58 protein-coding genes and 3 tRNA genes (1 of these 61 cut by a window edge) are annotated in these 57671 nt (G+C 32.9%); 28 read left to right on the forward strand and 33 right to left on the reverse strand.

The window, feature by feature from the left end; all coding sequences use genetic code 11:
- From ACNFIH_RS11835 to sufD, 4 genes are all read left to right on the forward strand, one after another.
- On the forward strand, positions 1–290 hold the 3' portion of the coding sequence (locus ACNFIH_RS11835; protein ID WP_426483307.1) for a flavodoxin family protein. The gene continues 199 nt to the left of window position 1, outside the view; 290 of the gene's 489 nt are visible here — the last part of the coding sequence; the start codon falls outside the window, past its left edge; its stop codon occupies positions 288–290.
- 11 nt (positions 291–301) lie between these two features.
- Complete coding sequence (gene sufC, locus ACNFIH_RS11840; RefSeq protein WP_057121683.1) at positions 302–1048, forward strand: Fe-S cluster assembly ATPase SufC; 747 nt, start codon at positions 302–304, stop codon at positions 1046–1048.
- 85 nt (positions 1049–1133) lie between these two features.
- Entirely contained in the window at positions 1134–1523 is a 390-nt protein-coding gene (locus ACNFIH_RS11845; RefSeq protein WP_035646323.1) for a four helix bundle protein, read from the forward strand.
- A 47-nt stretch (positions 1524–1570) separates the two neighbouring features.
- Complete coding sequence (gene sufD / locus ACNFIH_RS11850) at positions 1571–2887, forward strand: Fe-S cluster assembly protein SufD (RefSeq protein ID WP_035646324.1); 1317 nt, start codon at positions 1571–1573, stop codon at positions 2885–2887.
- Positions 2888–2959: 72 nt separating this feature from the next.
- Here the strand turns inward: sufD and ACNFIH_RS11855 are convergent, their stop codons facing one another.
- Positions 2960–3700 carry a hypothetical protein gene (locus ACNFIH_RS11855; protein ID WP_426483308.1) on the reverse strand — a complete coding sequence of 247 codons (741 nt, stop codon included), beginning with the start codon at positions 3698–3700 and terminating at the stop codon, positions 2960–2962.
- Between the two features lie 9 nt (positions 3701–3709).
- Positions 3710–5059, reverse strand: a complete 1350-nt coding sequence (locus tag ACNFIH_RS11860) for a serine hydrolase domain-containing protein (RefSeq protein ID WP_426483309.1) — start codon at positions 5057–5059, stop codon at positions 3710–3712.
- Positions 5060–5279: 220 nt separating this feature from the next.
- Between ACNFIH_RS11860 and ACNFIH_RS11865 the strand changes: the two genes are divergently transcribed.
- From ACNFIH_RS11865 to ACNFIH_RS11890, 6 genes are all read left to right on the forward strand, one after another.
- Positions 5280–6494 (forward strand): aminotransferase class V-fold PLP-dependent enzyme, encoded by a 1215-nt coding sequence (locus ACNFIH_RS11865; protein WP_426483310.1) that lies wholly within the window; start codon positions 5280–5282, stop codon positions 6492–6494.
- A gap of 10 nt (positions 6495–6504) precedes the next feature.
- A complete protein-coding gene (locus tag ACNFIH_RS11870) occupies positions 6505–6930 on the forward strand; it encodes a hypothetical protein (RefSeq protein WP_426483311.1) in 426 nt (141 codons plus the stop codon).
- 2 nt (positions 6931–6932) lie between these two features.
- Positions 6933–7358: a SufE family protein gene (locus ACNFIH_RS11875; protein ID WP_426483312.1), complete on the forward strand. Its 426-nt coding sequence runs from the start codon at positions 6933–6935 to the stop codon at positions 7356–7358.
- 140 nt (positions 7359–7498) lie between these two features.
- Positions 7499–7822, forward strand: coding sequence for an SUF system Fe-S cluster assembly protein (locus ACNFIH_RS11880; RefSeq protein WP_017494560.1), 324 nt, complete (start codon positions 7499–7501; stop codon positions 7820–7822).
- A gap of 81 nt (positions 7823–7903) precedes the next feature.
- Positions 7904–8413, forward strand: a complete 510-nt coding sequence (locus tag ACNFIH_RS11885; protein WP_426483313.1) for a DUF2480 family protein — start codon at positions 7904–7906, stop codon at positions 8411–8413.
- Positions 8414–8492: 79 nt separating this feature from the next.
- A complete protein-coding gene (locus ACNFIH_RS11890) occupies positions 8493–9443 on the forward strand; it encodes a DUF3078 domain-containing protein (RefSeq protein WP_426483314.1) in 951 nt (316 codons plus the stop codon).
- Between the two features lie 179 nt (positions 9444–9622).
- Here the strand turns inward: ACNFIH_RS11890 and hflX are convergent, their stop codons facing one another.
- The 7 genes from hflX to ACNFIH_RS11925 all read right to left on the reverse strand — a co-directional run bounded on the left by hflX (position 9623) and on the right by ACNFIH_RS11925 (position 18624).
- A complete protein-coding gene (gene hflX, locus ACNFIH_RS11895; protein WP_035646341.1) occupies positions 9623–10852 on the reverse strand; it encodes a GTPase HflX in 1230 nt (409 codons plus the stop codon).
- Positions 10853–11002: 150 nt separating this feature from the next.
- Positions 11003–11869 carry a hypothetical protein gene (locus ACNFIH_RS11900; protein WP_426483315.1) on the reverse strand — a complete coding sequence of 289 codons (867 nt, stop codon included), beginning with the start codon at positions 11867–11869 and terminating at the stop codon, positions 11003–11005.
- 733 nt (positions 11870–12602) lie between these two features.
- Positions 12603–13190 (reverse strand): transposase, encoded by a 588-nt coding sequence (locus ACNFIH_RS11905; RefSeq protein ID WP_426483316.1) that lies wholly within the window; start codon positions 13188–13190, stop codon positions 12603–12605.
- 113 nt (positions 13191–13303) lie between these two features.
- Positions 13304–14464: an IS3 family transposase gene (locus ACNFIH_RS11910; RefSeq protein WP_426483317.1), complete on the reverse strand. Its 1161-nt coding sequence runs from the start codon at positions 14462–14464 to the stop codon at positions 13304–13306.
- A gap of 364 nt (positions 14465–14828) precedes the next feature.
- The gene (locus ACNFIH_RS11915; RefSeq protein ID WP_426483318.1) at positions 14829–16046 is read right to left on the reverse strand and encodes an MFS transporter; all 1218 of its coding nucleotides are present in this window, start codon (positions 16044–16046) and stop codon (positions 14829–14831) included.
- A 291-nt stretch (positions 16047–16337) separates the two neighbouring features.
- Positions 16338–17378, reverse strand: a complete 1041-nt coding sequence (locus ACNFIH_RS11920; RefSeq protein WP_426483319.1) for a Gfo/Idh/MocA family oxidoreductase — start codon at positions 17376–17378, stop codon at positions 16338–16340.
- Positions 17379–17553: 175 nt separating this feature from the next.
- Positions 17554–18624, reverse strand: a complete 1071-nt coding sequence (locus ACNFIH_RS11925; protein ID WP_426483320.1) for an NADH:flavin oxidoreductase/NADH oxidase — start codon at positions 18622–18624, stop codon at positions 17554–17556.
- 200 nt (positions 18625–18824) lie between these two features.
- Here ACNFIH_RS11925 and rseP point away from each other — a divergent pair, with 200 nt between their 5' ends.
- The 4 genes from rseP (at position 18825) to ACNFIH_RS11945 (ending at position 20947) form a co-directional block, all read left to right on the forward strand.
- A complete protein-coding gene (gene rseP / locus ACNFIH_RS11930; protein ID WP_426483321.1) occupies positions 18825–20165 on the forward strand; it encodes an RIP metalloprotease RseP in 1341 nt (446 codons plus the stop codon).
- Positions 20166–20251: 86 nt separating this feature from the next.
- Positions 20252–20325: transfer RNA gene (locus tag ACNFIH_RS11935), tRNA-Asn, on the forward strand.
- A gap of 38 nt (positions 20326–20363) precedes the next feature.
- Positions 20364–20437 (forward strand) — tRNA-Asn (locus ACNFIH_RS11940).
- Positions 20438–20665: 228 nt separating this feature from the next.
- On the forward strand, positions 20666–20947 hold the full coding sequence (locus ACNFIH_RS11945) for a GIY-YIG nuclease family protein (RefSeq protein WP_426483322.1): 282 nt from the start codon (positions 20666–20668) through the stop codon (positions 20945–20947).
- 153 nt (positions 20948–21100) lie between these two features.
- On the opposite strand, the gene ACNFIH_RS11950 is transcribed toward ACNFIH_RS11945, so the two are convergent.
- On the reverse strand, positions 21101–21793 hold the full coding sequence (locus tag ACNFIH_RS11950) for a hypothetical protein (protein ID WP_426483323.1): 693 nt from the start codon (positions 21791–21793) through the stop codon (positions 21101–21103).
- Between the two features lie 180 nt (positions 21794–21973).
- On the opposite strand from ACNFIH_RS11950, the gene ACNFIH_RS11955 reads away from it, so the two are divergent.
- The gene (locus ACNFIH_RS11955; RefSeq protein ID WP_426483324.1) at positions 21974–22285 is read left to right on the forward strand and encodes a helix-turn-helix domain-containing protein; all 312 of its coding nucleotides are present in this window, start codon (positions 21974–21976) and stop codon (positions 22283–22285) included.
- 330 nt (positions 22286–22615) lie between these two features.
- On the opposite strand, the gene ACNFIH_RS11960 is transcribed toward ACNFIH_RS11955, so the two are convergent.
- The 3 genes from ACNFIH_RS11960 to ACNFIH_RS11970 all read right to left on the reverse strand — a co-directional run bounded on the left by ACNFIH_RS11960 (position 22616) and on the right by ACNFIH_RS11970 (position 25604).
- Positions 22616–23653, reverse strand: a complete 1038-nt coding sequence (locus tag ACNFIH_RS11960; protein WP_426483325.1) for a hypothetical protein — start codon at positions 23651–23653, stop codon at positions 22616–22618.
- A gap of 166 nt (positions 23654–23819) precedes the next feature.
- Positions 23820–24290: a hypothetical protein gene (locus ACNFIH_RS11965; RefSeq protein WP_426483326.1), complete on the reverse strand. Its 471-nt coding sequence runs from the start codon at positions 24288–24290 to the stop codon at positions 23820–23822.
- Positions 24291–24407: 117 nt separating this feature from the next.
- Positions 24408–25604, reverse strand: coding sequence for an aminopeptidase C (locus ACNFIH_RS11970; RefSeq protein ID WP_035646372.1), 1197 nt, complete (start codon positions 25602–25604; stop codon positions 24408–24410).
- Between the two features lie 234 nt (positions 25605–25838).
- On the opposite strand from ACNFIH_RS11970, the gene ACNFIH_RS11975 reads away from it, so the two are divergent.
- Together ACNFIH_RS11975 and ACNFIH_RS11980 are read left to right on the forward strand one after the other, a co-directional pair.
- Entirely contained in the window at positions 25839–26687 is an 849-nt protein-coding gene (locus tag ACNFIH_RS11975; RefSeq protein WP_426483327.1) for a helix-turn-helix transcriptional regulator, read from the forward strand.
- A 77-nt stretch (positions 26688–26764) separates the two neighbouring features.
- Positions 26765–27625: a CPBP family intramembrane glutamic endopeptidase gene (locus tag ACNFIH_RS11980; protein ID WP_426483328.1), complete on the forward strand. Its 861-nt coding sequence runs from the start codon at positions 26765–26767 to the stop codon at positions 27623–27625.
- Between the two features lie 120 nt (positions 27626–27745).
- Here the strand turns inward: ACNFIH_RS11980 and ACNFIH_RS11985 are convergent, their stop codons facing one another.
- The 13 genes from ACNFIH_RS11985 to ACNFIH_RS12045 form a co-directional block, all read right to left on the reverse strand.
- Entirely contained in the window at positions 27746–28936 is a 1191-nt protein-coding gene (locus ACNFIH_RS11985) for a BamA/TamA family outer membrane protein (protein ID WP_426483329.1), read from the reverse strand.
- 37 nt (positions 28937–28973) lie between these two features.
- Positions 28974–29951 carry a SphA family protein gene (locus ACNFIH_RS11990; RefSeq protein WP_426483330.1) on the reverse strand — a complete coding sequence of 326 codons (978 nt, stop codon included), beginning with the start codon at positions 29949–29951 and terminating at the stop codon, positions 28974–28976.
- Positions 29952–30025: 74 nt separating this feature from the next.
- The gene (locus tag ACNFIH_RS11995) at positions 30026–31012 is read right to left on the reverse strand and encodes a helix-turn-helix domain-containing protein (protein WP_426483331.1); all 987 of its coding nucleotides are present in this window, start codon (positions 31010–31012) and stop codon (positions 30026–30028) included.
- 337 nt (positions 31013–31349) lie between these two features.
- Positions 31350–31931: a DUF4136 domain-containing protein gene (locus ACNFIH_RS12000; RefSeq protein WP_035646391.1), complete on the reverse strand. Its 582-nt coding sequence runs from the start codon at positions 31929–31931 to the stop codon at positions 31350–31352.
- A 280-nt stretch (positions 31932–32211) separates the two neighbouring features.
- The gene (locus tag ACNFIH_RS12005) at positions 32212–33612 is read right to left on the reverse strand and encodes a DUF2252 domain-containing protein (RefSeq protein WP_426483332.1); all 1401 of its coding nucleotides are present in this window, start codon (positions 33610–33612) and stop codon (positions 32212–32214) included.
- A gap of 77 nt (positions 33613–33689) precedes the next feature.
- Positions 33690–34511, reverse strand: coding sequence for a hypothetical protein (locus ACNFIH_RS12010; protein WP_426483333.1), 822 nt, complete (start codon positions 34509–34511; stop codon positions 33690–33692).
- Between the two features lie 53 nt (positions 34512–34564).
- Complete coding sequence (locus ACNFIH_RS12015; protein WP_426483334.1) at positions 34565–35581, reverse strand: HAD family hydrolase; 1017 nt, start codon at positions 35579–35581, stop codon at positions 34565–34567.
- A gap of 64 nt (positions 35582–35645) precedes the next feature.
- Positions 35646–37325, reverse strand: a complete 1680-nt coding sequence (locus ACNFIH_RS12020; protein ID WP_426483335.1) for an arylsulfatase — start codon at positions 37323–37325, stop codon at positions 35646–35648.
- Positions 37326–37777: 452 nt separating this feature from the next.
- Positions 37778–39211 carry a pyruvate kinase gene (pyk, locus tag ACNFIH_RS12025; RefSeq protein WP_426483336.1) on the reverse strand — a complete coding sequence of 478 codons (1434 nt, stop codon included), beginning with the start codon at positions 39209–39211 and terminating at the stop codon, positions 37778–37780.
- A gap of 5 nt (positions 39212–39216) precedes the next feature.
- Positions 39217–39705, reverse strand: coding sequence for an IPExxxVDY family protein (locus ACNFIH_RS12030; RefSeq protein ID WP_142449981.1), 489 nt, complete (start codon positions 39703–39705; stop codon positions 39217–39219).
- 125 nt (positions 39706–39830) lie between these two features.
- A complete protein-coding gene (gene rnc / locus ACNFIH_RS12035; RefSeq protein WP_035646411.1) occupies positions 39831–40571 on the reverse strand; it encodes a ribonuclease III in 741 nt (246 codons plus the stop codon).
- Positions 40572–40580: 9 nt separating this feature from the next.
- Entirely contained in the window at positions 40581–41834 is a 1254-nt protein-coding gene (gene fabF / locus ACNFIH_RS12040) for a beta-ketoacyl-ACP synthase II (protein WP_426483337.1), read from the reverse strand.
- Between the two features lie 185 nt (positions 41835–42019).
- Entirely contained in the window at positions 42020–42256 is a 237-nt protein-coding gene (locus ACNFIH_RS12045; protein ID WP_007137004.1) for an acyl carrier protein, read from the reverse strand.
- A gap of 175 nt (positions 42257–42431) precedes the next feature.
- On the opposite strand from ACNFIH_RS12045, the gene purN reads away from it, so the two are divergent.
- Positions 42432–42995, forward strand: a complete 564-nt coding sequence (gene purN / locus ACNFIH_RS12050) for a phosphoribosylglycinamide formyltransferase (RefSeq protein ID WP_035646415.1) — start codon at positions 42432–42434, stop codon at positions 42993–42995.
- 152 nt (positions 42996–43147) lie between these two features.
- Positions 43148–43624 (forward strand): ribonuclease HI, encoded by a 477-nt coding sequence (gene rnhA / locus ACNFIH_RS12055; protein ID WP_426483338.1) that lies wholly within the window; start codon positions 43148–43150, stop codon positions 43622–43624.
- 60 nt (positions 43625–43684) lie between these two features.
- On the opposite strand, the gene ACNFIH_RS12060 is transcribed toward rnhA, so the two are convergent.
- Positions 43685–44032 carry a DUF6249 domain-containing protein gene (locus tag ACNFIH_RS12060; RefSeq protein ID WP_426483339.1) on the reverse strand — a complete coding sequence of 116 codons (348 nt, stop codon included), beginning with the start codon at positions 44030–44032 and terminating at the stop codon, positions 43685–43687.
- 321 nt (positions 44033–44353) lie between these two features.
- On the opposite strand from ACNFIH_RS12060, the gene ACNFIH_RS12065 reads away from it, so the two are divergent.
- The 5 genes from ACNFIH_RS12065 (at position 44354) to ACNFIH_RS12085 (ending at position 49462) form a co-directional block, all read left to right on the forward strand.
- Positions 44354–44941, forward strand: coding sequence for an RNA polymerase sigma factor (locus ACNFIH_RS12065; RefSeq protein WP_426483340.1), 588 nt, complete (start codon positions 44354–44356; stop codon positions 44939–44941).
- Positions 44925–45320: a hypothetical protein gene (locus ACNFIH_RS12070; RefSeq protein WP_426483341.1), complete on the forward strand. Its 396-nt coding sequence runs from the start codon at positions 44925–44927 to the stop codon at positions 45318–45320. The genes ACNFIH_RS12065 and ACNFIH_RS12070 overlap by 17 nt, the downstream gene beginning before the upstream one ends.
- Before the next feature lie 15 nt (positions 45321–45335).
- A complete protein-coding gene (locus ACNFIH_RS12075) occupies positions 45336–46277 on the forward strand; it encodes an alpha/beta hydrolase family protein (protein ID WP_426483342.1) in 942 nt (313 codons plus the stop codon).
- 282 nt (positions 46278–46559) lie between these two features.
- A complete protein-coding gene (locus ACNFIH_RS12080) occupies positions 46560–47483 on the forward strand; it encodes a PfkB family carbohydrate kinase (RefSeq protein WP_426483343.1) in 924 nt (307 codons plus the stop codon).
- 80 nt (positions 47484–47563) lie between these two features.
- A complete protein-coding gene (locus ACNFIH_RS12085) occupies positions 47564–49462 on the forward strand; it encodes an amidophosphoribosyltransferase (RefSeq protein ID WP_426483344.1) in 1899 nt (632 codons plus the stop codon).
- A 780-nt stretch (positions 49463–50242) separates the two neighbouring features.
- On the opposite strand, the gene ACNFIH_RS12090 is transcribed toward ACNFIH_RS12085, so the two are convergent.
- The 4 genes from ACNFIH_RS12090 to ACNFIH_RS12105 form a co-directional block, all read right to left on the reverse strand.
- The gene (locus ACNFIH_RS12090) at positions 50243–50854 is read right to left on the reverse strand and encodes a superoxide dismutase (protein ID WP_035646435.1); all 612 of its coding nucleotides are present in this window, start codon (positions 50852–50854) and stop codon (positions 50243–50245) included.
- Between the two features lie 140 nt (positions 50855–50994).
- Positions 50995–51624, reverse strand: coding sequence for an aminoacyl-tRNA hydrolase (gene pth, locus ACNFIH_RS12095; RefSeq protein WP_426483345.1), 630 nt, complete (start codon positions 51622–51624; stop codon positions 50995–50997).
- A gap of 489 nt (positions 51625–52113) precedes the next feature.
- Positions 52114–52725, reverse strand: a complete 612-nt coding sequence (locus ACNFIH_RS12100) for a 50S ribosomal protein L25/general stress protein Ctc (protein ID WP_142449973.1) — start codon at positions 52723–52725, stop codon at positions 52114–52116.
- 51 nt (positions 52726–52776) lie between these two features.
- Positions 52777–53718 (reverse strand): ribose-phosphate pyrophosphokinase, encoded by a 942-nt coding sequence (locus ACNFIH_RS12105; RefSeq protein ID WP_142449972.1) that lies wholly within the window; start codon positions 53716–53718, stop codon positions 52777–52779.
- A gap of 290 nt (positions 53719–54008) precedes the next feature.
- Between ACNFIH_RS12105 and ACNFIH_RS12110 the strand changes: the two genes are divergently transcribed.
- The 4 genes from ACNFIH_RS12110 to ACNFIH_RS12125 all read left to right on the forward strand — a co-directional run bounded on the left by ACNFIH_RS12110 (position 54009) and on the right by ACNFIH_RS12125 (position 55649).
- Positions 54009–54088 (forward strand) — tRNA-Leu (locus ACNFIH_RS12110).
- A 152-nt stretch (positions 54089–54240) separates the two neighbouring features.
- Complete coding sequence (locus ACNFIH_RS12115; RefSeq protein WP_426483346.1) at positions 54241–54567, forward strand: ArsR/SmtB family transcription factor; 327 nt, start codon at positions 54241–54243, stop codon at positions 54565–54567.
- Between the two features lie 57 nt (positions 54568–54624).
- Positions 54625–55098: a DUF6428 family protein gene (locus tag ACNFIH_RS12120; protein ID WP_426483347.1), complete on the forward strand. Its 474-nt coding sequence runs from the start codon at positions 54625–54627 to the stop codon at positions 55096–55098.
- A 131-nt stretch (positions 55099–55229) separates the two neighbouring features.
- Entirely contained in the window at positions 55230–55649 is a 420-nt protein-coding gene (locus ACNFIH_RS12125) for an arsenate reductase ArsC (RefSeq protein ID WP_426483348.1), read from the forward strand.
- A 44-nt stretch (positions 55650–55693) separates the two neighbouring features.
- Here ACNFIH_RS12125 and ACNFIH_RS12130 read toward each other — a convergent pair whose 3' ends face one another.
- Together ACNFIH_RS12130 and ACNFIH_RS12135 are read right to left on the reverse strand one after the other, a co-directional pair.
- Positions 55694–56158 carry an OsmC family protein gene (locus ACNFIH_RS12130; protein ID WP_426483349.1) on the reverse strand — a complete coding sequence of 155 codons (465 nt, stop codon included), beginning with the start codon at positions 56156–56158 and terminating at the stop codon, positions 55694–55696.
- 209 nt (positions 56159–56367) lie between these two features.
- On the reverse strand, positions 56368–57552 hold the full coding sequence (locus ACNFIH_RS12135) for an aldose epimerase family protein (RefSeq protein ID WP_426483350.1): 1185 nt from the start codon (positions 57550–57552) through the stop codon (positions 56368–56370).
- Positions 57553–57671: the final 119 nt, after the last annotated feature.

The following is a 57671-nucleotide window of genomic DNA, read 5'->3' on the forward strand; positions in this document are numbered from 1 at the left end:
ACACCTTAATTTTTGCAACGCCGGTTTATTGGTACAATATGAGCGGAATTATGAAGGTCTTTTTCGACAGGATTTCAGATTTAATCCGAATTGAAAAAGAAACCGGAAGAAAGCTAAGAGGAAAGAAAATTGGAGTGATTACAAACTCACACGATAATGAAATCGAAGATAGTTTTTACATCCCGTTTCAAAAATCAGCCGATTATTTAGGCATGGAATATTTAGGACACGCGCATTTTAATGCCAACATCCTAAACCAACAAACAAAAATAGAATTGACATTTATATAAAATAAAAAACAATGTTATCAATAAAAAACCTTCACGCCGCGATTGGTGATAAAGAAATCCTGAAAGGAATTAATATAGAAGTTAAAGCTGGAGAAGTTCATGCTATCATGGGACCAAACGGTTCTGGAAAAAGTACACTTTCTGCTGTTATTGCAGGAAACGAAAACTACGAAGTTACAGATGGAGAGGTAATTCTAGACGGAGAAGATCTTGCTGATTTAGCTCCTGAAGAAAGAGCACATAAAGGTGTTTTCCTTTCGTTTCAATATCCGGTAGAAATTCCTGGAGTTAGCGTAACTAACTTCATGAAAACTGCCATCAACGAAACTCGTAAAGCAAACGGACAAGAAGAAATGCCGGCAAACGAAATGTTGAAAGTAATTCGCGAGAAATCGGAATTATTGGAAATTGACCGTAAATTTTTATCTCGTTCTTTAAATGAAGGTTTTTCTGGAGGAGAGAAAAAAAGAAACGAAATTTTCCAAATGGCAATGTTAGAGCCAAAATTGGCTATCCTTGACGAAACCGATTCTGGTCTTGATATCGATGCTTTAAGAATTGTGGCTAACGGAGTTAACAAATTAAAAAGCGAGAAAAACGCTATTATCGTTATCACGCACTACCAACGTCTATTAGATTATATCGTTCCTGATTTCGTTCACGTTCTTTACAACGGAAGAATCGTAAAATCTGGTGGAAAAGAATTGGCTTACGAATTAGAAGAAAAAGGATACGACTGGATTAAAGCAGAGAACTAAAATTTGTTTCAGGTTTCATGTTTTTTTAGTTTCAAGTTGAATTACATTTTGTAAGTTTAAACTTAAAATTATTAAAATAGAAATTATGGCGACAATAACTCGATTTGAGGATTTAGAAATTTGGAAAGAGGCTCGACGATTAGCAAAAGAAATTCATCTTATTGCAGTTCAAACAGAGTTAAGATCAGATCTCAGATTTAAAAATCAAATAAAAGATTCTTCTGGTTCAGTGATGGATAACATTGCTGAAGGATTTGAAAGAGATGGAAATTTAGAATTTCGACAATTTTTATCAATCGCAAAAGGTTCAGCCGGAGAAACAAGATCTCAATTATATCGCGTTTTTGATTTTGAATATATTTCGGAACAAAAATTCGAAGCTTTAAAAAAGGATTATGAAAATTTAAGCGGTAAAATAAAAAACTTTATCACTTACCTAAATAAAAAAGATTTCAAGGGGAATAAGTTTCAATAGGTAACCTGAAACTTGAAACCTGAAACACCGAAGGAAACAAAAGAACAATGGATTTAAAAGAAAAATTAGTATCGTCTTTTATGGCTTTTGAAGAGCGTGTCGATGTACATTCAGATTTACATGACATACGCACAAATGCTTTAAAAAACTTCGAAAATAAAGGTTTCCCAACCAAAAAAGAAGAAGCTTGGAAATATACATCGCTAAATGCCATCTTAAAAAATGACTTTACGGTTTTTCCAAAGCAGGAAAATGCAATCGAATTTAATCAGGTAAAAAAATACTTTTTACACGAAATCGACACTTACAAATTAGTATTTATCGATGGCGTTTTCAGTTCGCATTTGTCTTCTACAACGCATGACGGAATCGATGTTTGTTTGATGTCATCGGCATTGACCAAACCAAAATATAAAATGGTTATTGATACATATTTCAATCAAATTGCGAGTAAAGATGATAGCTTGACTTCATTGAATACAGCTTTTGCTATTGAAGGTGCATTTATCAATATTCCGAAGAAAAAAGTGGCCGATAAACCAATTGAGATTATGTATTTCTCAACTGGAAACGAATCAGCTTTAATGGTACAGCCAAGAAATTTAGTTATTGTGGGCGAAAATTCACATGTTCAAATTATCGAGCGTCACCAAAGTTTGAATGAAAATCCTGTTTTAACCAATTCGGTTACAGAGATTTTTGCTCAAAAACGTGCGATTGTGGATTATTACAAAATTCAAAACGACAATAGTGAAGCCAATTTAATTGACAACACTTTCGTTTCGCAACAACAGGAAAGTCATGCTTATGTGCACACTTTCTCTTTTGGTGGAAACTTGACTCGTAACAACCTGAATTTTTATCACTTTGGTGAAAGATTGACAAGTACGTTAAACGGAATTTCGATCTTAAACGACAAACAACACGTTGATCATTATACTTTGGTAAACCACGCAACGCCAAACTGCGAAAGTTTCCAGGATTATAAAGGAATTTTCTCTGATCGTTCGACAGGAGTTTTCAACGGAAAAGTTTTGGTTGAAAAAGAAGCTCAAAAAACAAATGCTTTCCAAAAAAGCAACAACATTTTATTGAGCGACAAAGCAACAATCAACGCAAAACCACAATTAGAGATTTTTGCAGATGACGTAAAATGTTCTCACGGTTGTACAGTTGGACAGCTTGATGAAACAGCTATGTTCTACATGCAGTCTCGTGGTATTCCTCAAAAAGAAGCTAAAGCTTTATTGATGTACGCATTCTCAAATGCCGTTATCGAAAGCATTAAAATACCAGAATTAAAACAAAGAATTACTAAAATCATTGCCATGAAATTGGGTGTGAATTTAGGATTTGATTTGTAGTTTAAAATTAGATCTAACAAGAAAAGCTTTCCATATATTTATTGGAAAGCTTTTCTTGTTATTACCTTATATTTATTTAAAATTTCTATTAAAAACTTCCGTATAAAGTTTCTTCGCTTTGTCAGTATTACTAAAATATGCTGAACCTGTACTACCCCTAAAATAACCATTAACAATAAAAAACTCTTTTTTCTCTTCACTAATGTCTTCTGGAAACTTAGAAACTCCTTTATCAAAAATCTTATAACATTTTATAAAATCATCAATCAATTTCTTCTCAACTAAAACCTTATAGTCATTTGAGAAAGTCTTTTCATCATTAAAATTAATTGTTTCACTATCTGTTTTTGAATTACTTAATTCATTCAAGCTGTTTTGCAATAATTGAATTTCATCATTTTTTCTTTCCAAAAGTTTTTCAAAATTTTCTTCTAATTCTCGTAATTCTGAACGAAGTTTAATTGATTGTTCTAAAGTTAAGAGTCTTTTCCCTTCAATTTCATTTTTCTGATTAACTCTCCATGTCGTAAATTTCAAATCTAGCCAATATGCTCCATTTGTTAAAAAGGGAATAATTGTTATTAACGTAAATGTTGAAATTAAAGGAAAATAAACCAAATGCCATACATCATTATAATTATCAATTATAAAATCTATTTTAATCTTATCTAATTTATCTTGATCAACAAAAAAAGTCAAGTAGACTATTTTCCAATTCCAAATCAACCAAGAAACAATTAAAGTTCCATAAAAAGGACTAGAAACCCTTTCTGTAAAAATTGAATTTATTGATTTTTTTATTTCGTCTATCATAACAATCTTTTACTTTTTCACAGATGAAACTATCCCCTTCAAAAACCCATTAAAATCAAATCCAGGTTCTTCTTCCTTCACTCCCATTCTCACAATTACCATCTCCAAAGACGGAATAATCGCCACCATTTGACCTTGATAACCACTGCAATAAAACATATCGCGAGGAACATCTGGGAATTTTCCTCCGGCATTTAACCAAAATTGCGCTCCATATTTTCCTTCAGAAGTATTGGTTGGCGTTGCTGTATATTTTACCCAGCTTTCATCCAAAATTTGTTCACCGTTCCAGTTTCCTTTGTGAAGATATAATAATCCAAATTTTGACCAGTCTCTTGGCGTTGCCCAGCCGTAAGATGAACCAACAAAAGTTCCCGACATATCTTGCTCGACGATCATCGAATTCATTCCGATTTTATCGATTACGGCGCTGTACCAGAAATCAAGATATTCTTGTTGGGTTTTAAATTGGCTTCTTAAAATTCGGGATAATAAATTGGTTGTTCCAGATGAATAATACCAATGCGTGTTTGGCTTGTATTTTGCTGGTTTGTCCATTTGTACTTTTCCCATATCTTCAGATTGGAAAAGCATTTGTGTGGCATCGCAAATTGTACTATAGTTTTCTTCCCATTCTAAACCGGAATTCATATGAAGCAAATCGTTTACGGTAATATTTTTGCGTTCATCATTTTGCCATTCTTTGATTGGCGCTGGTTTATAAATATCAATTTTTCCTTGTTTGGCCAAAACTCCAAAAGCAGAACTTGTGATACTTTTTGTCATCGACCAACCCAGAATTTTACTGTCTTTATTAAAACCTGTATCGTATTTTTCGGCAATTAATTGGTCTTTATATAAAACTACAACGGCGCGTGTGCGTTTTGCTTTCCCGCCATTTTTATCGAATGAATCGTCAATTGCTTTTTTCAATTTTGTGTAATCGACATTTGCGAAAGCAGTATCTTTTGGTTCGTTATTCCCGTAAGGAAAAGGAAGATTATTAACCAATTTTGTTCTTTTTGGAAGCAAATAGGGTTTTGAAATATCATAATCATCATTAATCAATAAAGCACCTAAACCATCTCTGTAAATTGCTTTTCTTTCTTTCAAACCATAAACTGCCGATGTTGCAAATTTTCCCGCATCATCAATTGTATTCGTTGCAAGATCCAACAAATGAATATCATTATCGGTTTTTTGAATTAAATCCAATGAGCGATGATCCATAAAATGTCCGGATGCAACACTTTTTGCTGAAAAACCAGAAATCAAATCAAGTTTCGGATAAGTTGTAAATCCGAAATACAAAAAGGCAAGAATAAGGACAAGCGCCAGTACTTTTAGAAATTTTTTCATGATGCGTTAGATGTTTTTAATGCAATATAAATAATTTATGTTCACGATTTTAGAACTCAAATTATAAATATGATTCGGATAATGCAGAAAAGGGAATCGATTTTTACGGAATCAGCATTTACGCCTTATAGCAATGGCGCCATAAAAGGAAATTATAGAATTCCTGTATAAACAAATTTAGTTTTAGTACTTTTGTAAATAGATTTTTTCTAAATAAGACATGCTAGATATTCAAAAAATAAGAGCTGATTTTCCGATACTTTCACAAATTGTAAACGGGAAACCTTTAGTATATTTCGACAACGGAGCCACTTCGCAAAAACCACAAATCGTGATTGATGCCGAAGTAAAATATTATCAGGAAATCAACGCCAATATTCACCGTGGCGTTCACACTTTAAGCCAGTTAGCAACTGATGCTTACGAGATTGCTCGCGGAAAAGTAAAAAACCATATCAACGCAAAACATGCTCACGAAGTGCTTTTTACTTCAGGAACAACGCACGGAATTAACTTAGTTGCAAACGGATTTGCTTCTATTTTAAAACCTGGTGATGAAGTGGTTGTTTCTTCTTTGGAACATCATAGTAACATTGTGCCTTGGCAGATGTTATGCGAAAAAACGGGGGCTGTTTTAAAAGTTATTCCAATCAATGACAATGGAGAATTAATCATTGAGGAATTTGACAAACTGCTTTCAGATAAAACGAAAATTGTAACTGTAAATCATATTTCAAATGCATTGGGTGTAATCAATCCAATTAAATATATTATTGATAAAGCACACGCTGTAGGTGCTGCAGTTTTGATTGACGGCGCACAGGCTGTTCCGCATTTAAAACCAAATGTTCAGGAATTAGATTGTGATTTTTATGCTTTTTCTGGACATAAAATGTGTGGTCCAACTGGAACTGGAATTTTATACGGAAAAGAAGAATGGTTAAACAAACTTCCTCCTTATCAAGGCGGAGGCGAAATGATCAAAGAAGTGACTTTCGAAAAAACAACTTATGCTGATCTTCCTCATAAATTTGAAGCCGGAACTCCAAATATCGCAGGCGGAATTGTTTTAGGAACTGCAATTGATTATTTAAACGAGATCGGTTTTGATAAAATTCATGAATATGAAAATGAATTGTTAGAATACGCCACAAAACGTCTTAACGAAATTGAAGGTATCCGAATTTACGGAAACACTAAAAATAAAGCATCAGTAGTTTCATTTAATATTGATGGAATTCACCCTTATGACATTGGTTCAATTATTGACAAATTAGGAATTGCAGTTAGAACTGGACATCATTGTGCACAACCTATTATGAATTTCTTCTGTATTCCGGGAACTATTAGAGCTTCGTTCTCTTTTTACAATACAAAAGAAGAAATTGATCAAATGGTTGATGCAGTTAAAAAAGCGCAAACAATGCTAAGCTAAAATCTATTTTATGAGAATAATATCTTTATTGCTTTTAACGATTTTTATCGGTACTAGCTGCTCCAGTCAAAAAAAAGCAGATATGACAGCAACACAAATTGAATACTCTGCGGTTTCGAGAGGACTTTTCAAAAAGATTATTGTTCAAAATAAAACAGCAACAGTCACAAACGGAAGAAATGCTGAACCTGTTGAAAAGAAAATTGATGATGCAAAATGGAAACAAATTGTAACTGAATTTTCGAAAGTGAATTTAGATAATATTCCAAATTTAAAAGCTCCAACCGAAAAACGTTTTTATGACGGCGCCGCAATTGGAAATTTAAAAATAACTCAAAATCAAAAAACCTACGAAACAAAAGGTTTCGATAATGGTTTTCCTCCAAAGGAAATTGAAAAACTGGTAAATTTGCTGATTGATTTTGCTAAAGAATAATTATGACAATAAAAGAAATACAAGACGAAATAATAGACGAATTTTCAATGTTCGACGACTGGATGCAGCGTTATGAGTACATCATCGAACTAGGAAAAACGCTTCCGCTGATAAAAGAAGAATACAAAACCGACGAAAATTTAATCAAAGGTTGCCAGTCGAAAGTTTGGTTGCAAGGCGAACAAAACGATGATAAAATTGTTTTCACTGCTGATAGCGATGCAATTTTGACCAAAGGAATTATCGCGATTTTAATTCGCGCTTTTTCGAATCAAAAAGCATCTGATATCATAAATGCAGATACTGATTTTATTGACGAAATCGGTTTAAAAGAACATTTATCAGCAACACGCGCCAATGGTTTGGTTTCGATGATAAAAAACATCAAAATGTACGCTTTGGCTTTTGATGCAAAAAACAAAAATTAAAAAATTTTAAACCATTAAGGCATTAAGGCATTAAGGTTCATAAAGTACTAAACTTAATTTTCTTGGTAGTTAGAAGAGAATTAAGCGCACTGCAAAACTTAATTTTCTTACTATCTTAATGGTAAAAACAAAAAACAAAAATGGAACAAGAAATCGATACAAACGAATTAGGAGAATCAATCGTAAAAGTTTTAAAAGGAATTTACGATCCTGAGATTCCTGTTGATATTTACGAATTAGGATTAATTTACGACGTAATGGTAAATACAGATTACGAAGTAAAAATCTTAATGACATTAACATCTCCAAACTGCCCAGTAGCTGAGAGTCTACCAAGAGAGGTAGAAGAAAAAGTAAAAACTATCGAAAACATCAAAGATGTTGACGTAGAAATTACTTTCGATCCGCCTTGGAGCAAAGATTTAATGAGCGAAGAAGCAAAATTAGAATTAGGAATGCTTTAATATTTGTTTCAGGTTTAAAGTTTCAGGTTTCAGGTTACGCAACTTGAAACATGAAACCTCAAACTTGAAACCATTTTTCACATGGAAGAAATCATCAATAAAGTTGCCAATAGTGCTTTAGAAGTTTTTGATCTTGAGGATTATTATCCAAAAGGAATGCGTGTGCAAATTGACATTTCGCAATGGCTTTTGGAAGGATTTCTATTGAAAGAAAAAGACTTTAGAGAACACCTAAAAAATCACGATTGGTCACAATACCAAGATCAATATGTCGCTTTACATTGTAGTACAGACGCTATTGTTCCAGCTTGGGCTTTAATTTTAGTGAGTGTTCATTTAGCACCTTTTGCTAAAAAAGTGGTTAACGGAACCATAGAAGATTTAGACGCTAGTTTATACGAAGAAATCTTAAAAAACATAGATTATTCTGCTTACAAAAATAAACCCGTAATTGTAAAAGGCTGTTCCAAAAAACCCGTTCCAATGCGTGCGTATATTTTAGCTACAACCTATTTGCAGCCATTTGCAAGAAGCATTATGTATGGGGAAGCTTGCTCTGCAGTACCTTTATACAAAGAATCTAAGAAATAACCTGCTTTTACAATCAATTAACGCTTAAGCTTTTATCGGTTTTTAGTATATTTGTTTATACACTTATAAACTAAAAACCATGAAAAAGCTAACCTTATTACTTTTCGTTTTAGTAAACTTCACATTTGTACAAGCCCAAAATTCAGAAAAAGAGTTAATTCAGAACACTGAAAAAGCAGTAAAAAAAATTAATGACACCATCGAAGGAGAAGGCTGGAAAACAAAAGGAACTGTCTCACTTTTATTAAATCAGTCGAGCTTTAACAACTGGATTGCCGGTGGAGAGGACAGCTTTTCAGGAACTTTAGGAATCAACTACGATTTCAATTACAAAAAAGATGATTTAACTTGGGACAATAAAATTCTGGCTTCATACGGATTATTGCAAACCAAAAATGACGACTTTACAAAAAAAACAGATGACCGCTTAGAATTCAATTCCATTGTCGGAAAAAAGGCTTTTGGGCAATGGTACTATTCTTACTTCCTGAATTTTAGAACACAGTTTTCTACTGGTTATATTTACGGCCAAGATGCAAACGGAAAACAAATCAGGACAGAACAAACCAAATTTATGTCTCCTGGTTATCTTACCACAGGTCCCGGAATTTATTGGACAAAAGACGACAATCTTAAAATAAATTTCGCACCACTGACTTCAAAATTCACTTTTGTAGACAATGCTTATACAAGCGGAATCGATAGATTCACAGGTCTGCCTTATGTTGACGGTTCTTATTTTGGTGTTGATGAAGGTAAAAGTATGCGATATGAGTTAGGTTTTTACGCTTCAGTTTATTACAAATTGGCAATCATGACCAACGTAACAGCCGAAAACACCTTGAATCTTTATTCCAACTATCTGGAAGATCCACAAAACGTCGACATCAATTATTCGCTGAATATTATCATGAAAGTCAACAAATTTTTATCAGCCAATTTCTCCTTCCAGGCCATTTATGATGATAATGCTTTTCAAGGCTTACAAACCAGAGAAGTTTTTGGTTTAGGAATTAATTTCGGATTCTAATTGTCAGAAGCATCGCAAAAGGCATTTTAACAAACATGGTTTCCCGCTCTCGGCTATATCTCGCTGTTGCCCTCCCGGGCCAGCAAGGATACCGCCTCCATCGGGGCTATATTCAAACAATTGGCTTCTTTTAAACATAAAAAAAACGGCTTTTGAATGTATCAAAAGCCGTTTCTATTTTATTCCTCTTCTTTTTCAATTGCATCCTTATAATCCGGATATAAAAACTTATTATAAGGAAATCTCGTGATATGAATCTGGCGTACAGCTTCATAAACCATTTCTCTAAATTCCTCAAAATTTTGTTTTTGTGTTGCCGAAATAAACAATGTTTTATCATGACCAACATTACTCATCCAGGTTTGCTTCCATTCATCAAGCGTCCAGTGTTTTCTGGTTTTCTCTGTAATCAAATCATCTTCCTCTATTGTCAAATGTTTGTAGGCATCAATTTTATTAAAAACCATAATAACCGGTTTTTCATGCGCCTTAATATCCTGCAAAATCTGATTCACAGATTCAATATGATCTTCAAAATCCGGATGCGAAATATCTACAACATGCAATAACAAATCAGCTTCGCGAACCTCATCCAATGTACTTTTGAAAGAATCTACTAATTGCGTTGGTAATTTTCTAATAAATCCAACAGTATCCGAAAGCAAAAATGGGAGATTTTTAATTACCACTTTTCGAACTGTTGTATCTAAAGTCGCAAACAATTTATTCTCAACAAAAACTTCACTTTTACCAACTGCATTCATCAAAGTTGATTTCCCAACATTTGTATATCCAACCAAAGCTACTCGAACCATTGCTCCGCGATTGCTTCGTTGAATACTCATTTGTTTGTCGATCGTTTTGATTTTATCTTTCAAAAGCGAAATTCGGTCACGAACGATACGTCTATCTGTTTCAATCTCCGTTTCTCCAGGACCGCGCATACCAATACCTCCTTTTTGACGCTCAAGGTGTGTCCATAAACCAGAAAGTCTTGGTAATAAATAGATACATTGTGCGAGCTCAACCTGAGTTCTTGCATAAGACGTTTCGGCTCTTTGCGCAAAAATATCTAGGATTAAGTTTGTTCTGTCTAAGATTTTTGCATCAATAATTCTTGAGATATTTTTTTGCTGAGATGGAGTCAACTCATCATCAAAAATAACCGTCGATATTCCATTTTCTTTTACAAAAAGATTGATTTCGTCAATTTTTCCCGTACCCACAAAAGTCTTCGGATTCGGGCGTTCCATTTTTTGCGAAAAGCGTTTTATAACTTCACCTCCAGCGGTAAAAGTCAAAAACTCTAATTCGTCTAAATATTCGTTAAGTTTTTCCTCACTTTGATTTTGAGTAATAATACCAACAATGGCTGTTCTCTCAAAATTTATAACTTCTTTCTCTAACATATCTTAAAATAAGCTACAAATTTAATCATTTGTACACTACTTACAATTATAGAATTTCAATTTTAAATTCTAATTAAAAAAATAAACCATTTATAAATCAGGCAATAAAACCTAATTTATAAATGGTATCCAAATTTTATCTGAAACTGTTTATTCGTAAATAAACGTTTTTTCTGTTTTTACGATTCCGTTTTCTTCAATCTGAGAACATGAAATTGGAAAATTCAGTTTGTTGTATTTATATTTTCTGCTTACAGCAACTAATGCAGTTGATGACGGACTGAAATTCATTTCATTATTGTATGAAATCGATTCAAATGCAAATTCTTCTTCATGATACGAAATCATTGGTACAATTATCCTGTAATTATCCCCGAAAAGGCTTTGAACAATTATTTGATCGACCGATTTTTTATCATCATAAGTAAATGATTTCGAGATTTTATCTCCAACCAAACCTTTGTGTTTTGAGACATTATCGTTTACATAAACATACTCAATTTTACCATTAATCTGTTTATTTCTATCGCGTGAAGTACGTCTTACAATGATTCCGTTTTCAACGATATATTCAATATCTTCAACTAAATTTTGGTGATTCGTACTTTTTTTAGTTGTTACTTTTACTCGTGCTCCTTCATAAAAAAAAGTCACAACTTTTGTGATATAATCAGGTCCTTCCTGATATTTTTTTACAAATTTGATAATGTTGTTGTCTGCATCATAAGTATAATTCACGACCTCTTTCCAGTCGCTTCCAACTTTATCTTTTACAGTCATATCCAACAAACCATTTTTGTTGTAAGAGAAGTGCTGAACAACATCAGAAGTTGTAATAGTCTGAATTTTTCCGTCTTTAAAAACAACCGTTTTGTTTACAATTTCACCATCTTTTGAGTTTTGGTAATTTGTCTTTACAATGTTGATCTGCTTTAATTTAACGGCATCGGCCTGATCCTGGCTGTGCATCAAACATGGGAATACCATCATCAAGATGGCGATAAAGTAGGTTTTCATTTTGTTCTTGTATTAATTTGGGATGACCAAAATACAAAATTCTGACAAATTCTAATAGTTTAAATCTCAAAAATTGTAACCACTAAATTTATAAGCAAAAAATCAGTTATTTGAATAAATATCACAAAATAAAATCACCCACTTTCCGCCAAATATTTTATCAACTATATATTAAAATTATAAACAATTCAAACTCTCATTTTACATTTATTTATTCTTTATCCGAAATATTCGCTCAATGATTATGCTTAAATTTGTACAAATAGTTTTTTTGTTTTTTAAATAGCTTTAAATCAAAACAAAAGAGATAGTAGTAAAATAAATGAACAAATCCATGCTATAATCACTAATAAACCAAAAAACAATTTGAATTTATCTTTTCTATTTATTACGCTTATATTATACGGATAAGGATAATTATTTTTATAATTATTTTTACTAGAATTTATTTCTGTTTTTTTGCTTTCTAAGAGGAGATTTATAAATATTTCTAATATTTTTTTTTCTTCTGATTTCATTTCTTTAATTAGTCTAATATTATCCTTAAAATACTCAAACATAAAATATAAGTATTTATTTACACGGTATTAAAAGTATAATTTTTGAAATTTTAATTGTTTCTTCATAAGACTTAAAAATATCATAATAAGACAACAAATTATCACAAAAAGAAAATACAGATATAAACCTATTCTTTTGTTTGAATTGAATAATGTCTCAAAATTTATATTCGTTAATATTTAGAAATTTTACAATACAAGCCTAATTCTTTCATGTATCTTCCTATTGTTGCAGTTGATAGTTTATGTTCACGATTTTGAAGTATTTTTGCAATTCTTTGCGCACCATATCTTTGCTTAAACTCGAAAAAAATTTCTATTATTTGATTTTTAATAGCATTTTTTTTCTGTTTTGTTCTTGACAAATTCTGATTCTTCCAGTCACGATATGTACTTTCACCAACATGTAGAACTTTACACATTCTGCTTATTGTATATGCTTTTTCGTTATCATGTATAAATTTAAAAATTACAAGTTTGTTTTGACAAAGAAGATTGCTTCCTTTTTTTAGAATTTCAAATTTCAAATCAGTTTCTTTAATTCTCTTTTCAAGTTCATAGACTTTCTTTTCTATAGAATTTAATTTTAAATATCCAGGTCCAGGAAAACTTTCAATTCCATATATTTCATAGTCCCGTCGCCATTTACTAATCAAAGAAGGATCAACATTCAGCTCTCTTCCAATTTGAGCGTTATTTCCTCTTTCATAACTCAATTTGATTACTCTGATTTTAAAATCACGATCATATATCCTACTCATCTTTGAATTTTTATTTCATTTTACTTAAAAAAATTCGTTTGTTTTTTGATTTTAAAAAGTTTTACTTAATCATCTTAATTAAATTTTTGATTATTCAACAAAACGATATTGGCTTAATTATCATTATTAAATTCTTTTATTGTTTTAAAATTCAAAGAAGAATGCATTCTTTGTGTGTTGTACCAATTTTCTATAAAATCGAATATTTCTACTTTCATTTTCTTTTTAGAAAGAAGCTTCGTCTGTCTATATATTAGTTCTCTTTTTAAAATTGCAAAAAAACTTTCTGCCATTGCATTATCACAATAATTTCCTTTACGACTCATACTTCTTATTATGCATTGATAAGATTCTAATTTATCCGTAAAGGCTTTATTTGCATATTGTGATCCCATATCAGAGTGAAATATTAACTGATTTTTAATTTCACGCCTAGAGATAGCCATATCCCACGCAGGTAATGTAGTATTTTTAGTTGTTAAATCATCACTGAGAGCCCAACCGATTATTTTTCTATCATACACATCCATAATAATGGTCAAATAAATAAATCCTACGCTGGTATTTATGTATGTAATATCCGAAACCCAAAGTTTAGAAGGGGCATCTCTATGAAATTTTCTGTTTACTTTATTAGGAAAAGTATAAAAATCATGCTTTGAATCTGTAGTTGATTCAAACTTTCGATCAAGTTTTCTTTTTAGATTCATTTTATTCATATAAAATGCTACCCGATTACCCGATATTTTATATCCTCTTTTTACAAGTTCTCTAGTGATTTTCACGGATCCATATTGTCTATTAAATAAATAATACAATGAGGTTATTTCGTCTTTTAATTTAAGTATCTTTTGTTTTTTTGGGGGAATAATTCCATTTTTCCAGTTACGATAAACACGTCTATGTATTCCAAAAACCTCACACATTTTTATTATTGAGTATGTTTTTTCATTTTCTTTAATAAAAGGATAAATCGATAGATTACCCATCGAAAGATATTTAGTCCCTTTTTCTAAAATTTCGAAGTTTTGTTCTGATTGCTTTAATTTCTTTTCAAGTTCGAAAATTTTTTGATCTTCAAGTTTCATTTTTATACCACCACTCCCAGGAAAACCTCCTATACCAAATTTTTCATACGTTTGACGCCATTCTGTCAATTTAGAAGAGGATATACCAATTTCTCTAGCGAACTCTGACAGATTGTTTTTTTTATAACTCAACTGTACTATTTTCTCTTTAAAAAGATCAGAATATTTTCTTTGTTTTCCCTTCATAATTCAAAAAAATATAAGATAAATACATTTATGAGGGATTGCCAAAAGGAATTATTTCAAAAAAAAATATAGGAAAAACGGAAATTGGAAATATAAATGGCATCAATCATTAACTCTTGAAATCAGTAGAGAACATTTAAAAAACAAATAATTGAGGTTACTATTCTTATGGAAGTCTCTCAATCATAAGCTCAATTCAACTCATTATTTCAACAAAAATATAATAAAAAACCAGTTCAATTAAAACTAGAATTTAAAGAAAATTATCAAGAACCTAAAATAATAGGATTTGGTAAAAAACATAAACAAACACTAGAACTTAATTCTAAAGAAGATGAATAAAAATCTGACGTAATTTGGGATTTTAAGCTGAAGTTCTAATTTTAGAAACCATAAAAGCAATCAGCACACCAAAAATACCGATAAAGGCAAAAGAGAATTGAAGCCCAAAATTCTGAGCAATATGACCAATAACAGGAGGTCCCATCAAAAAGCCAAGAAAACTTACACTTGAAACAATAGTTAAAGCTTCACCTGGCGGAACAGTCGGGTTTTTTCCTGCCATACTATAAACCGTAGGAACAATAGTTGCCACACCTAAACCAACAGCCATAAAAGCAATGGTACAAGGAATTAAATAGGGTAAAAAAACTGCAGTAAAAAGTCCTCCCGAGATCATGACACCGCTAATCTGCATGACACGTTCGCGTCCAAATTTATTGATTAAGCCATCGCCTAAAAATCTTCCGCTCGCCATCATAATCATGAATGAAGTATATCCTAAAATCACCAAAGGTCCTGGAGCTTTTACAATATCTTTAAAATAAACACCACTCCAGTCGAACATTACGCCTTCACTGGCCATACTACAAAATCCAATGACACCAAGCCAAATTAAAGCGCTGTCTGGTTTTGTAAATAGTTTTTTCTTTTCGCCTTTGTGTTTGATTTTTTCTTTGGCTTTGACCAAAAATTTAAAATTAAAAACAATCATAACCAACACTATTCCGGCAACAATTAAAAAATGATGCAAAGGAGATAAATTTAAAGCCAGCATTCCTAAACCAACCAAAGCTCCAGTAAAACCGGCAAAACTCCACATTCCGTGAAACGATGACATGATTGTTTTTCTGAAAAGCACTTCGGTATAAACGCCTTGAGTATTTACAGCGATATTGGCTAGATTTCCAAATAATCCAAACAAAAATAATCCTAATGATAATTGTAGTGCTGTTGTAGCCAAACCTAAATTAACCAAACACAACACATACATTATTAAAGAGAAAATTAAAACGCGGTGACTTCCAAATTTAGTGACCATTTTTCCTGAAAAAGGCATAATGATCAATTGTCCCATTGGCAGGGCAAAAAGTATTGACCCCAAATCGCCTTCGGTTAAATGTAAAGCGGTTTTAATATCTGGGATTCGGCTTGCCCATGTTGCAAAACTTAATCCCATTCCGAAATAAAACATTCCAACTGCAAAACGAATTCGGTTTAAATAAGAAGCTTTTGCTTCTCTAAAAACTTTCTTGATTTTTCCTTTTGTCTGAAAAAGTTCTAGTGGATTGAAATTTATCAAAATCGATGCATTTTGGGATTATACTATAAAAGTACAAAAAAGCTGCGTATTTCTTTTATGATGAAAAATGTTCCTTTATTTACAACGTTATTGTTTATAAATTGCTGTGTTTTTGGGCCACGGATTGTACGGATTAAACGGGTTTACACAGATTATAATTATTTTTTTGCATAAAAAAAAGACGCACTGCTGTGCGTCTCTACGATTTATATTATTTTGTTTTTAGCCACACATTTAAAATTAAAACCAGCGAAAACCCGTTTAATCCGTACAATCTGTGGGCTATAATAATTACAAATTAATTACAGTGCGTTGTGCATTGCTCGCAATTGCAGCTTCGATAATCTGCATTACTTTTACGCCATCTTGACCTGTAACTGGTTCTGTCGTATCGTTTATAATTGAATTGTAAACGCCGTCAAAAAAGGAGAAATAATTTCCTTGTAATGTTGGGACTTTTTCACGAATTATTTTCCCATCAATTTCGGTATGCAAAAGACCTTGCAGATTTTCAGGTTCTGTTCCCCAAGATTCTAAATTTGGCTTTTTTCCAAGTTTCAATTCGTCTTCCTGAACGTCGCCTCTTGGTTTTAAAAAAGATCCTTTTTTACCATGAATGGTATAAGCAGGATTGGCTTCTCTCACAAAAAAACCTGCTTTCAAACGCACTCTGACATTCTCATAAATCAATAACAAATCAAACCAATCATCAACTAAAGAATTTTGTCTGGTGTAACGAATATCCCCGAAAACTGATTTTGGAGAGCCAAACAAGCAAACCGCCTGATCTATAATATGCGGGCCTAAATCTTTTAAAACTCCGGCACCGTCATTAGCTGTTTCCTTATGCGCTTTTGGACTCAGCAATGGGTTATATCTGTCAAAATGGAATTCGGCTTCAACCAATTCTCCTAAAACTTCTTCGTTGATTATTTTCTGAATCGTTTTAAAATCGCTGTCCCATCTTCTGTTTTGAAAAACGGCTAATTTTAATCTTTTTTCTTTTGCTATTTGAGTCAGCTCTTCGGCTTCTGCAACAGTTGTTGTGAAAGCTTTTTCGACAACAGCATGTTTTCCTGCCAAAAGTACTTTTTTCGCATATTCGTAATGTGTGCCAACTGGCGTGTTTACGATTACTAAATCGACATCATCTGATAATAAATCATCAATTGAGGGATAACTTTTCACCTCTGGATAATCTTCCTGAATAAGTTTTTTGCTTCGTTCCCAAGATCCTAATAATTCAAAACCGGGATGAATATCTAAAAACGGAGCGTGAAAAACTTTCCCCGACATTCCGTATGATAATAGTGCTGTTTTTATTTTTTGCATGTTGTTATGTTTTTTTGCCACAGATTAATATGATTAGAAAGGATTTCTTTTTTGCCACAAATTTCACGAATTTACACGAATTATTTTAAGTTTTTAAACGCATCGATTTGCGTAAATTCGTGAAATTTGTGGCGAGAAAACTAAAAAAAATCCTTTTAATCTGTGGCTAAATAAATTATAGTTTAGCTCTTTCGTATTGTTTTGGCCATTGAATATCGCTTTCTAATTCTTTGGCAAAATCCAAAGGCAAATTCGGGTTTCTTAATGATTCTCTGGCAAACAAAATTAAATCGGCTTGGCCATTATTCAAAATTTCTTCTGCTTGTTTTGCTTCCGTAATTAAACCAACGGCTCCTGTCAAAATATTAGCTTCTTTTTTAACTTTTTCTGCAAAAGGAACCTGATAATCTGGTCCAATATTGATTTTTTGATGCGAAACTAATCCGCCAGATGAAACATCGATTAAATCTACTCCTTTTTCTTTTAATATTTTCGAAAGCTGTACAGATTCTTCAGGATTCCATCCGTTTTCTGCCCAATCCGTTGCTGAAATTCTAACAAACAAAGGCAAATCTGAAGGCCATTCGGTTTGAACTGCTTCTACAATTTCTAATGTAAAACGGATTCGGTTTTCAAAACTTCCTCCATATTCGTCGGTTCTGATATTTGTCAAAGGCGACAAAAACTGATGCAACAAATAACCGTGCGCTGCATGAATTTCTACAACCTGATATCCCGCTTCAACAACTCTTTTTGTAGCCGATTTAAAATCTGATATTACTTTCTGAATTCCGTTTTTATCTAAAGCTTCAGGAAGAAAAGGTTCGCCCTCATGATACGGAATCGCACTTGGCGCAACAGTTTGCCATCCGCCTTGAGCGAAATCTAATTTTTTATTGCCAAGCCAAGGAGCCGAAACACTTGCTTTTCGTCCCGCATGCGCTAGTTGAATTCCGGGAATCGAATTTTGAGAAACAATAAAAGCATTGATTTGTTTCAGTTTTTCGATATGTTCGTCTTTCCAGATTCCAAGATCAGCAGGAGAAATTCTGGCTTCAGGAGAAACTGCAGTTGCTTCCTGAATAATCAATCCGGCTCCTCCGCTTGCACGGCTTCCTAAATGAACCAAATGCCAGTCGTTTGCAAATCCGTCTTCAGCCGAATATTGACACATCGGCGAAATGACAATTCTATTTTTTAAAGTGGTGTTTTTTATTGTTAAAGGAGAAAATAATTGTGAAGCCATAATTGTAACTTTTAATGAATTTAGGCTACCAATTGAAGACAATAGCCGTTTAAAAAGTAAAGTTACGGTATCCTTATAAAAGAGGAAATCTAAATGTTTATTAATTAACAAACATTTAAAACCTTAAGTATTATATTGCGGGCTTAAATTAAATTTTAAAACGTTACTTTTGTGCGTTAAATACGAACTAAAATTATAAAATGGATATAGTTATCAAACTCTCTCAATTTCTATTGAGTTTATCTTTACTTATTATTCTTCATGAATTAGGGCATTTTATCCCTGCTAAATTATTCAAAACCAGAGTCGAAAAATTTTACTTATTTTTTGATGTTAAATATTCTCTATTAAAAAAGAAAATCGGCGAAACAGAATACGGAATTGGATGGCTTCCGCTGGGAGGTTATGTAAAAATTTCTGGTATGATCGACGAAAGTATGGACAAAGAACAAATGGCTTTGCCACCTCAGCCGTGGGAATTTCGTTCTAAACCAGCTTGGCAACGTTTGATTATTATGCTTGGTGGTGTTACGGTAAACTTTATCCTGGCTTTTATTATATATATAGGAATGGCTTTTGTTTATGGCGATACTTATATTGCAAATTCTGATTTGAAAGATGGTGTATGGATAACCAATCCTGTAATGGAAAAAATTGGAATAAAAACAGGAGATAAAATTATCTCTATTGATGGTCAAAAAATTGAAAACTTTGATGATGACACCAACATGAAGGTCATCATGGCAAAAGAAATTTTAATTGAGAGCAACGGACAACAGAAAACCATCAAAATGCCAACTGATTTTGTTGATCAATTATCTAAACATGAAAAAGGTTTTTTAATTGAAACTAGAATGCCTTTTGTTGTCGGAAGCGTTCAAGATGATTCGCCAAATACTTCGCTTAAGCCAAAAGATCTACTTGTTACATTAAATGGCCAAGAAGCAAAATATTATGATCAGGTTAAAGCAATTTTAAGCGCAAATAAAGGAAAAACAATTCAAGCTGTTGTTTTACGTGATTTAAAACAAACTCCTATTACGCTTAAGGTTTCTGCAAAAGGAATTTTAGGTGTTGTTCCAGGTGGTTTAGACATCAAATCATTAGAAAAATTAGGATACTATAAAGTAAGTACAAAAGAATATACTTTTCTGGAATCTATTCCTGTTGGACTTGCGAAAGGTAAAGATCGTTTAATAGGTTACGGAAAACAATTAAAAATGATTTTTAATCCAGAAACTAAAGCTTATAAACAAGTGGGTGGTTTTGCTGCGATTTATAACATTTTTCCGAGTTCTTGGAGCTGGGAAGCTTTCTGGAATATTACCGCTATTTTGTCAATTATGCTTGGAGTGATGAATTTATTACCAATTCCGGCTCTTGATGGAGGTCATGTGATGTTTTTATTATATGAAATTGTTAGTGGCAAAAAACCGAGTGATAAATTCCTTGAAAACGCCCAAATGGTTGGCTTCGTACTACTTATAGCGTTGCTTTTGTTCGCAAACGGAAACGATATTTATAAGGCAATTATGAAGTAGAAAAAAAAATGAATAAAAAGAGTTAAAATATTTTTGAGAAACTAAAAATTCGATTATATTTGCACTCGCTAAAAAGAGCAATACTTTCCTCCTTAGCTCAGTTGGTTAGAGCATCTGACTGTTAATCAGAGGGTCCTTGGTTCGAGCCCAAGAGGGGGAGCAACTTTTTTTAGCAAACATATTTACCTTTAAGGTGATTCCTCCTTAGCTCAGTTGGTTAGAGCATCTGACTGTTAATCAGAGGGTCCTTGGTTCGAGCCCAAGAGGGGGAGCTTATTAAATACCACTTACAAATTGTAAGTGGTATTTTTTTTTTTGCGTTAATCAGAGCCCCGATGGCTATCGGGGTTGGTTTGAGCCTCAAGGAGGATCTTAAAAAAGACATCAAATTGTAAGTGGTATTTTTTTTTTGCTATTAATCAGAGCCCCGATGGCTATCGGGGTTGGTTCGAGCTCCAGAAGGAACCTCAAAAAAGAAATATCAAATTGTAAGTCGTATTATGAACGTTGTTTACATTATTTTTTCTGCTAAATTGAATCGGTATTATATTGGATTTACATCTGATTTTGATACTAGAATGGAATTTCATAAAAATGCTGAATCAAGAAAATTTACCGCCAATGCTCAAGATTGGGAATTATTTTTCAAAATAGAATGTGAGAACAAACCGCAAGCTTTAAATATTGAAAAACATATTAAAAAAATGAAAAGCAAAATCTATATTGAAAACCTAACTAAATACCCAGACATTATTCTAAAACTCAAAGAGAAATATAAATAAAACTGTTAATCAGAGCCCCGAAAGCCTTCGGGGTTGGTTCTCCCGATAGCTATCGGGACAAGAGGGGGAGCTTAAAAAAAAGACGATCAAATTGATCGTCTTTTTTTTGTTTTATATCAAAGTAAAGTTCATTCCTTCATTCTCTCTGCATTTTTATTGTTTTGCTACTTTATTCGCTAGATTTTTACTTTCAAATAAAACCATCATCTCATTTGCTTTTTCTGGCTTGTTAATGGCTTTTAATGATTCGGCGCAACGATAGTAATAAATTGGATCTAGATTTTTGCCTACTTCTATCAATTCACCGTAATATTTAGCCGCAGATTCCATATCGCCTTCAAAATAGGATTTGTCTGCTACTTTTTTAAGCATGTCGGTATTTTTATAGCCTTTATCGACCACTTTTGTGTAAGTTTTTGAAATATCAATATCTATATATTTTGGCGCTTCCGTAGGGCGTGCTACTGCCACTTTTACTGGCTCTACCTTTTCGTCAGGAATATCGATGACTACTTTTGACATTAGAGGCACTTCCGTTTGTTTCAATTTGGGTTTTCTGTAAATTGGAATTACAGTTCTAGTGTTATTTGGACCAAGATCATAAGTATTAACCATATCTAGTTTTGAAACTTCGTATTTTGTAACTCTTCTTCCAAAGGTCATATTTATTGTTTCTTCAACATAGTAAGCTTCTATAACAAGATCATTATCTGATTTCTTGTCTGATTGTAAATGTGTACTTCCAGCCGATGCAATAACAGGGGCTTTTGAAACTGCTTTTTGCGCAAAACAGCTAAAAGGAACAACACACACAATTGCCACAAAAATTTCTGCATAATTTTTCATGATAATTTTGATTAAGTTGTTTATTTCAAAAAACTATAGTAAAGTTATTGATTTTGTTGCGGTTAGCTTTCTTTTTACCGTGAAGTGCTTGGAAAGACGATAAAGTGTTTGATTTGGCTTTTTTGTCCAACGCTGATTGTTTTTATAATTTTAGTTTTTAATTATTCGTTGTGCGAAAAATTGTATTTTTGTTTTCTCCCGAAATCGCGGCGAACTGTTTCTGCTATTGAAAACAGCGAAACAATTGATGATGAAAAACTTCAGGCAATTGCCAAAATATTAGGTGTAACTGTTGAAGGAATTAAAAATTTCTCTGAAGAAGCGGTTTTAAATATTATTGGAAATACAATTAATAATCATGATAATGCTTCTTCATTTAATTATAGTTGTAGTTTTAATCCTCTTGATAAAATGGTCGAGCTTTTCGAACGTTTAGTTCAAGCTGAGAAAGATAAGGTTGAGTATTTGGAGAAATTGTTGAAAGGGAAGTAGAAATTTTATTTTTTGAAAATATATTATAAAAAAGAGGCTTTTGTATAAAGAACCTCTTTTTTATAATAGAATGATTTAATAATATCTTTGAATTTTATCTAATATGACTTTCTCAATTCTGTTATTTATATGGCAAATAAAATTCTGTACAAGTAAGCAAAATAATTGTTGTGATTGTAAAAAATACAAAATGTTTTAATTTAAGGTTGTATTTAATTTCAACATTTAAAAAACTTATATTACCCAAAATTACATCAAGAAATTTAAACAAGATTAGCTGAACAACAATAAAAGTTGATAATACTGAAATGATATTTAAAATTAAAAATGTCATTTAGAAATGTCCTTATTTTTAGAAAATTGTTTAACTACTTTAATTAAATCATCTGGATTTTTTATTTCCAAAGAATCTTTGTTTTTCATTAATTCATCAACCATCTTTCTATCATGATAATTATCGATATAATCACTCACCTTTTGAATTAAACCGTCTGTTGACAAATCAAAGTTAAAACCTTTAAAACTCGCTTTTAATCCTCCTCCATTAATTCCTATAATTATCAATCCAAGAATTAAAATAATTTTTCCATTCTTAGATAAAAACTGAGCTCTTCCTTCTGAATTTATATTAATTTTAATCTCAACATCAGAAATATCCAATTCTAAATCATTATCAATTATAAAACTTTCAGCAAGCCTAAGTAAATCACTCCCAAAAAATAATAAATCATTAGCCTTTATACTCGTCTTTTTATTAACATTCACAATGAGATTTGTATTGTCTTCTAATTTATAAAAATCCCCTAAGGATCTCTCAATTATAGATGCATATTTAGAAATATCATTTATAGCTTGATGAGATTGAAGCACTTTATAAAGATAGGGGTCTAAATTTGATCTTGAAAATGTTTTTAACCATTTTACAGATTTCCTTTTAGTATAATTACATTTTGTTCTATCTAACATTGAATTATCTACTTCCATTAAAGATGTATCTTGGAAAATTCCTATTGATACAAAATTTGAGTTCTCAGAAGGAATAATTACAACATCACCTTTTTTTACTTCATAAATAAATCTAACTAACTGACCCGCAACTAGCCCTGGCTGTTTATCAGGATACACATTTTCAACATATAGCTTCAACTTATCTTTCAGTTCATCCAAATTCCTAGAAGATTTTTTATAATCTAAAATCTTTTTATACGAAATTTCCTCGTAACCAATTGAGACGAAATTATGTGCTCTATAGGTATCAAACAAATCCCCACCTTCAGTTCTAATTAACCAATACTGTTTTTTTTCTGAAATAGTATCAACATGACTCAAAAAAGCGTTTAATTGATCTTTTAGTAAAGTGTTCTCCATAAATTGATTTGATAAAATGCTAATCTAATAAATTAAGTTCTATAAATAAAATCGAAGTTTCAATTATAAAATATATTTATATAAAACAAAGGTTTAGTAAATTCAAATATAAAATTCTTATTCTAAATTAGTTGAAGATAAACAACACTGTAAATCATGGGACACTTTAAAAATAATTATCTAGACCATTAATATAAAGAGATGAAATATCTCCTTTACTAATTTTACTATTTTTGTGGCCAATATCTTTTCTAAACTCTTTCATTAAATCTTCTTGTTTCAAAATTAAGTTCTTAAGGTTTTCAGGTGTATTATTTCCTGAAAAATAACTCAATTCTCTTTTCCAGTTTATATAGGATAAAAGAATATTATCTGGAAACCATATAATAGCTTTTTGATTAAATTGCTGAAAAAATAAAACCATGTCATCATCCGATAACTTTTCATCATTTTTGTTTTTAGTATTAAAAACTACTTTGAAATAAAACTGGAAAAATTCTTCATAAATTGGAATCTTTTTATTTCTAATTTGAAATTCAATCTCTTTTTTTCTTTCAAGATATCTTGTTACGTAATAGCCAATTAAAGTAACTGAAGCTCCTATTACAGCAATAACTAAATTTATATTTAATTCCAATGTAAAATATTTTTTACAAACTTAATAAATTTATTGACATCAATAATAAGTCAAAAAAAAGCGCCGTAATCCAAAGATCACAGCGCTTTTCTATTTTTATTAAAAACCTTAAACTTCTTAAACCCCTAACTTCTTAGCAATTTCAGCAGGAATTCCTCCTTTGTTTACTAACAATGCAGTAGTTTTATATTTCACGAAATTTTTAGTTACAAACAAGAAACCTTTGTAGTCATTTGTTTCTCCCCAAGAATTTTTTACGATATAATATTCTTTTCCGGTTTGATCTTTTGCAAGACCAATAATATGCATTCCGTGGTCGTCTGTTGTTGTGTAATTATCAAACGCAGCCTGACGCATTTCTGGAGTAATTTCTGGTTCTGCTTTTGGTCCGTTGAACATGTCTGCTTTTTCTTCAGCTGTCATGTCGTCAAATTTCTTTGTTGGTACATACGCCACACCATTTTTCCAGCTAAAGCTTTTCTCGCTTACGTCTGTCGCCCAGGCAACAGTATATCCTTTTTTCAATGCATTGTCAATAACATCCGTCATATCATTCACTTTTACATTGTAAACCTGATCTAATGACCAGTTGTCTGGCACCATCATTGTTGTTTTTTGGTAATATGGAGAAGTTGTAAATGAAGACATTTCAATATATTCATCTGGATTAATTCCTACTACTTCTTTAGCAAAAGACTGTGGTGTATAGTTTTTCCCTTTGTAAGTGAAGTTATCCGGCGCTTTTCCTAAATAAGAATCAATAACTGCTGCGTATGCTTTTTGCCAGTTTGGAGTCAGTTCTCCATTTGGATTTTTAACAACCGCTGCAAGAACTCCTTCTATAAGAGCTGCCATTTCAGCAAATTTATTTTTATCTGTTCCGTAGTTTAATCCTGTGTAAACTTCTCTCGGAACAGTTCCGTATTTTTTATACATATTAATTACATCGTGCAAAGCTCCTCCATCACCTAAAGTGATTGCTCCGTGCATACGAACATAATTTACTCCTTTGTCAACATACACATTTCTTGCTGAAAAAACCTGAGACAATTCTACTGGCTGTTTTCCTAAACGAATCATTTCTGATTCTAAAAATGAGTTAGTTGAATAACTCCAGCAAGTTCCAGAAGATCCCTGAGATTTTACTGATGTTGTTCCTAAGTTAACTACTTCAGTGAATTTAAAGTTCTCTTTACTTTTATCACTTGCATTCAACTTTAATGAGTTTACCAAAATGTCTTGCGCAAAACAGCCGCCTACAGCAACAAAAAATGCAGATGCAGCAAAAACTGATTTCATTGTATTTTTATACATAATCAAAGGATTTAAATAGTTGACTAATTAGTAGCCCGTATTATATTTTTGTTACAAAACAATTAAATAATCGGTAAAAAAACTATTATTTAACAGTTAATGTTTATACAATCTTTTTATTATGCGTTTAAATCTTACAAATTATACAATCTGAGTTTTTTAATTAGAAAATTTGGCAATTAGATAATTAGAAAAATTTTCTTCAAAATAGACTTTCAAAATACTCGCTATTATTTGCAAATAAATAGTATTTTAGTTCTTGAAAATGCCACATCAAAACCGGACATGTACGAACTGGAAAAAGAAACTTATTTAGGCAATACCAAAAACATCTTCAATACTCAAGAGGGAATTGCAGTTGTTGAAACGGAGTATCAAAATAAAGTTTACGAAGGCTGGCATTCGCACAATAACGCGCATATAACCCTTTTTTTAAAAGGTGGCACGACGGAGAAAAGGAAAAATTTCAGAGAAACAGTCGGTCCAGGATCGTTGTTATTTTATCATAGCGATGAATTGCATTTAAACCAAAATACACTTTTTCCTTCCCGAAACATCAATATCGAAATTGAAGAAAATCTGCTCAAAGAACTTCAAATCTCAGAAGCTATTATCGAAAAATCAATTCAAAATGAAGCTTTTACCAAGTTTTTAATTTTAAAGATTTTTAAGGAAACGCTTACTGCCGATGCTTTTTCTGCCGATACAATTAAGATGTTGTTTTCTCAATTAACCGTTGCTAATAGTCATTTGGATCGATTTGAAAAAAGTCCGTTTTGGGTAAAAAGTTTAAATGAATTATTAAACGATTGTTGGAATGAAAATCCAAATCTGCAGGATTTGGCATTGGTTTTAAACCTCAACCCTATTACAATTTCAAAACATTTTCCTAAATATTTTGGATGCACTTTGGGCGAATATATGCGTCGTATTAAAATCAATCGTTCACTTTCGCTGATACAATCTAATGAAATTAATTTGACTGAAATCGCTTTAGAATGCGGATTTGCAGATCAAAGCCATTTTATCCGAACTTTTAAAACGCAAACCGGATTTCTGCCTAAACAGTTTCAAAAATTATAGAGAGGCAAATTTCATTCTATTTTTTGGTTTTGATTCGGGATACTTTTGTCTCATCATAAATCATTAAATACAATCAAATGGAAACGCTTACTTTAAAACAAAAAACGTTTAATTCCCCAATAACAAAAATCATTCTTGCTTTACTTACTTTTATGGCAGTTGTTATTATTAGTCAACAAATTGCTGTAAAATTACTAGCCTTAACACCGCTTGAAAAAGATTTCCGAAACCTTTTAAAAGGGCTTTTTGTTTCTGCTTTATGCATTTTCAGTTACATTCTTTTCTTTAAAAAATATGACAAGAGAACAATCGAAGAATTTTCTACAAAAGGACTTGCAAAAAATCTTATCATTGGCACTCTCATTGGTTTTACCTTACAATCTCTTACTATTTTAGTAATATACCTAAACGGAAGCTACAGTGTTCTGAACATTAACCCAATTTCATTCATTCTGATTCCTTTTACTATTATGTTTACGGTTGCTATTATTGAAGAAATATTAGTGCGTGGAATTATCTTTAGAATTGTGGAAGAAAAACTGGGAAGTTATATTTCTCTTACCATATCTTCAGTACTGTTTGGCATTTTTCATTTAGCAAATCCTCATGGGACTTTGATTTCGGCAATATGCATAACTATGGCAGGTTTTATGCTTGGAGCCGCCTTTATTTACAGCCGTAATTTATGGTTTCCGATAGCTTTGCATTTTGCTTGGAATTTTACACAATCTGGAATTTATGGTGCGATAACATCTGGAAACGAAAAAACAAATAGTTTATTAAATGCAAAAATACAGGGTCCAGAATTCATTACCGGGGGAGAATTTGGTCCTGAAGGATCTATTCAGGCTATTTTATTCTGTGCAGTAGGAGCAATTGTACTATTAGTTTTAAGCCGAAAAGAAAACAAAATCATTAAGCCTTATTGGAAAAAATAAAAGTTTTTTACCCGCAATTATAATAAAAAACACCCGACAAAATTGTCGAGTGTTTTTTATTTATTTTTCAATATTCAAATTTCACTATTCACTTCTTACTAATCACTTTTCACTAAAAAACTACCTCATCCAATTGCTTCCGAAAACAATATAATACGCCCAATCTTCATTACCTTTTGCAACATCAATTCCCATTCGAAGTTTAAATTTTCGGGCGATTAAATATCTAAAACCTGTTCCGTAACTGTAAACAACAGGTTTCTGAAATGCTTTATCCCAATCATCAAATGCACTTGCAAGACCACCAAATCCCATCAAACTCCATCTTCGATACAAATCCCAACGTAACTCGAGTTCGTTTACAATACTAGTATTTCCCATATATCTGGCTGCCGGAATTCCTCTTAAATTAATTCCCGGTTTAAGATAAAAAGGCGGACTTCCCAACGCCTGCTCCCCTTCAATCCTTAGTCCGCCAATTAATTTATCCGTTATTGGATAATAACCTATTGCAGACAAATTAATACGCCAGAAATTATAATCACTTCCTAGCCCTTTGTCTGACCAGAAAAAATCTGACTGAATTCGTATTCCTTTATCTGGTGTAAATATATTGTCACGCCCGTCAAATTGAAGCGCTGCTCCTAACTGACTTACCGTACTTTTAATATCGCCCGGCTTCACAAACGGAGGCGGAAGATTTAAGTCGGGCAGATTTATTTTTGAATTTAAAAACAAATATTGCGGTCCGGCACTCCATTTTTCATTGTTAAATTGCTTTAGCCATTGTGTATAAAAAACAGTTGATCTAAAATTCAATTTAAATTCCTGATCATTTCCGGGAAGATTATTGGCATAAAAGGACAGATTTATATCTCCATACGCTGCTCCAATACGATATAATATTTTTGGTTTTATTAAAGTTGCAGAACGAAACGCTCCTACCATCCAGCTGTTATTTGCCGTGTACATTCCGAATCCTCCGGTTATATCCGGATTTATAAACCGTTTTTTTCCATCTTCATCGATCACAGGATTTCGTTTTTTAAGAAAAACTGGAGCCAAAGCACCTCCAAATCCTCCTAAAGCCGGTTCAGATATAATGGCTGGAACTACCAGAAAACCATTTGCATAAATTAAAAAATTACTTAAATCGATAGCGCCATCAAGAGAATCTCTATAGCGCATGTTTTTAGGTTCCGATACTGTTGTTGTTTGTGAGGTCATTCCTGTGTAAGACAAGAGAAACAAGACAATAATTAATCTGGTCTTCCAAATACTTGTTCGATCAAAAGGACGCTTTTTTTTCATTGCAGAATATGTTTCTTCCTTGTAAATAGGAAATTGATTATTTAGGTTGTTCTTTTTGAAAACTGAATACATGTGCCAGTGTTAAAAAAAATGTATTTCCCTGAAACCTGTTTACAGCTCCAATTTCAGAAACCCAGCGCAGTCCAGCTGTAGTTTTGCATCCAATATGAAAATAATTCACTTCAGCGCCTAAAGCTCCAACTCTGTCTTTATGTGGTTCCAGAAGCAACGTACCAACCGGTATTTCATCATTTGATACTTTATATTGTAGATAATAGATTAATCCTGCATTCAAAATTCCTGTTGGGGCAGTTTTCTCGGCATTCATCATATAAAAAGTTTTGCCCAAACCTCCTTCGATACTTAAAATGTCACCTGTTTTTATATCGGTATCTTTCTTTTTTCCGTTGATTTCATAAGCGGCCAAAATCGAGAAATGAGTTGTTTTTTTGTCATTAAAAAACAAAGTCGTTCCTCCCGAAAATTCATTCATAAACATTCCTAATCCGCTATTGTTACTTCCTCCCAACTCATATTCCCCTGTAGGAAGATACAATTGATAACTAAAAACAAAATCTGCTCTTTTATGATGCCAGCCTAATTGAATGGGCTGTACGAGCATATCAGTAAAAGCAAAAGAACTTTTTGAATCTACATAACTTCCCTGAATCGCATTTGATGCAAAAGCAATTAAAAGAGTTGCGCCATAATTTGCGCCAAGAATTTTAAAATCGCTCACATAATTTGCACCTATACCAGTTAAAAACATATTAATATTTGGATTTGCAATGGATTTGTCTCCATCGGAATTTCTTAAAGAACCTGCTTCATAAAAATATCCAGGCACATAAACTGTGAGCATATTTTCTGGAGCCTGAGTTCCCGATTGTAGTCCGGAAGATCCAAGAATATGACCTCCTTTAAGCTGTGCATAACCTGATAAATGCATCAATATTATTAACGATAAAACAACTGATTTTTTGATTTGATTATGTCGATTTAATTCCGTTTTCATTGTTCTTGCATTTAAAATTAATGAGACTTGATAATCCTATTTATCAACGACTTACTATCAGTTTGAATATTGTTTTAGATAATATGTATGCGCTTTTCCGGATTCATTCTGACAACTTTAAAATATTCTGAAGGCGATTTTCCGGTATGTTTAAGAAAAGCTCTAAAACAGGTTGTTCTTGATTTGAAACCAGAACCCCAAGCCATTCCTTCCAGAGAAAGATCTTTCCATTCTGGGTCATTAATTTTTTCTTTAAAATATTCTACTCTTTTCAAGTTTACATAATCTTGAAAATGCAGATTAAATTCAGAATTAATTAAATTGGAAAGATGATGTACCGATATTCCGGTTTCATCAGCAATATCTCTTATTACCAAATCCTTTTTCAGAAAAAGTTCTCGTGAAGCAAAAATTTCTTCCAATTGCATCAAATACTGCTGTTTCTTTTCAACTGTAAGATCTTTTACAATTGGCAATGTATTTTTTGATTCGTTTTCTTGTATCACGAGCAGTTTCTCTTCAACGATTTGAAAATCATCATTGACTTCATTTGTATTTATATCATAGAATATTTGTGGCTTAAAATAAAGCCAGCTCACTGTAAAAACAAGTACAAATGAAATCAGTATGTAACAAGACAAATCGACTGTATAAACACTACTAACTAAAAAGTAATGCACAAAAAGTGCCGAAAACAAAAACAAAATCACCAAATTATAAACTCGTATCCAGCTTAAAACTTTTATTCTATTGAAATGATTTTTTTTGAATTTTTCTAAATCATAATTCAAAACCATCATAGTCTGGCAAAATGCATAAAGCAGCCAAATAGACAAACTCAACATTGAAAATGGGCTTTGAATTTTAGGAGAAAATTTTTGTGCCAATGGGAAATCAACCAAATTACCAATCCAAACACAAAATGTTAAACTAAAATAAATCAAAAAAGGCAAGAAATGAAGCCAGTCATATTTTTGAAATATACGATCTGTAAACAATAGATTTCGGACATACAAAAATGCACATGGCGCCACTAAAAACATAAAAGATTTCGTGATCATAAACAGATCAGGGAAAAAATTAAGAACATTTGCCGACAAATAAAAATTATATACACTGACAACAGCAAGGCTAAATAAGAACAGTCCTAAAAAAAAACTCTTGGAGTAATTTCTTTTAGAAAACAGCACCATAAATGATGTCGCAAAGCCGACCATCGTTGCCATAAAAAAGAAAAGAGAAAGTACTATATCCAGCATATATTAGTTTTTTATAATTAATAATTGCTCCTTCTTAAAAAATAAATTTTAAAAGAAAGTTGTGTACCATAACTCATAAAGACTACACTTATCTGTTGCCAGATAAGTATAAGTGTCTTTATAAAATAAATTTAAAAGCTTATTTTTTAGCGAGACCTGGGGGAAAGCCTTCTAGTATTTTTTTAATTGCACCTGCAATAAATTCTTCTGGATTATCTGGTTTACTGTCGATTTGGGCATTACCGATTCCTTGCCAAAGCAGTTTTTGTGTTTTTGAAGAAACAATATCAATAACAAGGGAACCATCAACATAATCATATGAATTGAATGTTGTTGTACCGCCGCCCATCATAGCGCCGCCGCCCCAATATCCGTATGGACGATACATTCCTCCATAACCATAAAAATTAGTATCGGCAGTAACTTGAGTTTTGTTTTTTAGTATAGAAACCGCATTGACTTTTAAATCAGGATTATCAGTTGATTCTACAAATCCTTTAGCGGTCATTTCGGCACGAATTGCTTTTGCAACACGATCTGCATTAAGCTGATTTACCTGGCCTTCTTGGGCTTTTAAGTCATAGACCGTAAAAGTTTTGTATTGGCTGAAATTAGCAGAGTGATCGTAATCTGTGGTAACTTTTACAGTTGGTGAACAACTGTAAAACAATCCCAATAAAATTAACGGAATTAGGCGAAGATTTGTTCTTTTAATATTCATTGTTCTGATATTTAAATTAATAATTAAATTAGTTTAACTCGAATGCTTTATTAAAATCATGTAAAATCTTTGGGGCGTTAATGTAATGTAAAATACCTGTTAAACTAACACAAACAACTATTAAACAACACCTTAACATAGCCTAAAGATATATCATTTTCTTTAATTAACATAGTTTATTGCAAAAAATCTTACTTATTGCATTTAATGATTTTATCTAAAATGTAAGTTTTGATTCTTACAAATCTTTTTTAAATCTGAGCGACTACATGCGTGCGAATTACATTTCTGCCGAAATGGGCAATCTTCCTTCTTTTATGGCTTCGACCATTTTATTATAATCCAATTCATTTTGATGTGCATATGACATTGAAAATTTAGAAATAGCATTCGCAAATTCATTATTATTGCCAATATATCCAGACAAAAGCGACGGATCACCAGATCGTGCATGTGCTCTTGCGAGTGCCCATCCACAGGCTTTGGCATAATCTGTCATATTTTCAGATTTCATTATTTCTATAACTGGTTTTATCTTGGCATCACGAAGCTGACGGATATAAAAATATTTGCCTTTATCATCATTTGTCCATCCTAAAAACATATCTGGCGCTGATTGCATTAATTTTTGTCCCATTACAATTCGTTCTCCCTGATGAGGATATTTCCCTTTATTTTTTACGTTTGCTTCTAATACGCTTTTTCTGGCTTCTTTAAACTGCAAAAAAATTGGCTCTCCGGTAGCCGACATTAATAAACTTATGCCACATAGTGTTCCAACACTTCCTACGCCTACTACTTTTATTGCAAAGTCATGCATGGTATATCTGCTCAACAAAACTTGTTTATCTTCTGGAAGTGATTCTATATATCGTTTATGAGCCTGTTTAGCTTCTCTTAACGTATAACTTTCTTCATCTCCTGAAGGATGATAAATCAATGGAGGATCATCTTTTATTCTGGCCCGAACTCCATCTAAATAAGTCATTTTTGCAAATTCTTTTTCGTGAGCAATAGATTCGACGGCTTTTTTTATTCGTTTCTGCTGAAATTCTTTTAATTCTTCATCTTTTCCCAAATCAATAAGCTCTGCCAGATCAATATCAGCATACCAAATTTGAAGTGCCGATAATTTACTGTAATCGAGCATATGTCGTTTATAGCTGTCTGCTACATGCCAGGCAAACGCTTTGCAGTCTTTAACAGAAAATTTTCGCCACTTTCCTGCAATTGCAAAACTTGTTGCGAGCCTTTTTAAATCCCATTCCCATGGGCCGGGAAATGTTTCATCAAAATCGTTAATGTCAAAAACCAATTTACGTTCAGGAGTTGCAAAACCGCCAAAATTCATTAAATGACAATCTCCGCAAAGCTGCAGTTGTATTCCTGTGTTTGGTGTATTTGCTAAATCTGCAGCCATAATTGCGGCAGCACCTCGATAAAAAGCAAAAGGCGATTCAATCATTCTTCGATATCGGATAGGCAATAAACGTTCAAGCCTTCCTATACTTGTCTGAATCAAAATATCTACAGGATCTTTACGATCTTCCGGTGGTGTCCATTCCTGATGAGAAGAACGAGACACATCTTTCCTTATCGCTGCACCATTATCATAGCGTTCTGCTTTTGATGCTAATCGATCAAAAAAACTTTCGGCACTATCTGTTGCTTTTTCTGTCATGCAGATGATTTATCTAAACTCAATTCTAATTTTTTCTTTTGAAGTTTCAGCTTGTTGAAAGAAACTTAGAAATATTATTAACCAGGAAATATAAATGCTACCACAGCTCTTAATCCCCAATCTGGTCTTATGCTTGAATGGCCCACAATTGGTATTAAAGGCATAACAGCAAATTGCATAGTCTGACCGCCTAATTTTGTAATCGCACCAACATTTGGGCTAACTGTAATCAGGGTTGTATTTCCTTGCCAGTTTTGCGTAATTTCTGAAGTAATACCTAAACTTGCGCCACTTTTATAACTATGTGTCAGAAATAATTGTGTGTAAAACTGATTAAAATCTGCTCTGTCAGCATTTCCTGCTACGGACCAAATTTGATTGGCTAAAAAACCTATCGAAAGTCCTTTTCCCTGATGCATTACCAAAACGCTCGGTCCAATTCCGAATTTTTCTGTTCCTAAAAATTTTTCTGTAGCTGTTGGTACTAAAAAAGCAGGACCGACACCCAAAATAATTCCTTTAGTTTTAGGAGCAAAAAAAGCCGTTACTGTTGCATCGCTTAAACCAAATTCATGGTTGTTTTCTCCTGTAATATCTTGTTGATCTACAACCGGAAGAATATAACGCGTTATTAAATTTAGATTCTCACTTAATTTAAATGGAATTACAGGTTGTATGTTGATCTGATATTTTACTCCATTATAAGGACCAATTCCATAAGTAATATTATTTTGCAGCGGAACGCTAATTAAGCTTGCAACCGGATTTGCCATTTTATCGGCAAGTTCTTGTGCGCTTGCTCCAGCTTTTTCTTCTTGCGCGAATGCTGAAAAATTTAAAAGAATTAAAAACATACTGAACAAAAATTTTGCAGTGGCATATATTCTAAATCGGTTCATAATAATTCTTTTTAAGATTTATAACAATTTTCGACTTATGATGGAACTCATCATTATTTATCTGCGAAAACCTTTTTCCAATCGTCTTTAATACTCACAATATGATATTTGTATTTTGCAGCAGTATTTAATGAAAGATTATCTTTTTCCTGATAATTGTATTCTCTAATCGAATCGTTATGATTTACAATTAATTGAAACGAAGGATATTTGCTTCCTGAAGAATATCGTAACATGGCAAGATCTCCAGCTCCGCCTTCATTTCCGCAGGCAAAAACTGGTCGTTGTCCAATGTGCAATTGTATACCGACAGGTTTTCCTTCTTTATCATTAAAATGATCTAAAGCAGGTTCTCTTAAAACTGCATTTTTAGCATCATCAAATTTATATTTGAAAGAAGTTCCAACAACCTGATCTTTTGGAATCCCATAATAATCCTGCGATATTGCTCTAACAACTTCAACTGTTCCACCAGTTACAATAAAAGTTTTGAATCCGTTTGCACGGAGATAATTCAGTAACTCCAATTGTGGCTGATATCTAATTTGTTTTATCGGAACATTTTTACCCGGATATTGGGCTCCAGAAAAGAACTCTTTTGTTGAAGCTTCAAATTCATCTTCGGTCATTCCTGTATGCGTTGCGGCAACCAATTCTATAAGTGCTTTATCTCCGCCTTTTTCAAAATAAGTCTTGTCTTTTTCTACAACGGCTTTAAAAGGCTGTTTTTGTGCCAAAGCTGGATTAGCTTCAACCATTTTTTTAACTCTGTAAAAAGCAAATAATTCCTGAACATAAGGCTTTTCAGCCCAAAGTGTTCCGTCATTATCAAAGGTTGCGATTCTGTTTTCTACCGGAATAAAATCCGGGCTTCCCTCTTTGGTTACTTTTTCAACGTAAGCAATAATATCTTTTTTTAAAGCTCCGTCATTCCAGCTTAGCAAAGGATCACTGCTGGTTACAGCAGTTGCTGTGCTATCTTTTGGATTAACAGCTGTACTTTCTTCTGATTTTTTACATGAAACAAATAAAAAAAGAAGCGCAGGTATTAGTACTATTTTTTTATACATAACAAAAATATTAAGTGAAAGAAAACAGGACATAAAAGCCCTGTTTCTTTTAATTATCTATACTTTATTTTTTCTTTTTTGAAGTGTCTTCTGCGTCTTCTTTTAATTTAGGCATTACATTTTTTTCTATATATTGTTTTGCCTTGATATCTTTCATTGCTTCTTCCATGATAGTATAAGCAGAGAAACTTGGTGGAATTGATCTTGGTGGATATTCTTTAAATGTTTCTGCAAATACCACTACATCTTGTATTGCACCGTACATTGACCCAACATGATTTAACTGCCAGTCCCAGAAAGTATTTGAGGTTATATCTGCTCTTTCAAAAGGATCCTGAAACAGATTGAATGTTTTTTGAAGACGCAGTTTTGTAAAAGGTTCTGCCCAAACACCAAGTGTACCTTCTAAACGCTGTTCAGCAAAAACGTATTTGTAATCTCCTTCTCTTAAAGCAACTAAAAGACCATCATCATCTGTATAGAAGAATTTATCTCTCGCACTTTTTTGTGTTTTGCCTTCTAAAAATTTACTTTGATCAAAACCGTCTAAATGGACTTTGTATGATTTTCCGTTTGCAGTGTAACCTTTTAAAAGTTTGTTAGTTAAATCTGGCTCACCAGCAATTGAAGCCAAAGTTGGCATCCAGTCATTATGGCTCATTAATTCAGTAGTTACAGTTCCTGGTTTAATATGTCCTGGCCAACGCACAATACAAGGTACACGAAAAGCTCCTTCCCAGTTTGTGTTTTTTTCTGAACGGTAAGGTGTCATTGCACCATCAGGCCAGGTATTCATGTGAGGACCATTATCTGTAGAATACACCACAATTGTATTATCAGCAATTCCTAAATCGTCTAATGCTTTTAAGATACTTCCGATAGTTTCGTCATGTTCAATCATACCATCAATATATTCACTGTCTCCGTGTGTGTATCTTCCTCTGTGTTCTGCTCTAACGTGTGTACGAAGGTGCATACGTGTTGCGTTGAACCAACAGAAAAATGGTTTTCCAGCAGCGTTTTGTCTTTTAATAAAATCAATAGCTGCTGCTGATGTTTCATCATCAACTGTTTCCATTCTTTTTTTAGTAAGCGCTCCGGTATCTTCGATTTTTTGTTTTCCAACTCTTCCAAAACGAGGATCAGTTGTTGCGTCATCAACATTTGTTGCCGTACATTTTAAAACGCCTCTTGGTCCAAATTTTTTCAAATATTCGGGATCTTTAGGATAATCTGGCAATTCTGGTTCTTCTTCTGCATTTAAGTGATACAGATTTCCGAAGAATTCGTCAAAACCATTCACAGTTGGCAAACTTTCGTTTCGGTCTCCAACGTGGTTTTTACCAAATTGTCCTGTTGCATAACCCAAGTTTTTCATTATTCCACCAATAGAAGGATCTAACTGACTCATACCCATTGGCGCTCCCGGAAAACCAACTTTTGTAAGTCCGGTTCTAAGACCGTGTTGTCCTGTTAAAAAAGCAGCACGCCCTGCAGTACAGCTTTGTTCTCCATAATAATGAAGAAAACGTAATCCTTCATTTGCTAAACGGTCAATGTTGGGTGTTGTATAACCCATAACTCCATCACTATAAGCACTAATATTAGTAGTTCCAATATCATCACCCCAAAGTATCAAAATATTAGGCTTTTTGTTTTGGGCCGAAAGTGACAGGCTTGAACATATTAATGCAAATATTATCATCGCATTATTAAATCTGCAGTAAAACTTAATTTGTTTCATGGTAATAAAATTTGTTAATAATTAGTGTTATAAAGAGATGTGCTTATAAAAGCAAAAATGTCAGGGCTTTTTCTTTAAATAAAAATTATTCTGAAAAATTGCTGTTTCATAATTTTATTGACAGTAAAAACTGATCAAAATGAAATCAAGAATTTTCTTAATTTTTTTTTAAGAACTCAAAATTAGCTAATAAAAAACCTGACTACAGTATTTTTGAGCCACGACGTGGTTTCATTTTATAAAATGAAACGTTAAAAAAGTAACTTTTCAACGAATTGTTAAAGCATTTTGCAAAATCTATTAAACAAAAGAGGCGATTTTGATTATCTTAAATTATTACTCTTAAAGAAGAAATTTTTGTTCCGATTCTACAACTTGAATTAAGTTTTCAAAAAAGGGCAAAAAAAAAGCCATTCTTTCGAATGGCTTTTAGTATATCTTTAAAAAGAAAACTATTCTATTTCAGAAACTCTCATGGTATTTACCATTCCTTTATCTTTAATCGGCATAGCTGCTAGGTTAATTAAATAATCACCTTTAGTCGCATATCCTTTTTCAACTGCAATTTTATTTACATCTGTTACAGTATCATCTGTACTTTCTTCATTATCATAGAAGAAAGATTTAACTCCCCATAATAAATTCAATTGTGTTAAAATTCTTCTGTTTGAAGTAAACACTAAAATATGAGCAGAAGATGGTCTCCAAGCTGAAATCTGGAAAGCAGTATAACCGCTGTTTGTTAACGTACAAATTGCTTTTGCATTGATTTCATTAGCTAATAAAGCCGCTTGGTGGCAAACTGTTTTAGTAACAAAACGTTTTGTTTTGATTTGTGGAGTATTTTGAGGCACTTGAATAAGTGGAGAATCTTCCACAGCTTCACATATTTGCGCCATTCTTTGAATTACTTGTACAGGGTAATTTCCTGTTGCAGTTTCTCCAGACAACATTACTGCATCTGCACCGTCCATTACTGAATTTGCAACGTCGTTTACTTCAGCTCTTGTTGGAGTTAAACTTGTAATCATTGTTTCCATCATTTGTGTAGCAACGATAACAGGAATTCTAGCCGTTTTAGCTCTACGGATCAAATCTTTTTGTACCAATGGAACTTCGTGAGCAGGAAGCTCAACACCTAGATCTCCACGAGCAACCATTAATCCATCACAATATGCTACAATTTTGTCCATGTTCTCAAGAGCTTCTGGCATTTCAATTTTAGCAATAATTGGAATTTTAACTTCTGAATGCTTAGCGATAAGTTCTTGTAAATCTTGTAAATCGCGAGGAGTTTTCACAAATGAAAGTGCGATCCAATCTACTTTTTGCTCAATTGCAAAAATCGCATCTGCAATATCTTTTTCAGTTAAAGCTGGCAAAGAGATTTTTGTGTTTGGAAGATTAACTCCTTTTTTAGATTTTAATTCTCCACCCTGAATAACTTTTGCAACAACTTCTGTCTTTTTATCTGTAGAAACGATTTCAAAAATAAGTTTACCATCGTCAAGCAAAATACGCTCTCCAACATTTACATCATTTGGGAAATTTTGATATTTCATAAATGCTTTTTTCGCATTTCCGATAATATCTTCTGCTGTTGTGAAAGTAATTTCATCACCATCATGTACAACAGTTCCTTCTTCCATTACACCAACTCTAAGTTTTGGTCCTTGCAAATCTCCTAAAATTGCTGTAGTGTAACCAAACTCTTCATTTAGACCTCTAATGATATCGATTTTTTCTTTTACTCCTTCGTAATCTGCATGCGAAAAATTGATTCTAAACACATTAACCCCTGCCTCGATCATATCCTTGATAATCTCTCTTGTACTACATGCGGGACCAAGTGTAGCAACAATTTTGGTTTTCTTGTTTGTTAACATTTTTTTTAAAAAATTAGATTGTTTTTTGATTTTATTTTATTTGTATCGACGGCATAAATAGCCGCAACACTCTCTATGGTATTTAATTGTTGTTGAATTTCTGAAAAATTTAGAGCTTCCTCGCTATTCTCTATTTTCAGGAAAAAATCTACTTTTTTGAATTCAGGAAGTAAATGAATTGTTGTTGAAACCTCACTTGTTTCATTAGAAAACAAATTCTGGAAATCATTTGTACTCACTGAAATGATTTCATTTTTATTCTGAATTAAATTCCATGAAACTGCTTTTTCGGAATCATAATAATAAAACCTAGAAAAATTTGCCTCTCCTTCTTTAGTCTGAGCATGGATCTCGTTTTTGCTCTTACTTAAGTTTATCGGAAGGATCTTATTGATAAAATAGGCCAGTCTATAATCTTCTAATGAAGTATGAATTGCCATTAAATAATAATCAATTTCGTCAAATTCGTCTAAATCCAATCTATGAATAGCCATGTCATGAAAAATCAAGTTGTAAATATACTATTTCTAACGGAGCATCAATAGTTATGACGTGGTTGTTTTTGTTAATTTATAAACGAAAACGTTATAGCTTTAAGATAGTTACAGCATTTTTGTAGCTATTTCTTGTCTATTTTCTCCTGAAATGCAAAATAAGCCCTTTGTGATGCTTTTTCTTCTGCCTTCTTTTTTGAAGTTGCTCGCGCTCTTGCGATTACTTTATTATCTATGCTCAATTTTACGCCAAATAAGCGCTGACCGTCAATACCGTTATCCTCAAAAATGTCATAATGAAAGATTCTCTTTTCTTTCTGACACCATTCGATAACTAAACTTTTGTAACTAATAACTTTTCCTTCAAGTCGGGCGATATCAACATAAGGCGTAATTACTCTCTTTTGAATAAAACGCTCGCAGAAAGGATAGCCTTTATCCAAATAAATTGCTCCAACTAAAGATTCAAAAATGTTGCCGTGTATGTTCTCGCCAAAATGTTGAATTGGCACTTTGCTCTCCACAAAGCGAACCAGATTTAAATCTTTACCCAATTCATTCAAATGCTCACGACTTACAATTTTTGATCGCATTTTAGTCAAATAACCTTCGTCTCCGTTTGGTGCTTTATTAAACAAATGTGCAGCAATTACAGCACTTAACATCGCATCGCCTAAAAATTCCAACCTTTCATAATTGATTGGTTGTCCATTTTCATCTAACTTATTTGATGACCTATGTGTAAAGGCTTTCCTGTAAAATTCTACATTGACAGGCGGAAAACCAAGAATTTTCTGAATAGTGTCAAAAAAAATCCCGTCTTCTAGAGAACGGGATTTAGAAAATATTTTTTTGATAATATTCATATACGAAAATTAGTCAACCAATTTTTTAAACAATACACAAGCATTGTGTCCACCAAAACCAAAAGTATTACTCATGGCAACATTAACCTCTCTTTTTTGAGGTTTGTTTAAGGTAAGATTTAATGAAGGATCAATTTTTTCATCCACAACACTATGATTAATCGTTGGAGGAACAATTCCGTGCTGCATAGCCAAAATAGAAGCAATTGCCTCAATAGCTCCAGCCGCACCAAGTAAATGTCCTGTCATTGATTTTGTTGAATTGATATTGATATTTTTTGCATGGCTGCCAAAAACAGCACTGATTGCTTTTAATTCAGCAACATCTCCAAGTGGTGTAGAAGTACCATGAGTATTGATATGATCAACATCTTCAGGTTTCATTCCTGCATCTCTCAAAGTGTTTTCCATTACAGCAATAACTCCAATTCCTTCCGGATGTGGTGCAGTTAAATGGTAAGCATCAGATGACATTCCTCCACCACCAACTTCGCAATAAATTTTTGCACCTCTAGCTTTTGCATGTTCGTAATCTTCAAGAACTAAAGCTCCTGCTCCTTCTCCTAAAACGAAACCATCTCTGGTTGCATCAAAAGGTCTAGAAGCTGTCTCTGGACTTTCATTTCTTGTTGATAAAGCGTGCATTGAACTAAAACCTCCCATACCAGCAATTGTAACTGCAGCTTCAGATCCGCCTGATACAATAACGTCGCACATTCCTAAACGAATGTAATTGAAAGCATCAATTAATGCATTTGCAGAAGATGCACATGCAGAAACTGTTGTATAGTTTGGTCCCATATAACCATTACGCATAGAAATATGTGCAGGAGCAATATCAGCGATCATTTTTGGGATAAAAAACGGATTGAACTTTGGAGTTCCATCGCCTTTCGCATAATACATTACTTCTTCTTGAAAAGTCTCTAAACCTCCAATACCTGCTCCCCAGATAACACCAACTCTTTGTTTGTTTACATTATCATTAGTAATTCCAGCATCTTTGATAGCTTCATCACTGGCAGCAATTGCGTATTGAGCAAATTTATCTAGTCTACGAGATTCCTTGCGATCCATGTAATCTTCAATATTGAAGTTTTTTACTTCGCAGGCAAATTTCGTTTTATGCTTCTCTGTATCATAGTATGTGATAGGAGCGGCTCCGCTTACTCCATTCACAAGTGCATTCCAATAATCCTGGATATTATTCCCGATAGGGGTAAGTGCACCTAATCCTGTTACAACAACTCGCCTTAATGCCATAAATATGTATTTTGTACTTTAAACAAATAAAACCCACGCTTTCTTAACAGTAATGTTACTTAAGAGCCATGGGCATTACAATATAAATATATCTTTTTGATTGAAAATCAATCGAAATTTAAATTTTAAAAAAAATAATAACACCCGATGTCTAAAAATAAATCTAGAAATCGGGTGTGGTATTATTATTTTTTAGCTTCCTCGATATAAGAAATAGCTTGACCTACAGTAGCAATGTTTTCTGCTTGATCGTCTGGAATTTGAATATCAAATTCTTTTTCGAATTCCATAATAAGCTCAACAGTGTCTAATGAGTCAGCTCCTAAATCATTAGTGAAGCTTGCTTCTGTTACAACTTCGTTTTCGTCAACACCTAATTTGTCTACGATAATCGCTTTTACTCTTGATGCAATGTCTGACATAATCTTTAATTTTAGAATTTAATTTGTTGGCAAAAATAAAAAACTTTATTTTAAAACCACGATTTAGTTTATAAATGTAACACTAATTTATAAAATTAATTTCAAGAAAGCCGTTTTAAAGCTATTTATTTTCGTTTTTTATTCCGTTTTTTGCATTCTCAAAACACAGCGAATTATGAAAAAAATTATCGTTTTTGCTTCAGGATCAGGAACTAACGCAGAGAACATTATAAAATATTTTTCGAATACTGAAATTGCAAAGGTCGTTTCTGTTTTTACAAATAATGCTTCAGCAAAAGTCATCGAAAGAGCAAAAAATCATCAAATTCCGGTCGAAATCTTCTCAAAAAACGAACTTTTAGAACGAAATGTACTACAAAAAATACAAGAAATCGACCCAGATCTAATCGTTCTTGCCGGATTTTTGCTAAAATTTCCTGAAAATATAATCGAGAAATATCCTAATAAAATAATCAACATCCATCCAGCGCTTTTACCTAATTATGGAGGAAAAGGAATGTACGGAATGCACATACACAGAGCCATAGTTAATAATAAGGAAAAAGAAACCGGAATCTCTATTCATTATGTAAATGAAAATTATGATGAAGGCGGCATTATCTTCCAAGCCAATGTAGCACTAACAGACGAAGATACACCGGAAACAGTAGCCGAAAAAATTCATGAATTGGAACAAAAACATTTTCCTGAGATTATTCATAGAATATTGAACGATTAGATTTTAGACTTCTTAGACATAAGACTTCTTAGATTTTAGATTTTTATCTAAAATATTTTTAAAAGTCAAAGAAGTCTGGAATCTAAAAATCCAAGGTGTCAAAAAAAATCTAAGAAGTCTAAAAATCCAATAATCTAAGAAGTCTAAAATAAATGAATCACGAAGTACATATATATACAGACGGTGCTGCAAAAGGAAATCCAGGAAATGGCGGATATGGCGTTGTGATGGAATTGGTAGGAACTCCGCATAAAAAAGAATTCTACGAAGGTTTTCGTTTGACAACTAATAACAGAATGGAACTTTTGGCGGTAATTGTTGGCTTGGAAAAACTGAAAAAAGAAAACATGAAAGTGCTTGTTATTTCAGATTCTAAATACGTTGTAGATTCTGTTGAAAAAAAATGGGTCTTAGGCTGGGAGAAAAAGAAATTTGCAGGCAGAAAAAATCCAGATTTATGGAAACGCTTTTTAGTTTCATATCGAAAACATCAGGTAGATTTCAAATGGATAAAAGGCCACAACAATCATCCTCAAAACGAACGCTGTGATCAATTGGCCGTTATGGCATCTATGCAACCTAAACTTTCGATTGACGAATATTACGAAACCATCGGTTCTAAAGAATAAAAAAAACGCATCAATTACTTGATGCGTTTTTTTGTACTAACTTAAATTCCTGCTTACGATTTATTCTTTATCCAAATTTTTGGCTTTGTTAAATCCAAAAAGCAAACCAACTCCAGACATCGTAATAATTGTTGCCGGATAAACAACATCTGAATTCATTGCTGTATACGTTGTAAGGAATAATGCTATAAACATTCCAACTCCAATCCCAATTAGAAGAAAAGCCGTATTTATAACGAATATTTTCCAAGCCGGAACTCCTTTGCCCTCTCCTTTTAAAAAGATGCTGGCATCAACACCTTTTTCTATAAGAGCCAAACGTTCTCTGTTTCTTGTTGAATAAATAAGATAAACAATCCCAAAGATTGTTGCGCAAAAACTAAATGGTACTAATACTTCTGGTCCCATGATTTTATATTTTTTTAATTGATTGATACTTCATAGGACGACACCTTTTAAATTGAGGTTACAACATTTTGCAAAAAAATTCAAAAAATAAATTCCAAATCCCAAAACTTACTGATTATGAACTAATTTTGAGTTTTATTAAAAGTATTTAACAACAAATATGAGTCGAAATAACAATATTATGATTACGCTTTGGCAAAGTTTAATCCTTTATATATATGTAGAATTTCAAAATTAAAAGTTGGAATATGGAATTTAAAAAATTAAAAATAATTTCAAAATTCTTGTAACCTACAATAATAAACCGTCGTCCTATATAATATGAGTACAATTCCAGATCAACATTATATCGATAAAATTCTGCAGGGCGAGACAAATGCGTTTGCCGTGCTGGTAGATCGTTATAAAGATATGATCTTTACTTTGTCACTCAAGATGGTCAAAAACAAAGAAGAAGCCGAAGAAGCCGCACAAGATACTTTTATTAAAGTATTTAATTCGTTGAGCAAGTTCAAAGGCGATTCTAAATTCTCAACTTGGATTTATAAAATTTCTTATAATAATTGTTTAGACCGTTTGAAAAAAAACAAAAAAGAAGAAAATAATATTTCAATAGATGAGTTTTCTTCTCATTTAGTCAAAACAATGGACAATGCTTTGAGCGCTTTAGTTGACACAGAACGAAAGCAGGCCATTCAAAATTGTTTAAATTTGTTACCAAGCGATGATAATTTCCTTTTGACGCTATTTTATTTTGAAGATCAAAGTTTAGAAGAAATTGGAAAAATCATGAACATAAACGCTAATAATGTCAAAGTAAAATTATTTAGAAGCCGACAAAAATTAGCTACCATTTTAAAGAAGCAGTTAGAACCTGAAATAGTTGAGTATTATGAAAGAGGAAGATAAAAATTTAGAAAATCTTATTGAAAGAATGATGGCCGAAAACACTTTACAATCGCCATCTGCCGACTTTACTTCAAACTTAATGTCGCAAATTCTTGTTGCCGAAAAAGCAAAAATAAAACCTTACAAGCCTTTAATTTCCATCTCAACATGGATTTTTATTGGAATTGCTTTGATCCTTTTGGTTATTTACAATATGTTTTTTGCTGGAGCAGAAAATAATTTAGAAATCGGAAAATCATACACAGATAAAATTTCAGCAATTGTTTCCGGAATTCATATTTCAAAAACTTTATTGTATTCTATTTTAATTGTTCCTTTTATGATTTTGATTCAGGTTGGAGTTTTGAAGAATTATTTTGATAAGAAGTATCAGTTGTAATCCTGTTTAAAAGAAATGAAAAGTAGTAAAATCAAAAATAATTTATCTCTAAAGAAAATTAAAACACAGACGAATTTCCTCTCGATGTTATTGCTTTTTGTCATTAGTTATGCATCTGCTCTTCCCTCAAACTTTACTACTAAAGAAATAAAATTTACTAGCGAAGGAGTTACACTCGCTGGAACTATTTTTATGCCCAACGATGCACAGGCAGCCGTTGTGATTATTCATGGATCTGGACAAGAAAAAAGAATGACAGACTTTGCTACAATCCTTGCCAATAATGGAATTGCAGTTTTAACGTATGATAAACGTGGAGTCGGAGAATCAGCTGGTGTATATGCCGGACCCGAAGTAGGAACTAATAATGTTGATTTCTCAAATTTAAATCTTTTGTCTTTAGATGCAAGTGCTGCCGTAAATACTTTATCTAAATCCTTGTCAAATAATAAAATACCTATCGGTTTAATAGGCGGTAGCCAAGCCGGATGGATAATTCCATTAACTGCAGAGAAAAATAGGAAAGTTAAATTTATGACCATATTTAGTGGCGCTCTTATTACCGTTAAAGAACAATTGAGATTCCAATTTTATACCAATGGAGATAAAAATTTTTGGAATACACACTCTGAAGAAGAGGCAAGAAAACACATATTCAATGACCCAGACAAATATGAGTTTATTGATACAAATCCAAATGATGTTCTTTCTAAATTATCAATTCCAGGAATCTGGATTTTTGGAGGCAAAGACATTCAAGTTCCTGTAAAGCTATCAATCGAACATCTTGATATATTAAAATCCAAAGAAAAACATTTTGAATATAAATTGTTTCCAAACTTGGGACACAATACAGCATTTTCAGACGATGAAGAACCTATGAACGATGCAATCAATTGGATTAAAAATATCGATAAATCAAAGAATCATAAACAAAAAAAACTAGAAACACTTTGAACAACTGAGTTTGTTTTTGGACGTTGTTTTGTACAGAAAAGAAAAGCTTCGTCTTTTAGAAAACTCAAATAAAATCTTGAAGCTTTTTTTCAAAATAAATATTGCAATTTAATTCTGAAAATGATATTTTGAGCACTCAAAAGAATCTCAGATAATTTACTCATTTACAATAGTTTTAACCCCGAAATCGATATTCTTTTTTTAAGAAAATTTTGAGAACCTAAACCGTTGCAATATTGTAACTTATAGAGTATCTTTGCACCCTAATTCGAAATTCATAAAATGAATAAACTATTGATTGTTGGAACAGTTGCTTTCGACGCGATTGAAACTCCTTTCGGAAAAACAGATAAAATTTTAGGTGGTGCTGCAACCTACATCGGATTATCAGCGTCATTTTTTAACTTGCAATCAGCTATTGTTTCTGTAGTTGGTGATGATTTTCCTCAAGAACATTTAGATTTATTGACTTCAAAAAATATTGATATCTCTGGTATCGAAATTGTAAAAGGCGGAAAAACCTTTTTCTGGAGCGGTTTATACCACAACGATCTAAATTCTAGAGACACTCTTGTTACTGAATTAAACGTTTTGGCAGATTTTCAGCCAAAAGTTCCTCAAAACTATAAAGATGCTGATGTTGTGATGTTAGGAAACTTACATCCATTAGTTCAAAGCAGTGTTTTAGATCAAATGGAGAAAAAACCAAAATTAGTTGTTTTAGATACAATGAACTTTTGGATGGACTGCGCTCTTCCTGAATTACTAGACGTTATCAAACGTGTAGATGTTATTACAATCAATGACGAAGAAGCAAGACAACTTTCTGGTGAATATTCATTAGTAAAAGCTGCTGCGAAAATCCAAGACATGGGACCAAAATATGTGGTGATCAAAAAAGGAGAACACGGAGCACTTTTATTCCACAATAGAGAAGTATTCTTTGCACCAGCTTTACCATTAGAAGATGTTTTTGATCCAACTGGAGCGGGAGACACTTTCGCAGGTGGATTCTCTGGGTTTATTGCGCAAAGCGAAAACATTTCTTTTGGAAACATGAAGAATGCAATTATTTACGGTTCAAATTTAGCTTCGTTCTGCGTAGAGAAATTTGGAACTGAAAGGATGGAAACATTAAGCAAAGCAGAAGTAGCGATTCGATTACAACAATTTAAGTCGTTAACTCAGTTTGACATAGAAATATAATGCCTAAGAGCCTCGGTAAAACGGGGCTTTTTTATTACGTTAATACACACAACTTACAACACACAAAAAAACAAAAAAAAATGAGCGACGCTTTAAAACACGAATGTGGTATAGCTTTAGTTAGACTTCTTAAACCGCTTGAATATTATAAAGAAAAATACGGAACTGCTTTTTACGGGATTCAGAAAATGTATTTAATGATGGAAAAACAGCACAACCGAGGACAAGACGGAGCTGGTTTTGCAAGTATTAAATTAGATGTTGAACCTGGACAGCGCTACATCAGCAGAGTTCGTTCGAATCATGCACAACCAATTCAAGATGTTTTTAAACAAATCAATGAGCGAATCAGCGAGGAATTAAAAGCAAAACCTGAAATTGCTGACGATATTCATAAAATAAAGTCAGAAATTCCATATGTTGGCGAATTGTTTTTAGGACACGTTCGTTATGGAACTTTCGGAAAAAACAGTATTGAGAGCGTTCACCCATTTTTGCGTCAAAGCAACTGGATGCACCGCAACTTGATTTTAGCAGGAAACTTTAATATGACAAATGTTAAAGAGCTTTTCGAAAATCTGGTTGAACTTGGACAACATCCAAAAGAAATGGCGGATACGGTTACGGTAATGGAAAAAATTGGTCACTTTTTAGATAAAGAAGTAATGCAATTGTACCAAGACTGTAAAGCTGAAGGTTATTCTAAAAGAGAAGCTTCTCCAGTAATTGCTGAGCGTTTGGATATTGCAAAAATATTAGCTCGTTCTGCTAAAAATTTAGACGGAGGTTACGCAATGGCCGGATTATTAGGTCATGGTGATGCATTTGTTTTTAGAGATCCAGCCGGAATTCGTCCTGCTTACTTCTACCAAGATGACGAAGTAGTTGTCGTAGCTTCTGAAAGACCTGTTATTCAAACTGTATTCAACGTTCCTTTTGAAAGTGTTCAGGAAATTGATCCAGGAAATGCTTTGATTATCAAGAAAAACGGAAAAGTTTCTATGAATCAAATCTTGGAACCAACCGTTAAAAAAGCATGTTCATTTGAAAGAATTTATTTCTCAAGAGGAAGTGACGCTGAAATTTATCAAGAACGAAAAAACTTAGGGAAATTAATTTTGCCTGCAGTTCTTGACGCAATTGACAGCGATACAGACAACACAGTTTTCTCTTATATTCCGAATACAGCTGAAACTTCATTTTATGGTTTAGTTGAAGCTGCTCAGGATTTCTTAAATCAGAGAAAAAATAATTATATTCTGGAAAACAGAAACACACTTACTGCCGAGACACTTCAGGAGCTTTTAGCCGTAAAAATACGTACTGAGAAAGTTGCCATCAAGGATGCTAAACTCAGAACTTTTATTACTGAAGACAGCAGCCGTGATGATTTAGTAGCTCACGTTTACGACGTTACTTATGGCGTAATTAAACCAGAGGACAATTTGGTTATTATCGATGATAGTATTGTTCGTGGTACGACATTAAAAATGAGTATCATTAAAATGATGGATCGTTTAAATCCAAAACGAATCGTGATTGTTTCATCGGCACCACAAATTCGTTATCCAGATTGTTACGGAATCGATATGGCAAAACTAGAAGGGCTTGTTGCTTTTAGAGCCGCTTTGACTTTATTAAAAGAAAGAAACTTATATCATATTGTTGACGAAGTTTATGCGAAATGTAAAGCGCAGGAAAACTTCGCTGATAAAGATGTTGTAAATTATGTTACAGCAATCTACGATCAATTTACTCCAGAAGAAATTTCAGACAAAATTGCAGAAATGTTAAGTTCTCCGGAAATCAATGCTGAAGTAAAAATCATTTTCCAAAAAGTCGAAGATTTACATATTGCATGTCCTAAAAATTTAGGTGACTGGTATTTTACAGGAGACTATCCAACTCCAGGTGGAAATCGAGTTGTAAATCGTGCATTTATGAATTTTTACGAAGGAAAAGATGCTAGAGCATACTAAGAAAACGCTAAGAAAAAGTTAATTTGTGCATTTCATCGATTATTTTTGCCGTTCATCCTGTTTGTTTGGTAAAAATGAAAAGCTACAATACTTTTGGGAAACCATAACATTAGTAGGTTAAGTTTATGGTAGATTTGGGGCAAAAAGGGTGGAAGAAATTCCACCTTTTTTATTTTATTCAGATAAGTATTTACAAAACAGTCTACTACAATCACTTCGTCGAAAATATCGACCATTCATCTAAAAAGTTTTTTTTTCAAATATAGTCGCCATACATTTACTGAACCATAACATTAGTAGGTTAAGTTTATGGTAGATTTGGGGCAAAAAAGGCGGAAGAGATTCCGCCTTTTTTATTTTCTTTTATTTAGGCAAAGAAGAAAGAGCAAAGAAAAAAGATTATAGACGAAATGTATAGATAATAAAAAAAGACGAGTACCATAAGCTGCTCGTCTTTTCTCTTTATTCTTTTCTCTTTATTCTTTTCTCTTTATTCTCTACTCTATTTTCTTTTTTCAGTTTACTTAATCGGATATATTTGCCATTCGTCTAAAAAAGTTTTTTTTAAAATATACTCGTTATACATTTACCGAACCATAACATTAGTAGGTTAAGTTTATGGTAGATTTGGGGCAAAAAAGGCGGAAGAGATTCCGCCTTTTTTATTTTCTTTTATTTAGGCAAAGAAGAAAGATTATAGAAAAAAGAGAAATGCACAAATAAAAAAAGACGAGAACCTTTCGGGACTCGTCTTTTTTCTTTATTCTTGATTCTATCTTCTTATTTATCTAAAGCAAATCTTCTTGCAACTTCTGTCCAGTTGATTACACTGAAGAAAGCTTCAATATAGTCTGGTCTTCTGTTTTGGTAGTTTAAATAATAAGCGTGTTCCCAAACATCCATTCCTAAGATTGGAGTTCCACCGTTACCAGCAACTTCTGGCATTAATGGATTATCTTGATTTGGAGTACCTACAACTTCTAATTTTCCTCCTTTTTGAACTGTTAACCAAGCCCATCCTGAACCAAATTGCGTAGCTCCAGCTTTAGCGAATTTTGCTTTAAACTCTTCGAAAGTTCCAAAAGAAGCCTCGATTGCAGCTAATAAATCACCTGTTGGCAATCCTCCTCCATTTGGAGACATTACAGTCCAGAATAAATTGTGGTTGTAGAAACCTCCACCATTGTTACGAACTGCAGCGTTAGATTTATCTAAGTTGATTAAGATATTTTCGATTGTTTTTCCTTCTAAATCTGTTCCTGCAATTGCAGCGTTTAGATTTGTTGTATATGCATTGTGGTGCTTAGTATGGTGGATTTCCATTGTACGAGCATCAATATGTGGTTCTAATGCATCATATGCATAAGGTAATTGTGGTAATTCAAAAGCCATGATATTTCTAATTTTTATGGTTTATAATAATTTATCCCAAATTTAGACATTTAACTTTGGAATTGAAAATACTATTTCGTTATAATTCAATTAAATTAATCGATAAATCGATTTTTAAAAAGTTAAAGACCTAAAAATCTTTACTTTCCATTGAAAGTTGTCATCGTATTTTCCAATCCGGCAGTTCCAAAAGATTTTATAATTTCAGCTGAAGTTTCAAGACGTTCTGTCAATTTTGCGTTTTCTTCATCGTTCCATTCACCTAAAACGTAATCTACTTGTTGTCCTTTTTTGAACTGATCGCTGATTCCGAATCTAAAACGAGTGTAGTTTTGTGTATTTAGGACAAGATTGATGTTTTTAAGTCCGTTATGCCCTCCATCGCTGCCTTTTGGCTTAATGCGGATGGTTCCGAATGACAAATTCAAATCATCTGTTATCACAAGAATATTCTCTAACGGAATATTTTCTTTGTCCATCCAGTATTTTACTGCTTTTCCGCTCAAGTTCATATAAGTGTTTGGCTTTAAAAGAAAAAAAGTTCTTCCTTTAAATTTATATTCTGCAAGTGCGCCTAATTTTACTGTTTCAAATGAAAGGCTTTCTTTTTTGGCTAAAAAATCAAGCACTTTAAATCCGATATTATGTCTGGTGTTTACGTATTCTGCACCAATATTTCCTAAACCTACGATTAGATATTTCTTCATATTGTCTTCTGTGTTCTCTTCTTTTTGTGTTGATGAAAACAGTTTTGTTATCCATTTTATCATGTTTGCAAAAGTAAGATTAATTAGAGAATGTAACAATTAGATAATTTGAAAATGTGAAAATTAGATAATTTCTGTTGGTTGTAGTTTAACCGCAAAGGGCGCAAAGAGTTTACGCAAGGCCCCCTAAGAACACAAAGAAAATACCTTTCGCAGATTTAGCTGATTTTTCCTTAGCATCTCAGTCCCGATAGCTATCGGGACTGAGATGCTAAGGAAAAAGATACTTTCTCTTTAGCCCTGACAGGAGCGGTATCCTTTTTCTGGCTTCTTTAGCCAGGAAAAGATTTAGCGGATGGCAGGAACATCACTTGTTATAAAAACGGGACTTTCTGCTTCTAAAAAACAATTAGATAATATTTAAAAAGGGGTTCGGCTTCGCTCAGCCTGACAGCAATGAAAAAAACTTAGCATCTCGGCACCTTAGAAACTTAGAAGCTAAAAAAAAGCCCCAATCGTAAGATTGAGGCTTTTTTGTATAGTTGAAAAAAATTATTTTTTCTTTCCTTTTGCAGGAGCTTTTGCAGCTTTTGCAGCTTCTTGAGCAGCTTTCATAGCAGCACGAGAGATTCTTACTTGACAAACAACTGTGTTGTCTGGGTGCATAATTTTGTATTCTGGTTTTCCAACTTTAGTAACGTATAATTTGTTACCCATTTCAAGTGGAGTGATGTCAGCTTCAACAAAATCAGGAAGATTTGATGGTAAAGCTTTAACTTTTAATTTACGTTGGTTTAAACGTAAAACACCTCCCGCAAGAACACCTTTAGATGTACCAACGATTTTCACAGGAACTTCCATTGTGATTTCTTTATCATCAAATAATTGGAAGAAGTCAATGTGTAAAATTTTATCAGATACTGGGTGAACTTGGATATCTTGCAAAATTGCATTGAATGATTTTCCTTTTCCAAGCTCAATCACAACTGTGTGTGCGTTTGGAGTGTAAACCAAGTTTTTGAACGCTGCAGCGTCTGCTGAGAAGTGTACTGCTTGATTTCCTCCGTATAACACGCAAGGAACCGCTCCAGCATTACGTAAGGCTTTAGTTGACACTTTGCCCACGCTTTCTCTTTCTGATCCTTTAATTGTAATCGATTTCATTGTAAAAAAATATAGTTATTAAATAAATATTCTTATTTGCTATAACGAAAATTACATAATGAATTTTCCGCTAATTGAATTGTTGTGGTGCACCATGTGCATAACTTCAGCAAAAAGAGGTGCACAACTCACTACTCTAATTTTGTTTGATTCTCTCTTTAACGGAATCGAATCGGTTACGATTAATTCTGTTAGTTTCGAGTTTTCAATTTTTTCATACGCTCCACCAGATAATATAGCGTGTGTACAAATTGCTCTTACACTTAGTGCTCCTTTTTCGATCATTAGGTCTGCCGCTTTCGCTAAAGTTCCTCCTGTATCGATCATATCGTCTACTAAGATTACGTTACGACCTTTTACTTCACCAATTAGTTCCATAGTATCGATAACGTTGGCTGCTTTTCTTTGTTTGTAACAGATTACTACATCTGATTCTAAAAACTTAGAGTAAGCATAAGCTCTTTTTGAACCTCCCATATCTGGAGATGCAATAGTCAAGTTTTCTAACTTTAAACTTTGCACGTAAGGCAAAAAGATTGTAGATGCAAATAAATGATCTACTGGTTTTTCAAAGAATCCCTGAATTTGGTCTGCGTGCAAATCCATTGTCATGATTCTTGTTGCTCCTGCAGCTGTCAATAGGTTTGCTACTAACTTTGCTCCAATTGGAACTCTTGGTTTATCTTTTCTATCCTGTCTTGCCCAACCAAAATAAGGCATTACAGCTGTAATATGTCTTGCTGATGCGCGTTTTGCAGCATCAATCATTAATAACAATTCCATCAAATTATCTGCCGATGGGAAAGTTGAACATACGATAAATACTCGTAAACCTCTTATTGATTCTTCGTAAGATGGCTGAAATTCTCCATCACTATACGTTGACATCGTTACTTTTCCTAACGGAATTCCGTACTGCTCTGCAATTTTTTCTGCAAGATAAACACTTTGTGAACAAGCAAAAATTTTAGCTTCTGGTTCTAGGTGCGACATTATAATTTGTTGTTTTTGCTCCGCTACGCTTAGTATAATTCGGCTTTATCATTTTAGTTAAAGCAAACCATTCGTAAATGTCTCGGGTGTAGTTAGTTGTGTGTGCGTCGTTTTAACGAGGTGCAAATTTATAAAATTTATTGAACACTGAAAGCAAAAATTTAAGTATTTTTATTAGAATGTTTAATTTTATTTTTTACATTTGCACCGTGTTAAAGGAATGACGCCATTTATGACATCATTCTATTGCGTTAAAATGATCAAATTTTGATTGTTTTTTCGTCTGCTAAGCCCGGATGGCGGAATTGGTAGACGCGCTGGTCTCAAACACCTGTGGGAAACCGTGCCGGTTCGACTCCGGCTCCGGGTACGAAAAACCTCTTCTTAACGGAAGAGGTTTTTTCATTTATTCACTTCTTCAACAAAACACTTCTAATTTAATCTGCTGTATATCTGTTTTTTGCAAATAAATTTGGCTTGCTTATATTTTAATCGTAATATTGCAATATTAAACTAAACGAAATGGGAGCTACAAAAACTGAACATTTTACAGATGCACAAAATCAAATAGCAACGATCGCAAAAGCATTGGGACACCCTGCAAGAATTGCGATAATTGAATATTTGCTAAAAGTTAACGAATGTATTTGTGGCGATATTGTCAACGAACTTCCTCTTGCCCAACCTACAGTTTCCCAACATTTGAAAGAACTAAAAAATGCTGGTATTATCAAAGGAAACATTTCAGGAAACGCAATCTGTTATTGTCTTGACGAAAAAACAATCGATATTTTAAGTGCTTATATTTTAAATATCTCAGCCACTGTTTCGAAATCAAAGTGCTGCTAAGCATTTTTTTACTATTTATTATCGCAATATTGCATTAAAACAATAAACTATACAAAAATGAAATTATCAGAAATAAAAAAGATTTTACCAACATTAGACAATGTTGAATTTCAACTAGAAAACGGAGCTTTTGTACCTGAACATTTTCATGTAACTGAAGTTGGAAGCATCACAAAACACTTCATCGATTGTGGTGGTGTTATTAGAAATGAAAAAGTTGTCAATTTTCAGCTTTGGAATGCAAACGATTTTGAACATCGCTTAAAACCAACTAAATTATTGCATATCATTCAACTTTCAGAAGACAAGCTAAATATTGAAGATCTTGAAATCGAAGTTGAATATCAAAGCGACACCATCGGGAAATATGATTTGGCTTTCAACGGAAAGACTTTTATTCTTCAAAACAAATCAACGGCTTGTTTAGCACAAGATTCGTGCGGAATTCCTGCTGAAAAACAAAAGATTAATTTAATTGAACTAAACAATGAGGCTTCTTCATGCTGTACTCCAAATTCTGGATGTTGCTAATATGAAAGAAAAATTTATTAAATATAAAAAACCAATTATTATCACGACAGCTGTTGTTGTGTTACAGCTTATTTTTGGCTTTGACCCAAAATTCTGCATCATAAACATCATTTGGCTGTTTGTTTAAAATTATGGAAAAGAAAATATTAATACTTTGTACGGGAAATAGCTGCAGAAGCCAAATTGCAGAAGGATATATAAGATATTTTGCAGGCAATAAAGCGGTAGTTTACAGTGCCGGAGTAGAAACTCACGGAGTCAATCCGAAAGCCATTTCGATCATGAAAGAAGATGGCGTAGATATTTCAAATCACACATCCAACAATATTGATGAGTACACCAATATTGACTTTGATTATGTAATAACAGTGTGTGATAATGCTAGAGAACGATGTCCGTTTTTTCCAACGAAAGCGCTTAAGTTTCACTATAATTTTCCTGATCCTGCAAAAGCATCTGGAACAGATTTAGAAATAACGGAGCAATTTAGGAATGTAAGACAGTTGATAAAGGAATATTGTAAAAATTTTGTTGACGAAAATTTAGTTTAATACCTGCATAAAAAACCTCTTCTTACAAGGGAGAGGTTTTCATTTTATACTATTTCACAACTCGCATTATGCAAAACCGGAAAATTGCAGGAATTGGCAATAAAACACAATTGATTTGCCTTAAAATGCAATTCTAAAGCCAATTCTATTTGGTCTGGATTTGAGATTTTTACTTTCGGGTTTAATATAACTTCGGTGAATCTCCCGCTCCCATCTGGATTTACTTCTAATGTTGCTTCGGCGTTGTCTGAATATTCGAGAACTTCGATTCCGTTTTGAGAACAGACATATAAATACGACATCATGTGGCAGGAAACCAAACTGCTCAATAACAAATCTTCGGGATTGTATAAATCTGGATCGCCTTTGAAAGCTTTGGCTGCTGAAACGTCTAAAACAGGTTTTCCTTCAATTTTTATTTGATGAGTTTTGCTGTAAAACTTTGAAGCTGATTCTTCTTTTTTTGATGTCCAATTTAATTGGGCTTTGAATAAATGTTTGAATGCCATAACTATTTTTTTTCGCCACGAATTCACGAATTTACGCAAATTGAATCGTATCTAAAATCTTATACTTTGAATTTCACTAATTAAAATCCGTGTTTTCTGATTAGAAATTCGTGAATTCGTGGCAAAAAATCTCCAATAAAAAAACCTCGAAAGCAAATTACTTTCGAGGTTTTTCAGAGAATTAGAACTAACTAAACAAATTCTAAAGATTATTTTTGAACCGAAAACTTAAAAGTAGTTTTAGTTTTATATTGTTCTCCCGGGTTTAAAACCGTTGTTGGGAAATTTTTCTGGTTTGGAGAATCTGGATAATGTTCAGTTTCTAAACAAAGTCCTGTTCTGTGTGCGTATGTTTTTCCATCGCGAGTTGGCAAAGTTCCGTCAAGGAAATTTCCTGAGTAAAACTGAATTCCAGGTTCGTCAGTTGTCATTTCCATAACTCTTCCGCTTGCTGCGTGGTATACTTTTGCAATGATTGTTTTTCCTTTCTCAGGATTGTTTAATACCCAACAGTGATCGTAACCTTTTCCTCTTTCTAACTGCTCGTTTTTAGCATTGATGTCTTTTCCAATCAATTTTGGAGTTCTGAAATCAAAAGGAGTACCAGCAACATCGTCTAATTTTCCTGTCGGAATTAGAGTCGCATCAACTGGAACTAGTTTATCAGCATTTAAAGTCAATTCGTGATCTAAGATTGTTTTTGTAAAATCTCCTGATAAATTGAAATATGAATGCTGTGTCAAATTCACAACTGTTTTCTTGTCTGTTGTTGCTTCGTATAAAACTTCCAACTGATTATCATTTGTTAATGTATAAGTCACAAAAACTTTTAAAGTTCCTGGATAACCTTCTTCCATATCTTTACTTACATAAGATAATTTTAAAGAAGCGTTTTCGCCAGATTTAACCTCATCTGCTTTCCAAACAACGTTAAAATATCCTTGCGGACCACCGTGCAAAGCATTTGGCGCGTTGTTAATTGCTAACTGATAGTCTTTTCCATCTAATGAAAATTTACCTTTTGCAATTCGGTTTCCGTATCTTCCAATCAAAGCTCCGAAGAAAGGATTTTCTTTTTCATATTGTGCCAAAGAAGTAAATCCGATTACTACATTTTCTGAAACACCTTCTTTATTTGGAACTTTCAAATCTGTAATTCTTCCACCAAAAGTGATGATGTCAACTTCCATCCCATTTTGGTTTTTCAGTTTATAACTTTCGACTTTTTCTCCTTTTGCAGTTGTTCCGTATTCTGATTTTTCAATTGTTACCAAAGCTTTTTCATCAGTAGCAACTTTTTCTGTATCAGCTTTTTTATCGCTTTTACATTGAACTGAAACTGCAGCCAAACTCAAAAGGCTTAGACCGAAAACACAACGTTTTAATAGATTCATAATTGATATTTTTTTGGTTTTATAAAAAGTTAGATGTTAAAAGTAATACTTTGAACTGATTGAAAAAATGCTGTGTTTTGACGCGGATAAAACAGATTCGTTATCACGAAGACGCGGAT

The organism is Flavobacterium sp. 2 (assembly GCF_049949195.1).
Classification (GTDB): Bacteria; Bacteroidota; Bacteroidia; order Flavobacteriales; family Flavobacteriaceae; genus Flavobacterium.

What these genes read in the sequence shown, in the direction of transcription:
- sufC (WP_057121683.1), top strand. Translation starts at nt 302, where the DNA reads ATGTTATCAATAAAAAACCTTCACGCCGCGATTGGTGATAAAGAAATC.
- ACNFIH_RS11845 (WP_035646323.1), top strand. Translation starts at nt 1,134, where the DNA reads ATGGCGACAATAACTCGATTTGAGGATTTAGAAATTTGGAAAGAGGCT.
- sufD (WP_035646324.1), top strand. Translation starts at nt 1,571, where the DNA reads ATGGATTTAAAAGAAAAATTAGTATCGTCTTTTATGGCTTTTGAAGAG.
- ACNFIH_RS11855 (WP_426483308.1), bottom strand. Translation starts at nt 3,700, where the DNA reads ATGATAGACGAAATAAAAAAATCAATAAATTCAATTTTTACAGAAAGG.
- ACNFIH_RS11860 (WP_426483309.1), bottom strand. Translation starts at nt 5,059, where the DNA reads ATGAAAAAATTTCTAAAAGTACTGGCGCTTGTCCTTATTCTTGCCTTT.
- ACNFIH_RS11865 (WP_426483310.1), top strand. Translation starts at nt 5,280, where the DNA reads ATGCTAGATATTCAAAAAATAAGAGCTGATTTTCCGATACTTTCACAA.
- ACNFIH_RS11870 (WP_426483311.1), top strand. Translation starts at nt 6,505, where the DNA reads ATGAGAATAATATCTTTATTGCTTTTAACGATTTTTATCGGTACTAGC.
- ACNFIH_RS11875 (WP_426483312.1), top strand. Translation starts at nt 6,933, where the DNA reads ATGACAATAAAAGAAATACAAGACGAAATAATAGACGAATTTTCAATG.
- ACNFIH_RS11880 (WP_017494560.1), top strand. Translation starts at nt 7,499, where the DNA reads ATGGAACAAGAAATCGATACAAACGAATTAGGAGAATCAATCGTAAAA.
- ACNFIH_RS11885 (WP_426483313.1), top strand. Translation starts at nt 7,904, where the DNA reads ATGGAAGAAATCATCAATAAAGTTGCCAATAGTGCTTTAGAAGTTTTT.
- ACNFIH_RS11890 (WP_426483314.1), top strand. Translation starts at nt 8,493, where the DNA reads ATGAAAAAGCTAACCTTATTACTTTTCGTTTTAGTAAACTTCACATTT.
- hflX (WP_035646341.1), bottom strand. Translation starts at nt 10,852, where the DNA reads ATGTTAGAGAAAGAAGTTATAAATTTTGAGAGAACAGCCATTGTTGGT.
- ACNFIH_RS11900 (WP_426483315.1), bottom strand. Translation starts at nt 11,869, where the DNA reads ATGAAAACCTACTTTATCGCCATCTTGATGATGGTATTCCCATGTTTG.
- ACNFIH_RS11905 (WP_426483316.1), bottom strand. Translation starts at nt 13,190, where the DNA reads ATGAGTAGGATATATGATCGTGATTTTAAAATCAGAGTAATCAAATTG.
- ACNFIH_RS11910 (WP_426483317.1), bottom strand. Translation starts at nt 14,464, where the DNA reads ATGAAGGGAAAACAAAGAAAATATTCTGATCTTTTTAAAGAGAAAATA.
- ACNFIH_RS11920 (WP_426483319.1), bottom strand. Translation starts at nt 17,378, where the DNA reads ATGCAAAAAATAAAAACAGCACTATTATCATACGGAATGTCGGGGAAA.
- ACNFIH_RS11925 (WP_426483320.1), bottom strand. Translation starts at nt 18,624, where the DNA reads ATGGCTTCACAATTATTTTCTCCTTTAACAATAAAAAACACCACTTTA.
- rseP (WP_426483321.1), top strand. Translation starts at nt 18,825, where the DNA reads ATGGATATAGTTATCAAACTCTCTCAATTTCTATTGAGTTTATCTTTA.
- ACNFIH_RS11945 (WP_426483322.1), top strand. Translation starts at nt 20,666, where the DNA reads ATGAACGTTGTTTACATTATTTTTTCTGCTAAATTGAATCGGTATTAT.
- ACNFIH_RS11950 (WP_426483323.1), bottom strand. Translation starts at nt 21,793, where the DNA reads ATGAAAAATTATGCAGAAATTTTTGTGGCAATTGTGTGTGTTGTTCCT.
- ACNFIH_RS11960 (WP_426483325.1), bottom strand. Translation starts at nt 23,653, where the DNA reads ATGGAGAACACTTTACTAAAAGATCAATTAAACGCTTTTTTGAGTCAT.
- ACNFIH_RS11970 (WP_035646372.1), bottom strand. Translation starts at nt 25,604, where the DNA reads ATGTATAAAAATACAATGAAATCAGTTTTTGCTGCATCTGCATTTTTT.
- ACNFIH_RS11980 (WP_426483328.1), top strand. Translation starts at nt 26,765, where the DNA reads ATGGAAACGCTTACTTTAAAACAAAAAACGTTTAATTCCCCAATAACA.
- ACNFIH_RS11985 (WP_426483329.1), bottom strand. Translation starts at nt 28,936, where the DNA reads ATGAAAAAAAAGCGTCCTTTTGATCGAACAAGTATTTGGAAGACCAGA.
- ACNFIH_RS11990 (WP_426483330.1), bottom strand. Translation starts at nt 29,951, where the DNA reads ATGAAAACGGAATTAAATCGACATAATCAAATCAAAAAATCAGTTGTT.
- ACNFIH_RS11995 (WP_426483331.1), bottom strand. Translation starts at nt 31,012, where the DNA reads ATGATCACGAAATCTTTTATGTTTTTAGTGGCGCCATGTGCATTTTTG.
- ACNFIH_RS12000 (WP_035646391.1), bottom strand. Translation starts at nt 31,931, where the DNA reads ATGAATATTAAAAGAACAAATCTTCGCCTAATTCCGTTAATTTTATTG.
- ACNFIH_RS12005 (WP_426483332.1), bottom strand. Translation starts at nt 33,612, where the DNA reads ATGACAGAAAAAGCAACAGATAGTGCCGAAAGTTTTTTTGATCGATTA.
- ACNFIH_RS12010 (WP_426483333.1), bottom strand. Translation starts at nt 34,511, where the DNA reads ATGAACCGATTTAGAATATATGCCACTGCAAAATTTTTGTTCAGTATG.
- ACNFIH_RS12015 (WP_426483334.1), bottom strand. Translation starts at nt 35,581, where the DNA reads ATGTATAAAAAAATAGTACTAATACCTGCGCTTCTTTTTTTATTTGTT.
- ACNFIH_RS12020 (WP_426483335.1), bottom strand. Translation starts at nt 37,325, where the DNA reads ATGAAACAAATTAAGTTTTACTGCAGATTTAATAATGCGATGATAATA.
- pyk (WP_426483336.1), bottom strand. Translation starts at nt 39,211, where the DNA reads ATGTTAACAAACAAGAAAACCAAAATTGTTGCTACACTTGGTCCCGCA.
- ACNFIH_RS12030 (WP_142449981.1), bottom strand. Translation starts at nt 39,705, where the DNA reads ATGGCTATTCATAGATTGGATTTAGACGAATTTGACGAAATTGATTAT.
- rnc (WP_035646411.1), bottom strand. Translation starts at nt 40,571, where the DNA reads ATGAATATTATCAAAAAAATATTTTCTAAATCCCGTTCTCTAGAAGAC.
- fabF (WP_426483337.1), bottom strand. Translation starts at nt 41,834, where the DNA reads ATGGCATTAAGGCGAGTTGTTGTAACAGGATTAGGTGCACTTACCCCT.
- ACNFIH_RS12045 (WP_007137004.1), bottom strand. Translation starts at nt 42,256, where the DNA reads ATGTCAGACATTGCATCAAGAGTAAAAGCGATTATCGTAGACAAATTA.
- purN (WP_035646415.1), top strand. Translation starts at nt 42,432, where the DNA reads ATGAAAAAAATTATCGTTTTTGCTTCAGGATCAGGAACTAACGCAGAG.
- rnhA (WP_426483338.1), top strand. Translation starts at nt 43,148, where the DNA reads ATGAATCACGAAGTACATATATATACAGACGGTGCTGCAAAAGGAAAT.
- ACNFIH_RS12060 (WP_426483339.1), bottom strand. Translation starts at nt 44,032, where the DNA reads ATGGGACCAGAAGTATTAGTACCATTTAGTTTTTGCGCAACAATCTTT.
- ACNFIH_RS12065 (WP_426483340.1), top strand. Translation starts at nt 44,354, where the DNA reads ATGAGTACAATTCCAGATCAACATTATATCGATAAAATTCTGCAGGGC.
- ACNFIH_RS12070 (WP_426483341.1), top strand. Translation starts at nt 44,925, where the DNA reads ATGAAAGAGGAAGATAAAAATTTAGAAAATCTTATTGAAAGAATGATG.
- ACNFIH_RS12075 (WP_426483342.1), top strand. Translation starts at nt 45,336, where the DNA reads ATGAAAAGTAGTAAAATCAAAAATAATTTATCTCTAAAGAAAATTAAA.
- ACNFIH_RS12080 (WP_426483343.1), top strand. Translation starts at nt 46,560, where the DNA reads ATGAATAAACTATTGATTGTTGGAACAGTTGCTTTCGACGCGATTGAA.
- ACNFIH_RS12085 (WP_426483344.1), top strand. Translation starts at nt 47,564, where the DNA reads ATGAGCGACGCTTTAAAACACGAATGTGGTATAGCTTTAGTTAGACTT.
- ACNFIH_RS12090 (WP_035646435.1), bottom strand. Translation starts at nt 50,854, where the DNA reads ATGGCTTTTGAATTACCACAATTACCTTATGCATATGATGCATTAGAA.
- pth (WP_426483345.1), bottom strand. Translation starts at nt 51,624, where the DNA reads ATGATAAAATGGATAACAAAACTGTTTTCATCAACACAAAAAGAAGAG.
- ACNFIH_RS12100 (WP_142449973.1), bottom strand. Translation starts at nt 52,725, where the DNA reads ATGAAATCGATTACAATTAAAGGATCAGAAAGAGAAAGCGTGGGCAAA.
- ACNFIH_RS12105 (WP_142449972.1), bottom strand. Translation starts at nt 53,718, where the DNA reads ATGTCGCACCTAGAACCAGAAGCTAAAATTTTTGCTTGTTCACAAAGT.
- ACNFIH_RS12115 (WP_426483346.1), top strand. Translation starts at nt 54,241, where the DNA reads ATGGGAGCTACAAAAACTGAACATTTTACAGATGCACAAAATCAAATA.
- ACNFIH_RS12120 (WP_426483347.1), top strand. Translation starts at nt 54,625, where the DNA reads ATGAAATTATCAGAAATAAAAAAGATTTTACCAACATTAGACAATGTT.
- ACNFIH_RS12125 (WP_426483348.1), top strand. Translation starts at nt 55,230, where the DNA reads ATGGAAAAGAAAATATTAATACTTTGTACGGGAAATAGCTGCAGAAGC.
- ACNFIH_RS12130 (WP_426483349.1), bottom strand. Translation starts at nt 56,158, where the DNA reads ATGGCATTCAAACATTTATTCAAAGCCCAATTAAATTGGACATCAAAA.
- ACNFIH_RS12135 (WP_426483350.1), bottom strand. Translation starts at nt 57,552, where the DNA reads ATGAATCTATTAAAACGTTGTGTTTTCGGTCTAAGCCTTTTGAGTTTG.